The sequence below is a fragment of the Pseudomonas sp. GZJR-8 genome, assembly GCF_002916705.1.
Taxonomy (GTDB): Bacteria; Pseudomonadota; Gammaproteobacteria; order Pseudomonadales; family Pseudomonadaceae; genus Aquipseudomonas; species Aquipseudomonas synxantha_A.
In genome coordinates, this window is the sequence record NZ_JXSI01000003.1 from 515140 (window position 1) to 572810 (window position 57671).

Genomic DNA, 57671 nt, shown 5'->3' on the forward strand with positions numbered 1-57671 from the left:
CGGCGCGGAATATTTCATGCCCTCGGACGGCGGCATCGGCAGCCTGATGATCGGCGCCCAACAGTTGCTGCGCATGGACCTGATCATGAGCGGCATGCTCCTGGTCGGCCTCACCGGCGCCGCCCTCAACCTGATCGGCCAACGCATCGAAACCCGTGCCACCCGCTGGAGACACGCATGAACGCACCGATTGTCAGCTTCAACCATGTGGGCAAAAGCTTCGATGTCGACGGCTTCGAACTGGAAGCCATCCGCGAATTCAACCTGCAGATTGCCGAAGGGGAGTTTGTCGCGATTGTCGGCGCCAGCGGTTGCGGCAAGTCCACCCTGCTGCGTCTGCTGGTGGGGCTCGACACGCAATATCGCGGCGAGATCCAGGTTGATGGCAAGGCCGTCAGCGGTATCGGTGGCGAGCGCGGTATCGTGTTCCAGGAGCACCGCCTGTTTCCCTGGCTGACCGTGGCGCAGAACATCGGCCTGGGCCTGGTCAACGAGCCGCTGAACGAGGCCGAGCGCAACCGGCGCATCCGTGACTTTATCGAGCTGGTGGGCCTCACCGACTTCACTCGCGCCTACCCGCATCAACTTTCCGGCGGCATGGCGCAACGGGTGGCGATCGCTCGTGGCCTGGTGGCCAGCCCGCGCATCCTGTTGCTGGACGAACCGTTCGGCGCCCTGGATGCACTGACTCGCCAGCAGATGCAGGACGAACTCCTGGCAATTCGCGCCCGCGCCAGGATCACCACGGTACTGGTCACCCATGATGTGGAAGAGGCGATTTTCCTCGCCGACCGCGTGGTGGTGATGGAGCCCCGGCCGGGGCGCATCAAGCAGGTGGTGGACATCACCCTGCCCCATCCGCGCCAGCGCAGCAGCTTTGAATTCCACCAACTGCGCGAACAATTGCTGCATGAACTGATCAGTGACGACCACTACCAGCCGCCGGTGCGCGAACAGATCCGCGATTTGCCCCTGGCGTTCATTGCTTGCTGAAAGCGAGTTTGACGCCCGGCTGCTCCTGGCGCTCAAACCGATTGGCCCGGGCGAAGGTGCCGAAATCATTGAAGCGCACACCCATCTCGGCCATGACCTTATGCGCCACCTTGACGGTCATCTGGCGAATGTAGAACGGCTCCTTCACCACAAAGTGATGGATGCCATGGGTGCTGCCGAAGTTGAAGCAGAACGCCTGCAACGGCCACAGCCACCAGGGGTTCAATACCTGGGTCTGCTGGATCACGTTGCCCAGTTCCACATCGCCGTAGTAGTGCATGTTGGAGCTGACAAAGTGCAGGCAGAACGTACGCAATACGTTGGGGCCGATGATCACCACTGCAGCGATGTCGATCACCTGCATCATCTGCAAGGTGCCGGCCGACCACATGATCGGCGCGCCCAACAGGCTGGCAATGCCGTTGGCGGCATGAAAGCCCAGGAAGACGTACCAAGCGCCCCAATGCAGCAGTGCCAGCGGGGCATACACCAGCACCACGCGCTTGAGGATGCTGAGCTTGTGTGCCCAGGTCTTGGCCCGCAGCATTCGGATCAAGGCCGACATCATGTTGTCGCCCACCATCAGCAAGCGCGCAAGTCCCCAGGGCTCGCCGTTGGTAATGGCGCGCTCTTCCATATCGGTCTCCGTGCCGGAGACCTTGTGATGGTTGAGGTGCAAATGCCGGCGTATCCACGGGTTGATCGTGCTTGGCCGTGCCAGCCATACCAGGCCCATCATCAGGTTGTGGGGCAGGCGCTGCTTGCGAAAGTACATGCTGTGGATCAGGTCGTGCTCCAACTCGTGGGTCAGTGAAGCAAATAACGCATTGAGCAGCAGGCACGCCCACCAGGCCAGGTGACCGCTGATATAGAGCGCCGCCGAGCCGAGCATGCCCAACAAGGCAAACGCCAGGATGCCCACGCCCAGGGCGTCCTGATGCAGCAGCCAGGGATGGCGCTGGCGCAATCGGGCGCCCTCGGCCAGCACCACCTCACGGATATGCGCTGAACGTTGTTGTGCGTTCATCTGTTGGGGACTTGCAGAAGTACCGTCCATGCTTCCATCCTCTTGTACATTGATGTGTCCATCCTGCCCTAAGCGATCGGGCAGGACGCTAGCCCCGGACGCCAACCTGTTGACCGCAAGCGCCAATCGCCATGACCGAACCCACTTCCCTCGCCAGTTGGACCCGCGCCCTGCGCAAGCAGCTCGACGCCCTGGGCCTGAACAGCGCCACGCTGTGCGCCGAGGCCGGGCTCGACCCGCAGCAGATGGACGACCCCAACGCACGCTATCCGTTGTCGGCCACCACGCGCCTCTGGCAACTGGCGGTGCAGGCCAGCGGTGATCCGGCGATTGGCTTGCGGGTGTCGCGGTTCGTCAGCCCCACCACCTTTCACGCCCTCGGTTATGCCCTGGTGGCCAGCGGCAGCTTGCGCGAGGTGTTCGAGCGCATCGTGCGCTATCACCAGGTGGTCAGTGACGCCCTGAGCCTGGAGTTGACCCGCCATGGCGACGCGTACCACTTTCGCCTGCTCCAACCCCAAGGCAGCCCCGCGCCGGCGCCGGAGGCCATCGACGCCTTCGTGGCGATCTATGTGCGCACTTGCCGCAACCGCCTGGGGCGTGACTACGCGCCGTTGGCCGTTTATCTAATGCGCCCGGAACCCGCCGACCCCACGCCGTGGCATACCGTATTGCGCTCGCCGGTGTTTTTTGCCGCCAGCGAAGACCGCCTGGAGTTCGCTGCCCACGACTTCGACAGCCATCTCGACGACGCCAACCCGGAATTGGCCGAACACAATGAAACCGTGCTCAAGCGCACCCTCGCCCAACTGCAACCGCTGACCTGGGAGCGCAAGGTGCGCGCCGTCATCGAGGCGCAATTGCCCGATGGCGAGCCGAGTGCCGAACGCGTTGCCCAGGCCTTGCACCTGAGCTTGCGCAGCTTGCAGCGCCACCTGGCGGATGAAGGCTGTCGGTTTGATGCGCTGCTCAATGAGTGCAGGCAGAACCTGGCGTTGCTGCACCTGAGGGATCCGCAGTGTTCGTTGGCCGAGATCAGCCATTTGCTCGGGTTTGCCGATACCAGCAGTTTCAACCGGGCGTTCAAGCGCTGGACGGGGATGACGCCCGGGCAATTTCGGGAGGGATTGCAGTAGGAGGATTTTCAGTGGCTGTGATGGCCTCATCGGGGGCAAGCCCCCTCCCACATTCTGATTTGTGAACACGTTCAAAGTGTGGGAGGGGGCTTGCTCCCGATAGCGGTCGCCCAGGCAATCAACGCCCACGATCCCGGCGCAATACTTTCCTCACCCGCGCCACTAACACCTTGGCGTCAAACGGCTTGAGCAAGTAATCATCCTCATGCAGCTCCAACCCCCGCAACCGGTCTTCAATCCCGCCAGGCGTGGTCAAAAACAAAATCGGCGTTTTGCCGCGTTGGCGAATCGCCTGCTGCAATTTCCAGGCGTTCAAGCCCGGCAGCATCACATCCAGAATCACCAGCTCGTACACAGTGCTTTCCACAAACCGCTGCGCCGCCATGCCGTTGGCCGCAACTTCCACAGAGAAGCCGGCCTCGCTCAGGCCCTGGGCCATAAGCTGCGCCAGTTGCGGCTGGTCTTCCACTAACAACACCTGCATGTCTTACCTCTGGGTTTGATTACAAACCTGTCATCCAATTGTGCGGCTTTTGTCCGCGTCCACTGGCTACCGTGAGCACCTGCCTCCTGGAGCCACAAACATGTATCGCACCGCTTTGTTCTTGAGCCTCGCTGTGACCACCGCTGCACAGGCAACGCCACCACTGCCACGCCATGCCGAGCTGGATTTGCACACTGCGCGCCAACTGGCCGACGCCAGCCTGGCCCACTGCACGGCCGCGCTGACGGTATTGGACCGCGGTGGCAATTTGCTGGTGGCCCTGCGGGCGGACGGTGTCGGCCCGCACAACAGCTTCGCCAGCCAACGCAAGGCATACACGGCGCTGTCGACCAAAACCCCAACCCGGCTGTTTGCCGAGCGTGCGCGTAACAACCCTGAAGCCGCCAACCTTAACAGCTTGCCCGAGTTGCTGTTGCTCGGCGGCGGCGTGCCGCTGTTTGCCGAGGCTGAGCTGGTCGGCGCGCTGGGCATCGCCGGTGCCGGCGGCGCTGCGCAGGACGAAGCCTGCGCCGTACAGGCTGCCGAGCAACTGGGCTTGAAAACCACCCCTTGATTCCACCCACTGTCACAAGGATTTCTCGATGAAAAACCTTAGCATGACCCTTGCCGCCCTCAGCCTGAGCGGCCTGTGCAACCTGGCCCTGGCCGCCGGCAACCCGCTGAGCGTACACGTGCTCAACCTGGAAAACGGCCTGCCATCGGCCGGTGTCAGCGTCACCCTGGAACAGCATGTGGGCGATCAGTGGCAATCACTGTCCCAGGGCGTGACCAATCAACAGGGACGCATCGCCGAACTGTTCCCCGCCGACCAGAGCATGAAGCCGGGCGAGTACCGTGTGGTGTTCAAGACCGGCGATTACTACAAGAAGGCCAACCGCGAGACGTTCTTCCCCGAGGTGCCGGTGATTTTCCAGGTCAAGCAGGTCGACCAGCACTACCACATCCCGCTGTTGCTCAGCCCTTACGGCTTCTCCACCTATCGCGGTTCATAGGCCCGCGGCCAGGCGCAGCCCGGCGAGGTCCAGTATCTCGATGGCGCCGTAGCTCAAACCAATGATGCCCTGTTGCTCCAGCGCCTTGAGCAGACTGTTGATGGTCTGGCGCGACAGGCCCAGCATCGCCGCCAGATCCTCCTGAGGCAGTTGCAGCACGCGGCGCGCCTGCTCTATTTCGCCGTAACCCTGGGCGATCATCAGCAACCGATGGGCCAGACGCTTTGAGGCGGGCATCAGGCTTATCTGCTCAATGTTGATCAAAGACAGGCGCAGTTTATGGCTCATCAACAGCGCCATATCGCGCCAGAACACCGGTTGTTGTTCAAGAATCTTGAGTATCGCCGCCTGCGGTACCTGCAACAGCGTGCAGGCTCCCGTGGCGAGGGCATCGTTGGTGCGTGGCAGGTTGTCGAACAGGCAGATCTCGCCGAACCAGTGAGGGGTTTCCACCAGGCTCAATACCGCTTCCTTGCCTTGGGCGCTGACGGCACTGATGCGCACCGCCCCTTCCAGCACCGCATACAGGCCACACGGCGGGTCGCCGCGTTTGAACAGGAACTGCCCCGTTGCAAGTACGCGCAACCGCGCCGCCCCCAGCAGGCTACGCTGAAAGTCTGGCGGCAAGTGGCTGAACCACTGACCGCGAACCAATTGCGCGTGCCATTTGCCTGTGTCCATGGGAACTCCGAAGATTGTCGCCCAATTGACAGTTAGGCACCGACTGACAGGGCATGATCAAACATCCTACAGGAGGAACAACAATGAAAAGCCTCGTCGACCACCTCAGTCAATACGCCGCCTACCACCGCGACCCGCGCAATATTGTCAGTCACTTTATCGGTATCCCATTGATAGTGGTTGCCGTGGCCGTGCTGCTGTCACGCCCCGAGTGGACGGTGGGTGGCCTTTGGGTCTCGCCAGCGGTGCTCCTGGCTTTGTTCTCGGCGTGGTTCTACCTGCGCCTGGAACTGGCCCTGGGCGCGCTGATGACGGTGTTGATGGGTCTGTCGGTATGGGCTGGGCATGTATTGGCGGCACAGAGCACGATGGTATGGCTGAGCAGTGGTGTGGGTATGTTTGTGGTGGGCTGGGTGATTCAGTTTGTCGGGCATTACTACGAAGGCAAGAAACCCGCGTTTGTGGACGATGTGTCGGGGCTGATCGTGGGGCCGTTGTTTGTGGTGGCGGAGTTGGCGTTTTTGCTGGGGTTGCGGCAGGACCTGCAAAAGCAGATTGAACAACGTTCAGGCCCGGTGGGACGCCGCGATCTCAAGCCAAGTGAAGTCTAAATGTGGGAGGGGGCTTGCTGCCTCCCACATTGGGTTCTGTATTGAGTTTAGGCTTTTTGCCAGACCTTGGGTTTGAAGAACAGGGTCTCGCCACGGGCCAGCCCGGTGAGGCTGTCGTGGTCTTTCACCACCTCAGCCTCGATCAGCTCGCTTTGCCCTTCCACCTTCAAGGTCACGCGAGTCGTTGCGCCCAGCGGACGAATATCGCGTACCTCGGCCGCATGGTGATCTTCCAGTTCATGCCGCGACAACGACACTTCGTGGGGGCGGAACAGCAGGTGCTTGTCTTCGCCCAAATGCAGGCGGTTCGAATCACCCAGGAAGTGATAAACAAAATCGCTTGCCGGGTTTTCGTAGACATCCCCCGGTGAGCCGATCTGCTCGATCACGCCCTTGTTCATCACCACGATGCGGTCGGCGACTTCCATGGCCTCTTCCTGGTCGTGGGTCACAAACACTGAGGTCAGGTTGATGTCTTCGTGCAGGCGCGCCAGCCAGCGGCGCAGCTCTTTACGCACCTTGGCATCAAGGGCGCCGAAGGGCTCGTCCAGCAGCAGCACTTTAGGCTCCACCGCCAGCGCGCGGGCCAGGGCGATACGCTGGCGCTGGCCACCGGAGAGTTGTTCCGGGTAGCGGTCGGACAACCAATCGAGTTGCACCATGTTGAGCAGCTCATGGACCTTGGCCGCGATCTGGCTTTCATTCGGGCGCTGGTTTTTCGGCTTCATGCGCAGGCCGAAGGCGACGTTGTCGAACACGGTCATATGGCGGAACAAGGCGTAGTGCTGGAACACGAAGCCAACATTGCGATCCCGCACATCGTGGCCGGACACGTCTTCGCCGTGGAACACGATGCTGCCGGCATCCGGGGTTTCCAGGCCGGCGATGATGCGCAGCAAGGTGGTCTTGCCGCAGCCGGACGGGCCCAGCAACGCCACCAGCTCGCCACTCTGGATATCCAGGTTGATGCTGTCCAGGGCCTTGAAGGCGTTGAAGTTCTTGCTGACATTACGGACTTCGATCGACATGACTTATTCCTCACCGGCGCTGTTGCGCAGGCGGTTGATTCGGTTCTCGCTCCACTGCTTGAGCAGCAGGATGAAGAGCGCCAGGATCAGCAACAGGCTGGCCACCGCAAACGCGGCAACATGGTTGTATTCGTTGTAGAGGATCTCGACGTGCAGCGGCAGGGTGTTGGTGACGCCGCGAATGTGCCCGGACACCACCGACACCGCGCCGAACTCGCCCATGGCCCGCGCCGTGCACAGCACCACGCCGTAGATCAGGCCCCATTTGATGTTCGGCACGGTGACATGCCAGAACATCTGCCAGCCATTGGCGCCCAGCAGGCGCGCGGCCTCTTCTTCCTGAGTGCCTTGCTCCTGCATCAGCGGGATCAGCTCACGGGCCACGAACGGCACAGTAACGAAGATGGTCGCCAGCACGATGCCGGGCAAGGCGAACACGATCTGGATGTCATGGTCCTGCAACCATGGGCCGAAGAAGCCCTGGGCGCCGAACATCAGCACGTAGACCAGGCCCGCAATCACCGGTGAAACCGAGAACGGCAGGTCGATCAACGTGACCAGGATGCTTTTGCCACGGAACGAATACTTGCTTACGCACCAGGCCGCGCTGACCCCGAACACCAGGTTGAGCGGCACCGAAATCAACACGGCGATCACCGTGAGTTTCAGCGCCGACAGCGCGTCCGGCTCAAGGATCGCGGTGAAGAACGAACCCAGGCCATTCTTCAGGCCCTGGGACACCACGATCACCAGCGGCAACAGCAGGAACAGGGCGAACACCAGCCAGCCAAGGCCGATCAGGATACGTCGCGACGTCGCGCTGCCACGGCGGGCAGCGTTGGCCGAGGACGCGGCGGAAATAGACGATTGGGACATGTTCCGCGCCTCCTTATGGACGTTCGATGCGCCGCTGCAACAAGTTGATCAGCAGCAGCAAGACAAAGGAAACCACCAGCATCAGCACACCAATGGAGGTGGCGCCGCGGTAGTCGTATTGGTCCAGCTTGACCATGATCAGCAACGGCAGGATTTCGGTTTTCATCGGCATGTTGCCGGCGATGAAGATCACCGAACCGTACTCACCCACGCCACGGGCGAAGGCCAACGCGAACCCGGTCAGCCAGGCAGGCAACAATGCCGGCACGAGGATATGGCGGAACACCTGCAGTGGCTTGGCACCCAGGCAAGCGGCGGCCTCTTCGACTTCCCGGGGGATATCGGCCAGTACCGGCTGCACCGTGCGCACCACGAAGGGCAAGGTCACGAAGGTCAGCGCCAGGGTGATGCCCAAGGGGGTATAGGCGATCTTGAAGCCCAGGTCGGTTGCGAACTGGCCGACCAGGCCGTTAGGCGCATACAGCGCGGTCAAGGCAATACCGGCGACGGCGGTGGGCAAGGCGAACGGCAGGTCGATCATCGCATCGATGATCTTGCGGCCGGGGAAGGTGTAACGCACCAACACCCAGGCCAGCAGCGTGCCGATCACGCCGTTGATCAGCGCGGCGTACAGCGCGGTGCTGAAGCTCAGCTTTAACGCCGCCAGCACGCGAGGTGCGGAGATGATGTTCCAGAACTGATCCCAGGTGAGTTGGGCGGCGTGTACAAACATCGCCGCCAGCGGGATGAGCACGATCAGGCTGAGGTACACGACGGTGTAGCCCAGCGTCAGCCCGAAGCCGGGTATGACGGGGGAAATACGACGCGACATAAGAGTCCTTGGTTAAAGGGTAGAAACCACTGTAGGAGCGCGCTTTTTGTGGCAGCTGGCTTTTCTGTGGGAGCCGGGCTTGCCCGCGATGCAGGCACCTCGGTGTATCAGCCACACCACGGTGATGCTATCGCAGGCAAGCCAGCTCCCACACAAGCCCAGTTCCTACAGAAAGTCAGGCCCCTACAGTTACTTTGGCTTACTGCGCCGTGTAGATCTGGTCGAACACGCCACCGTCGTTAAAGAATTTCGGTTGGGCAGTTTTCCAGCCGCCGAAATCTTTGTCGATAGTCACCAGGTCCAGTTTCGGGAACTGCTGGGCGTATTTGGCGGCTACTTTTGCATCGCGTGGGCGGTAGAAGTTTTTCGCCGCAATCTCCTGGCCGGCCGGGCTGTACAGGTGTTTGAGGTATTCGGTGGCGATCTCGGTATTGCCTTTTTTCTCGGCGTTCTTGTCGACCACAGCCACCGGCGGCTCCGCCAGGATCGACAGGGACGGCACGACAATGTCGAACTTGTCGGCGCCGCCGTCTTCTTTCAAGGCCAGGAACGCCTCGTTTTCCCAGGCCAGCAATACGTCACCCTGACCGTTGTTGACGAAGGTAATGGTAGAACCCCGGGCGCCGGTGTCCAGTACCGGGACGTGCTTGAACAGCTCTTTCACGTACTCCTGGGCCTTGGCTTCGCTGCCTCCGGCCTTGAGGCCATAGGCCCAGGCAGCAAGGAAGTTCCAGCGCGCCCCGCCGGAGGTTTTCGGGTTGGGCGTGATCACCGACACGTCTTTCTTGATCAGGTCGCCCCAATCCTTGATGCCTTTAGGGTTGCCCTTGCGCACCAGGAACACGATGGTCGAGGTGTACGGGGTGCTGGCGTCCGGCAGACGCGTCTGCCAGTTTTCCGGCAGGGTCTTGCCCAGCTTGGCGACTTCATCGATGTCACCGGCCAGGGCCAGGGTCACCACGTCGGCGCGCAGGCCGTCGATCACTGCTCGTGCCTGCTTGCCCGAGCCGCCGTGGGACTGCTGGATCTTGACGTTGTCGCCGGGGTGAGACTGCTTCCAGAAGTTGGTGAACTCTGCGTTGTAGTCCTGGTACAGCTCACGGGTCGGGTCGTACGAGACATTGAGCAACTCGTAGTCCTTGGCAACAGCGGAACCGGCAAACACGGCACTGGCCAGCGCGGCCAAGGCATAACGGCGAATCGACGACATAGAAGCTCCTGAAATTCTTGAGTGTTGGCTTTTCTTATTAGTTGCGGGTCTATCGCCGTTCTTGCTCAGCTCGGTTTGTTACCCGGGTTCTGCAGGCGGAATTTTTCCTTGCGCTCGATCTGTACCACTTGGGCGTTGTGCACAGTGATTTCCACCGCGCCAAAGCGCAGATCGCGCAAGGCGCTCTGGATCTCACGCAAAATGGCTGCTTCGTCCTGGCCGTCGACGCTACGTAGAGATGCGCTCATGGTCTCGCTCCTGAAATGAATAGTGCCTGGCAGTGACGACACTGCTTGCGGCGTGAGGGCGATAGTAGATAAGCGTGGATATTCTTAAAAATACTATTTAAGAATGTTTATATAACCAGAAAGAATTTTCTGATAGGGCGCGGGGTTGCGTGTGGATTTTCTGCTCAGATGCTGAAGTTAAGGCCTGATGTGATCCAAATGTGGGAGGGTCGGGGCGGTCGCACCGCCCCTCCCACAGTTTGACCGTGTTTCAAGGTCGGATGGCGGGGGCTCGTGACCAATCAATCTCCTGGGCCGGCATCGGTCGTCCAAACCAATACCCCTGGCCCATATCGCACTCCTGACCCAACAGGAACCGCGCCTGTTCCACCTGCTCGATTCCTTCGGCATGTACCTGCATCCCCATGCTTTTGGCCAGGGCGATGACCACACGTACGATCGCGGCGTCGTCTTCGTCCCACGGCAGACCGGCGACGAAGCCTTGGTCGATCTTCAGCTTCTGCACCGGCAGGCGCTTGAGGCGCAACAGCGAAGAGTAGCCGGTGCCGAAATCGTCGATGGCCAGGCGCAAGCCCAGTTCGCGCAGACGGTGCAGTTGCTCCAGAGCCACTTCGGGGTCGTCCATCACTGCGCTTTCGGTGACTTCCAGCTCAAGAAACGCCGGGTCCAGGCCCGTGTCGTGCAGCACCTGAGCCACTTGTTCATAGAGTTCACGCCGGGCAAACAGGCGGCTGGAGACGTTGACGGCGATAAAGCCCAACGGCGCGCCGTCCGCCAGCCATTGGCACATCTGCCGGCACGCCTGGTCCATCACCCACGCGTCGATATCGGCAATCAACCCGGTGCGTTCGGCGATGGGGATGAATTCGCCAGGGGGCACCAGGCCGCGCTCCGGATGCTGCCAGCGCACCAGCGCTTCAACGCCCACCAAACGGCTGTCGGGCAGGTTATGCACCGGCTGGTAGTAGACGCGCAGTTCCTGCTGGTCGAGGGCACGGCGCAGTTCGCTGGCGATCTCCACGCGATTTTGCGCGTGAGCGGTCAGCTCTTCGGTGTACAGGGCATAGCCCTCGCGGCCGACGCTTTTGGCCTTGAACAACGCGGAGTCGGCGTTGCGCAGCAATTGCTCGGCGCTCAAGGCATCGCTGGGGAACAGGCTGATGCCAATACTGGCGCTGATAAACAATTGATTACCGTCAAAAACAAACGGGTCTTTCATGGCATTGAGCATGCGCTGCGCCAAGGCAGCGGCCTGGATCACCTGTGGACAACTTTCCGCCAGCACAGCGAACTCGTCGCCGCCCAGCCGCGCGAGTGTGACCCCAGGCCCGAACAGGCCCTTGAGACGGTCAGCCACCAGCTTGAGCAACTGGTCTCCAACATTGTGGCCAAGGCTGTCATTGATGATCTTGAAGTGGTCCAGGTCCATTAACAGCAGGGCACAGCCACGCTTGTGCACTTGCGCCGAGGCCAGGGCCTGCTCGGTACGATCGGTGAATAAAAGGCGGTTGGGCAGGTCGGTGAGCGGGTCGTGATGGGCCAGGTGCGCCAGTTCGTGTTCGGAGTCCTTGATGGCGCTGATGTCCGAGAACACCGCGACGTAATGGCTGATATGGCCCCGCTCATCGCGAATCACACGGATGGTTTGCCACTGTGGATACACCTCGCCGCTTTTGCGGCGGTTCCAGATTTCGCCGCTCCATTCGCCTTCACGTTCCAGGGTCTGAAACATCTGTTGATAGAAAGCTGACGAATGGCGCCCGGACTTGAACAGGCTGGGCGGCTGGCCCATGACGTCTTCGCGGCGGTAGCCGGTAATCTCCATGAATGCCCGGTTGACGTGCACGATCAGGCCCTGGGCATCGGTGACCAACACACCTTCGCGGGTGCAATCGAACACGGCGGCCGCCTGTTGCAGGCGTACGCGGTTTTCTTGCAGGGGCAGCTGCAGTTGGTGGGCGCGGGCGAAACGTACGCCCATCAGGTATATAGCCAGCGCACTCAGGGCTACCCAGACGTAGCCGCGAAGTTGCAGCCAATGCGCCAGCGCCCCCGGTTCATCGATAAAGTTGATCAATAATTGGTGGCTGAGTCTGAGCCATACGACGGAAATCAACAGGTATACCAGCCCCGCACGTAGGGCTCCTCGGTATGAAAACAGCATATGGTCAGTAATCCTTACCAAAAAAAACAGAATCGCCCTACGAAGGCTGGGGATTATAGAATAAGAAACATCCAGTCACTCCTATCTGAAAGAGCGGCTGGTTTTCTCTGTAGGCTTAGTGATAATGCGTGAGCTGTTCTTTTCTTTATCTGAGGGCCATACAGCCTATGTGGTACAACGGTTTTCTTGACCTGTCAGCCTGGCAACTGGTGGCAGTCACGCTGTTGATGACCCACGTGACCATTATTGGGGTCACTGTCTATCTGCACCGTTATTCGGCCCATCGCTCGCTTGAGCTCAATGCCGGCCTGAAACACTTCTTCCGCTTCTGGCTGTGGCTGACCACGGCGCAGAACACCCGCGAGTGGACCGCCATCCACCGCAAGCACCACGCCAAATGCGAAACCGTCGATGACCCGCACAGCCCGGTGATCAAGGGCCTGTCCACGGTGCTGCGCAAAGGCGCCGAGCTGTACCGTGCCGAGGCGGAAAACCCCGAGACCCTGCGCATCTACGGCAAGAACTGCCCGGACGACTGGATCGAACGCAAGCTCTACACGCGTTACCCGCTGTTGGGCGTGGCGCTCATGGGCGTGATCGACCTGCTGCTGTTCGGCACCATCGGTATCACCATCTGGGCGATCCAGATGATGTGGATTCCGTTCTGGGCCGCCGGCGTGATCAATGGCCTGGGTCATGCCGTGGGCTATCGCAACTTCGAATGCCGTGACGCCGCCACCAACCTGGTGCCGTGGGGCATCATCGTCGGCGGCGAAGAGCTGCATAACAACCACCACACCTACCCCAACTCGGCCAAGCTGTCGGTGAAGAAGTGGGAGTTCGACCTGGGCTGGGCCTGGATCAAGGTGTTCAGCTTCCTGCGCCTGGCCAAGGTGCAGCGTGTTGCCCCCATCGCCCACCGCGTCGAAGGCAAGGGCAGCCTGGACATGGACACCGCCATGGCGATCCTCAACAACCGCTTCCAGATCATGGCCCAATACCGCAAGTTGGTGATCGGCCCGCTGGTCAAGCAGGAGCTGGAGAAGGTCGATCACTCGGTACGTCACCAGTTCCACCGTGCCAAGCGCCTGTTGTCACGGGAAACCAGCTTGCTGGATGACCGTCACCACTTGCGCATCCAAAGCATGTTGGAGCACAGCCATGCGCTGACCGTGATCTATGAGAAGCGTCTGGCGCTCCAGCAGATCTGGCTCAAGACCAGCACCAATGGCCACGATATGCTGGCCGCGATCAAGGAATGGGTGCACGAAGCCGAGGCCAGCGGCATTCAATCCCTGCGCGACTTTGCCCACCAGTTGAAGACCTACTCGCTGCGCCCTGCGGCGGTCTGACGGTACTTTGGGAGGGCTTGCCCTCCCACACACTGGCTTTTTGGCGCCATTTTCCGGGCACCGTCAATCCATGCCGATCACGGAACTTCACTGCAAATCCCCTCTCTCAAAGAACACTTCGCCATCATGGTGACCCCTTGTAGTGACCGCTGCTCCATCCTGCGGCGCGCCCAGAGAGAGTTGTACCGATGGTTCACGAAAAGCCCTGCCTGCCCGATGTGCCCACTGCCGAGCCGCCGCGTCCAGCTGCGGCGGCGACCCTGTTGGCGCTGATGCATGCCCAGGGCGAAGTGGAGCGGCTGAGTGAGCGCGAGCAATTGCTCAGTTCGCTGTTGGTCAGCGTGAACGCCGTGCTCTGGGCCATCGATTGGGCAACCCGTCGCGTGCTGTATGTGAGCCCAGCCTACGAGCGCATATTCGGTCGTTCGGCCGGTTTGCTGTTGGCCGACCACCGCGAATGGCGCAACAGTGTTCACCCCGAAGACCTCGATTACGCCGAACACAGCCTGGCCCGCGTGCTGGAACAAGGCGCCGTGGAAGACCGCGAGTACCGCATCATCACCGCCGACGGGCAAATCCGCTGGCTGAGTGACAAGTGCTACATCAACCAGCAGGTGGTGCCCGGTGAACCGCTGATTGTGGTTGGCATGGCCGAAGACATCACCGAAAAGAAGCTGCTGGAGCTGGAACTGCAACGTCTGGCCACCACCGACGTGCTGACCCAAAGCAGCAACCGCCGGTATTTTTTCGAATGCGCCAACCAGGCGTTCGACAACGCCTGCGTTCAGGGCACACCGCTGGCGTTCCTGTTGCTGGACATCGATGACTTCAAGGACGTCAACGACACCTACGGCCACCTGGAGGGCGATCAGGTGCTGCGGCGCATCGCTGAGAGTGGTCGGGGGGTATTGCGCCGTGGCGACCTGTTCGGGCGCATTGGCGGCGAAGAATTCGCCGCTGTGCTGCCCGGTTGCGCGCCAGAAATGGCCCTGCAAGTAGCCGAACGGCTGGGCAAGGAGATCCAGGCCTTGTTGTTCAGCTATGAAGGGCGCGAGTTCAGCGTGACCGTCAGCCAGGGCCTGGCCAGCTTGCGTGAAGATGACTCCACCCTCGACAGCCTGTTCGCCCGGGCGGATGCAGCGATGTATGAGGCAAAACGCCAAGGCAAGAACCGCGTTATAGCCGGTTAATACCGATCAACTGTGGAAGCTGGCTTGCCTGCGATGGCGTCTTGGCTGACCCACCGCTATCGCAGGCAAGCCAGCTCCCACAATTGATCGGTGTGTGTTTCAGGTTTTGCGTACTCGCGTCAGTTCGGACAAGCCCACCTTGAGCAACCGCGCCGTCTTGCTGCCGGCCAGCTCTTGCAGCCCTTCGTGCTCGGTCAACCGCGCCATCTGCGTCGCCAGGTTCACCACCAAGGCTTCGCGTGAATACACACCGCCTTCCAGTGAATAGGTGGCCGCGATCAATTGGCGCAACTCCAACGGCAAGCGCCAGCGAGTGCGCAACGCCGAACCGTAGGCGGCGCCGAAGTTGTCGAGGGATTCGCCGATCGCTTCGTCATCCAGGGCGCCGCCACCCTGACGCCAGTCTTCCAGGCAGCGCAACAAGGCCAGGTCGCCCAACCGATGCAGGATGCAGGCGCTGTAGCAGCGCTGGTGATCCAGTTCCAACATGCGTGCCAGGCGCCGGGCGTACTCGGCGCTGTCCTCGGACAACTGCCAGTGCCGCTCGGCGTAGGCCACCAGCCCAGGGTCACCCAGCACCACGTTGTGCTTGAGCGCAAGGCCCAGGATGAGGTTCATGCTTTGCCCGGGGACCAGCTTGTTCAGGGCTGCGTGCAGGGTCTGCACCGGCGTGCCGTGATACCCGGCACTGTTGGCGGCAGCGATCAGCACAGCGGTGATTTGCGGGTCCATGCGCACCTGATCTTCAAGCTGCTGCAGGTCCACGCCCTCGGGGCCCAGGCTGCGATGCACCGCCGCTTTCACGTCCACACGCAACGGTGCGCCATCGCAGACCTCTCGGCGCTGCTCCAGGAATGCTGGCAAGGTCATTCCCGGTGCCAGCGCCGGGATCTCGCAATACACGCTTTCGCCTTCGTTAAGCAGCAGGTCTTGCAGGCGCTGGGTCAGGCTCTCCATGTTCAGCGGGCGGGTCAGGTAGGCCGTGGGCGCCAGGGGCAAGGCTTCGCATACGCTGGCGCTGTCGTTGCGACTGCTCAGCAGAATAAATGGCAATGCGGGGGAGCGGCGCTGCTGGCGCACACTGCGCAGCAGGCTCAGGCCATCGACGCCTGCAAGCTCCCAATCCGCCAGGATCAGGTCATAGCTTTTCTCACGCAACAGCGCAGCAGCGTGGTCACCATCTGCGCACACATCCAGCCGCGCGTCACAACGCACATTCAACAACACTTGCTTGAGCAGGTCCCGCGACCAGGGGTCCGCCTCGGCAATCAACACTCGGGGTACAGCAGGTAAATCAACAGCAGTCATCCAGCACGCTCCATCGACAATGCTTGCACCTTAGACAATGCCGCCGCGTGCGTAAAATGAAGCAGGCACAAAAAAACCGCCGAAGCGGTTTTTTTGCTTTTCGTAGAAGCGGGGCGCGTCAGAGTTCGGAGAAACACTCTTCGATAATCGCCAGGCCCTTGTCCAACTGCTCGTCCGGCGAGGTCAGCGGCACCAGTACGCGCAACACGTTGCCGTAAGTACCACAGGACAGCAGGATCAGGCCCTTGTCACGCGCCTTGGCCACCACGGAGGCAACTGCAGCAGCGTTTGGCTTGTGGGTGTCGCCGTCTTCGAACAGCTCGACCGCGATCATCGCGCCCAGGGCACGCACTTCGCCGATCACCGGGTACTTGGCCTGGATGGCCTTGAGGCCGGTCACCAGGCGCTCGCCGACAGCCTTGCAGCGGTCCAGCAGGTGCTCTTCTTCGAACACTTCCATCACCGCAAGGGCTGCCGCACAGGCGATCGGGCTACCGGCATAGGTACCGCCCAGGCCGCCTGGGGCGATGGCGTCCATGTATTCGGCCTTGCCGCACACACCGGCCAGCGGGAAGCCGCCAGCGATGGATTTGGCGAAGGTGGTCAGGTCGGCGGCAACGCCCATCTGTTCCATGGCGAAGAAGGTACCGGTACGCCCGGCACCGGTTTGCACTTCGTCGGCGATCAGCAGGATGCCGTGCTTGTCGCACAGTTCGCGCAGGCGCTGCATGAAGGCTTTCGGCGCGACGTAGAAACCGCCTTCGCCCTGTACCGGTTCGATGATGATTGCAGCGATATCACGTGGCTCGGCATCGTTCTTGAAGATGCGTTCGATGCTGGCGATCGAGTCATCGACGCTCACACCGTGCAGTTCGTTCGGATACAGCGCACGGAACACGCCACCTGGCATCAGGCCCATGCCGGCCGAGTAAGGCACGACCTTGCCGGTCAGGCCGAGGGTCATCATGGTGCGGCCGTGGTAAGCGCCCGTGAAAGCGATCACACCAGCACGGCCCGTGGCGGCGCGGGCGATCTTCACCGCGTTTTCCACCGCTTCGGAACCGGTGGTGACCAGCAGGGTTTTCTTGGCGAAATCACCCGGCACCTTGGCGGCGACTTTTTCGCACACCTCTACGTAGGGCTCGTAGGCCAATACCTGGAAGCAGGTGTGGGTCAGCTTGTTCAACTGCTCGGTCACGGCCGCGATGATTTTGGGGTGCACGTGGCCGGTGTTCAGCACGGCGATACCGCCGGCGAAGTCGATGAACTCGCGACCTTCAACGTCGGTCACGGTGGCGTTCTTCGCCGAGTCGGCGAAGATCGGGTGAATCTGGCCAACACCGCGCGGTACAGCGGCTTCGCGGCGTTTCATCAGGGAAGCGTTGGTCTTGCTCATAAAGTCCTCATTCGCCACTCATCGGGTGGCGTGGTCCAAGGCATACGTGGCGGGGAGGCAACTACGGCAGCATTCGATGATCGACTGCCCCAGCTTTCCCGGCCACTACGAATTACGATGTGAAACACGCAAAGGGACAGCGCTCTCGTGCCCTCTGCGTTTACTGCAATCCCGCGCCTTAGATACCCAGGCAGAGGTATTTGATTTCCAGGTAATCCTCGATCCCGTACTTGGAGCCTTCACGGCCCAGGCCCGACGCCTTGATGCCGCCGAACGGCGCCACTTCGTTGGAGATCAACCCGGTGTTGACGCCGACCATACCGTACTCCAGGGCCTCGGCCACACGGAACACACGGCCCAGGTCACGGGCGTAGAAGTAAGAGGCCAGGCCGAACTCGGTGTCGTTGGCCATCGCGATAACGTCGGCTTCATCTTTGAAGCGGAACAGCGGCGCCAGCGGGCCGAAGGTTTCTTCCTTGGCCACGGCGGCGTCTTTGGAGACGTTGGTGAGGATGGTCGGCTCAAAGAAGTTGCCTTCCATCGCCTTGCCACCGGCCAGCAGCGTGGCGCCTTTGCTCAGGGCATCAGCGATATGTTCCTGAACCTTGGCCACGGCTTTTTCGTCGATCAGCGGGCCCGTGGTGGTGCCTTCTTCCAGACCGTTACCGATCTTCAATTTGGTCACCGCCACCTTGAGCTTTTCAGCGAAGGCGTCGTACACCGAATCCTGAATGTACAGGCGGTTGGCGCACACGCAGGTCTGGCCGTTGTTGCGGTACTTGGAGATGATCGCGCCTTCGACGGCCTTATCCAGGTCGGCGTCGTCGAACACGATGAACGGTGCGTTACCGCCCAACTCCAGGGAGACTTTCTTGATGTCCTTGGCGCATTCGGCCATCAACTGGCGACCAATTTCGGTCGAGCCGGTGAAGGACAATTTACGCACGATCGGGTTGCTGGTCAGTTCGCCGCCGATGTCGCCGGCGCTGCCGGTGACCACGCTGAGCACGCCTTTGGGGATACCGGCGCGGTGCGCCAGCTCAACCAGGGCCAGGGCCGAGAACGGCGTTTGCGAGGCCGGCTTGATCACCATGGTGCAACCGGCGGCCAGGGCCGGGCCGGCTTTGCGGGTGATCATCGCCGCAGGGAAGTTCCACGGAGTGATGGCTGCGGTCACGCCGATAGGCTGCTTGATCACGATCAGGCGCTTGTCGGGCTGGTGGCCGGGGATCACGTCACCGTAGATGCGCTTGGCTTCTTCGGCGAACCACTCGATAAAGGAGGCGGCGTAGACGATTTCGCCCTTGGCTTCGGCCAGTGGCTTGCCTTGTTCGAGGGTCATCAGGCGGCCGAGGTCGTCCTGGTTTTCGATCAACAGTTCAAACCAGCGGCGCAGCTTGTTGGCGCGCTCCTTGGCGGTGAGTGCACGCCAGGCCGGCAGCGCCTTGTCGGCGGCTTCGATGGCACGGCGGGTTTCCGCGGCGCCCATCTTCGGCACGGTGCCGAGAATCTCGCCCGTGGCGGGGTTGTTGACCTTGATGGTCTGACCGTTGTCCGCATCGACCCAAGCGCCATCGATAAAGGCTTGCTGGCGGAACAATTGGGTATCTTTGAGCTGCATGTCGGCTTTCCTTAACAGCACCGCGCGCACGCGGAGCGAATTAGAGTTGTTGAAAGGCGCCTTGTGGGCTGCCGTCAGGGAAATCAGCCCCAGCGCGCAGAAGAAATAAAAGTGCGCACGGGAGACAGAGCGTTTGAAATCTCAAACGAATCCTAGGATCAATGGGGGTACAGGGCAATAGGATGTTCGAAAAAAAGAACGAATATGGCGCATCCAGCTCATCTTTCAGATCAAGCGCACACACGACAACAGCCCCGGAGCCTTGTGGGCGCCGGGGCCGTTGGGGACCTCGCAGCTTAAGGTTGGAACGACTTGAGCACGGCCAGCAGGCTGGTCAAGTTGTCGGCCACGCCGCCCTGGGCGACTTTTTCGGTGGCCGCGGCGCCAGCGGTGGTGTCGACACTGTAGATCTGCATCACGCCCTGGTTGGTGGCCGCCTGGGCCAGGGTGTTTTGTTGCTGTTGGGCCGAGACCGAGTTCTGGAACAGGATCGCCGTGGCCTGGCCCATGGATTGGTAGATGGTGCTCATGGCCATCGCGGGTGATTCGGCAACCACCTTGACGTTGGTCTGGGTGACGGCATCGGTGATTTGCGGGCTGACTGTACTCATGGTTGAAACTCCTGGGTTGAGAAAGAACAACATCCGTTATCGCTCAGTGCTTAAGGCTGGAAAGACTTGAGCACGGTCAACAGGCTGGTGAGGTTATCCGACACGCCGCCCTGGGCGACTTTCTCGGTGGCCGCCGCACCTGCGGTGGTATCGACGCTGTAGATCTGCATCACGCCCTGGTTGGTGGCCGCCTGAGCCAGGGTGTTTTGCTGCTGTTGGGCCGACACGGCGTTCTGGAACAGAATCGCCGTGGCCTGCGCCATGGATTGATAGATGGTGCTCATCGCCATCGCTGGCGATTCGGCCACCACTTTGACGTTGGTCTGGGTGACCGCGTCGGTAATTTGCTCGTTAACAAATGCCATGATCAATTTCCTTATTTAGTACACGGTGCATTCCGTGTTCATCAATGAACGTTGCCAAACAAGGGCTGTGAAACCTGTGGCTTCAGGATTTCGCAGGTCCGGCCCGGGCGGCCTCGATCCGTGCGATCAACTGCTGGATCTCCTTGTTCACTTCACGCTTGAGATCCAACTGCTCGACGCTTTGATCGGGCGCGCCACTCAGCGCTTGGCGTACCGCCGCCTCGCTCTGCTGGGCGGCCTGGCGAATGGCCTGCTCGTTGATCTTCGATTGTTCAAGCACTTGCACCGCGCGTTTGAGGCTCTCGTCAACGATGGCTCGCGGCGCACCCTCGAACATCTGCGGGCTGCGCAGCATCGCCTCAAGCCGCTGGCGATCAGCGCTGGATAGAACCGGTGGCTGCATGTGAACCTCCTGCGGCACTGGCTGGACGGCAACAGCGCCGCTAAAGCCGCACCTCAACGTTGTCCTGCCAGAACCCGGCAAAGTAAAAGTGCGGCGAGGAATCACAGAAGGTCGCCAACTCCGCAGGCGTTATGGCGCTAGGCTGGTTGGGGAAAATGGCAGGCGGAGGCGGCAGCAGATTGGCCTCGTTGTAGAGGTTGCCGACTTCATAGCAGTTGGCCGCGAACTGCGAACAAAAGGACCCGCTGCCGATGTCGATGGACTCGTTGATCCGCGTCACCAGGCTGGTATCGGAAGTCCAGCGCCGGAACGCTGAAATCATCGCGTTCCACACGCTGTAGCGGCCCCGAATATCACCGCCGATCTTGTCGAAGTAGAACTGCTTGGCAGCTACCGTCGCCGCCTCGCCCAGTTCGGTATCCACGCAGGAAAACACCATCGCCGAGCGCGGCGGTTTTTCCAGGCTCAGGTCGGTCAGGGCCAGGCCACTGCCGACACTTTCGATCACCATCGTGTCGCTTACCGCAATCGCCGGGTGAACCACATTCAGGTAGGTCGTGTCCTGCGAGAACACCTTGGCCTTGACCAGTTGACCGGCTTTGATAAACGCCCGCGTAGCGCTGTCGTCATCTTGTTTGACAGAAAAAATAATATCTCCAGGCTGCATGATGTCGCTCCTCACTCAAGAAAAGTTGCTTTCAAGTTGCTGTTGCACCGCTCCAGCCGAACGCTGGAGCGCTGTGCTGGGTTCAGGCCGCTGGCGCGGCCCGGTTGGCCAGGGTGCTCGCGTACTTGGCGATGCTCTGGTCGATCTTGTCGATGGCCACGCTGGCGGCTTCGGCTTCCATCGCACCGGCGGCGGCGGCCACGGCGGCAGCGGCGCCCACCAGCAGGTCGGTGGCCAAGGCGCCCAAGGCGTCTTCGGCAGCGCCTGGCAGGTTGTCGTTGACGATGTTCTCGGTCATTTGCTGGAGCAGCACGGCCTGGGCCGCCAACGCGATCTTGCTGACCCCGTCGAAGTACCCCGCCGCCGCCTGCGCCACCAGCCCGGCCGCCTGGCTGATCATCATGTCGGCCGGCACCGCGATCTGCGCCGGGGCATAGGCAAAGTTCTGCGCGTTGGTGAACTGCACCGCCTGCACGATCTGGCTATTGAGCGCCGCCGTGCTATCGGGCGACGGCGTGCTTACCTGGTTGAGCAGGTGCTCGTTCATGCGCGCCATGATCGAGCGCGAGGCCGGTGCAGCGGGCGCTGGCGGCGGCGGGTCGGCGGCGGGCGTTGCTTGGGAGGCGGCGGGTTTCTTTCTGCTGAACCACGACATAATCAATCTCCCGAGGCCTCAGCCCTTCTCGCCAATCTGCATGATCAGCGCCACGGCCTTGGAGATCACCGCGTTGGAAATCTGATTCATCGCCTGCTGGCTGTTGACCGCGTTCTGCAACGAAAGGCCCGCCGCACTGCTGGCCACCTGGTACAGCGACGCGATGGCCTGGGCCGGCGCCTCGGCCACCACCTTGACGTTGGTTTGAGTGACCGCGTCGGTGATCTGGCTGTTGACCTCTGTCATACATCTCTCCTTGATGGCATTCACCCAGGTTTGGGTGTGGATAGCGGCGGCGTGCTGCGCTCATATCACTAGAACGCCCCACGCCAACGTCTGTGAATCACCTTCAGCGCAAAGCACTGCGCAGCAGTTGCACACGCTTGCGCACCAGCGGTAGCTTCACGTGTAACTCGGCGGCGATTTGCGGGTAAGGCAGGTCGTCGACAAAACGCATCTCGAACAAACGCTGCTGCAACAGCGGTAACCGTGCGACGTGCGCCTCGATCTGCTCCAGGCGCTCATAACATTCCACCCGCTCCAGCACCGAAGCGCAGGGCGCGGCGAGCGCGGCCAAGTGATCGTGTTCAAGATCCACCGAATCATCGAACAGCCGCCCCTCGCGCTTGCTGCGCCGCAAGCTGTCGAGAAACACATGATCGAGCACCAGAAACAGAAACCCCTCAGGGTCACGAATGCGCTCCGGCGAACGCCGAAAAAACAACAGGGCCTTGATCGCCGTGGCCGCCAACCATTCCTGGCCCTGATCCAGATTGCCCTTGGCCCGCCGCAACGCCCGGCGCTTTAGCTCGCCCTGCACAGCGCGCCAACTCGCTTCGAACAAACGGTCATCGGCGGCCCATTGATCCTTGAACTCAACAGTCATCCCCATCGCCAGCACTCCTGTGCATCCTTGATGAAGGGCCAGTCTGCGAGGGCTCGACGGGGGTACGCTGTTACCTGGGGAACACTGCGGCAACTAATTCAGCGCAAAAGCCTTGCGCCGCAACTGCTCAACATCGTTGATCACCATGCGCTCCAGATTGCCGCTGATCACGCCATTGCGACGCCACACTTGCAGCTGCACATTAAGCTTGGGGCGACTGGTATTCAGCATCGACGCCAACACCCCCTGGCTGGCGGGCAGCGACACACTGGGCAAGGCCAGCGCCAGGTCGATCTCGCCCAGATTGGCCAACAAAAACCGCGCCAACCGCGACTCCAGCCGATGCAGGCACACCAACTCCAGCAACTCGATGGCGTGCAGCAAACGCAGCATCATCAACATCAACAAACGCCGCAGAAACACCGGCTCCTCAAACAACACAGCAAAATGCCGACTGCCCAACTGCAACAAGCGCGTAGGGCCACTGGCAAAGGTGGAAGACTCGCGCCCATGATCCTTGATCAACGCCGTCTCCCCCACCACCTGCCCGGCCCCGGTACTGCCAATGATCTGCTCCCGACCATCGGGCCCATGCACCACCGAATAAATCCGACCCTCCACCACCAACGCAATAAATTCGAGTGTGTCGTCCTTGAAATACAACAGCTCACGATCATCCAGCACACGCTCCACCATATGGGTGGCAACGTAGCGCAAGAGATGCTCCGGCATACCTCGAAACAAATCGGAGCGAGCCAGCAGGGTTTGTCTGAGCGGGAGATCGAGCATCACGGTTCCTTTGGAATGCATGCGTTCACCTGGGGAATTGCGGCGTGGAAGCGGGTTAAAGCCACAAGAGCAAAGCAAACAAAGGGACGTGCGGCGCGGGGAGTTGTGAATGAGGGTGGCGATTAGCCATTTTTTGTCGGAAATGGACGACAGAGGGCGGGGGAAATGCCGGAATGGACGCATCAGGTCGACATGGGTATGATGTCGCCCGCACAAGCATCCGTAGCTCAGCTGGATAGAGTACTGCCCTCCGAAGGCAGGGGTCGTGGGTTCGAATCCCGCCGGGTGCACCAGATATGAATGAAAAAGCCTCAGGTCGGGAGATCTGGGGCTTTTTTGTGGGTTGGGAGGTGGTGTTGGGAGGGAGTTGAGCGGGGTTTCGGTTTGGGCTGTCTGGGATTGCCGCCCCCTTTTTCGTCGTGAAAATAAATCTGTCCCCTTTTTCCTTTTTCGCGGTCCCCTTTTTCGCGAAGCAACCGGCGAGGGTCGGCTGCTTCGGGCCAACCATCGGTCTAATCATGAATAAAACACCACAGAACAGTGCTCAGATGCCTGATTACCTAAAGGCCCGAAAGCTGCATTTGAACGGGATAATTCTCGGCATGGCTGGCATGAAAAAGCTCAACGCAAGGGCAAACACTGACACCAAAGTTGAGACGCTCACGATTGATGCAATCAAAGCAGAGCTTGATTTCATTGGCCTCCAACTCAAAAGAAAGAACGGATAATGAAGAAGCGGAAGCCTAAACAGCCTCCGCTTCGCTAGATCTTATCCTGACAAAACAAAGATTCAGACCTTATCGGCCTCTCATTTGTGACGGCCTTGAGCTTATGACCGCGTTCGGCCCATAGCAGTCGTTGGCACTTTGTAAGTGCTAGTGGAATGTAAAAGGCGAACTATAGACACGTCTATTAAGTAACTATGCCTGATAATTTTTACCGAAATAGGGCAGTAATACGTCGCGGCAATTCTTGGCATCAGAACTATGAGGCTCCGCTTGCAACCAAAAATTGACCTTCCCTAAAATAGAATCCAGGTAAAACGGATCTTTGATTTTTTCTTGTGATACATGAGAGAGAAAGCCATATCGCTCGATATAATGTACCGCCTGCCTTATGGAGCGCCGGAGCTCTCTAGTAATTCTGAGCGCATCGGCAGCGACTGATAGCCCCGTGACAATTTTCTTGTTTTTATTTATCATTAATTTAGTTTTTGTAGCATTCACTACAAGCCCGTAATCATTCACAATAGATTCTATAAGTGCGGGCATCTTATTCGAAATGTAGCCACCTGAAAAGGTCATATCATCAGCGTAACGGGTATATTTCAAGTTACTCTTGGATGCTAATTTAGTAAGTCGTTCGTCCAACCCATGCAGCAGAACATTCGTAAGGTAGGGGCTTGTAGACGCGCCCTGGACCAAGCAGCCATTGTTGCAACATAAAGACGCCAATGCGTATGACACGCCGTGCGAATAACCAAGCCCTGAGAAAAGATTTACTACCCAACCAATTCCTATTGATGGAAAAAAGTCCTTTAGATCCATCTTCAGCAAAACTTTGCAGTTAAGATGAGGGGTTGCGTTAGTGAAAATTGATCGTTTAGGAATGTAGCCGTGAGCGTTATCATGAACGGCGCAGTTGAGAAGAATATTTTGATAAATCCAATCCTGGCAATGAAGAAGACTGGGATAGGGGGCATGTATGGTACGATTACCACCTGCTCTTTTTTTAATAGTGAACTCCCTATAAAATTTAGGAGTTCCGTTTATCATTGCCTGGATAGTTAAATACTCTATCCCAAGCAAAAGGGACAAGTGCTCAACTTCAAAAACGATTGGAGAGTTAGATACTGTAAGTAACTTTATCTGATCAAGGTATTGATCTATTGTCTTTTGAGGAATTCCGCGACTTAAAAAAAGTGCTTCCATTCATTTATTTTTTTCATAAAAAGCCCACAGATGGCTACCTTCTAGACTTGCGCTCTAAACCGCGAGGCGTGCGGAAGTGGGCGAAGCCCGCTTTTGTGCGCCTTGCGGTTTGCGGAAACGCGAAGCGTTGTAGCATTGCAGCCACTGGTATGCTTCACCGCCAGTGGTTGCAATATCGGTTATCGGACACCTTAACCTAGGGAGCGACTGCACTCCAACGTACTAGCCTCTGTGGGCAAAGGTGAGAATACAGAAATACAAACAAAAAAACAAATTCGATTTGCCCTAGGCCATTAATCTAGTAGATAGATGTTAGGCACATAGAAGTCGCCAAGTAGAATTTTGCGACCTTTCATATCACTCGGAACCTGTCGCCAGCTTTTTCGGCCTGATAACACCCTTCCCGAACCGGCTAAAAAAACTGCTCTTCCTTCCGTACTTAAGTGAATAAGAGAGTCGCGCTCAATTATCAATTTCTTTGCAGCTAGAGCGCTGAACACCTTGAAAAATATTTCACCAGAGAGCTTGCTGCGCTTTAATATCGTATATGGTTGCAACCCGGATAATGACTCATGCAAAACTTTCATTATCACAAAATCCGCACGAAGCATACTGGGCGTAGTGTACTTAATCATGCATCCCTCATAGCTCTATGAAGCATGGTTTTTCGTTTTTTATTGTCAATATAAAATGGCCACCAAAAAATAGGAAATACGCTATTAGGAGTGTTCGCAGCTTCTCGACAATAAGCAGCCTGAGCGCCGTTGTAACCAAGCTTCGGTAGCTCTATGCCTTCATAATCTTGGGACAAACCTGATTCTAAATCTTCCATTAAGGATCGGTACTGAGCTGCAATCTCCTCCGGAAAAAATTCATCAATGGCCTTTTTAATGGTGAGTTGAGCAGAGATTGCGATCCCAGCGGCTCTAACTGCCTCAAAACCGTGAAGAGTTGAAACTAATACTTTGAACGTAATTGAAAAATCGGTCACACCTGCATTAGTGAAAACACTTGTGAGTGCTTTATGGCGCCCTATAACTGTCTTACCTGAACCAACAAAATCATCAATAACGTAGATTGTTTTGCGCCCTGTGCGGTTGAAAATTTTTAGAGCCGCGCCAAAAGTATTAACCCCGCAAAAGCTGTGCCACCCCCTTTTTGTGAAGATATACTTTAAATTGTATAAAAGCTCTTGCGAGCTGTCTGGGCCAGAGTCAGCTGCCATTGCTACTATTTGGGCGTTATCCTCGTAACCTGCTTCGGACATAACCTCCTCAGCTAATAAGTTTAATTTCTGGCTATACTCTTGGGCTGATAGGTAGGAGAAGTTATCAAGGATTTTTATTAGCATCTCGCGGGAATTGGCGCATTTGCACTCCTCATATAGCACATGGCTCAGCTCGGAGGTTTTTTCTCCAATCCAAGGCTGGCGAGCAATGAGGTTTAATATAGTATTGAAGTTTTCTTTTGTATCCATGGGGTCGTGCCTGTTGAGCTTCAAGCCTATAGGCCGAAATTTTGCACGTTTCCATGCAGGCTGATGGAATATAGACGGGTGGCAGCGTGCTATCAAGGCCAATGAGTTCAAAGTCTATTTCACTACGATATCCGAGCTCAGCACGAGCGCGTACCGTGTAGCCGCTCTAAGTCGTCGGAGCCATTCGCGAACGGTAGCGTCTGGACGATTAACGCCAGCAGCTAGCCATAAAGCAGACGTTCCGCTCGGGCCTGTTTTTCCTATGGGCGAGAAATGTGCGACGGTCTCATGGCCAGAAAACTCGCAATGCCAAATGTAACAATTGAAATGACAGCGACTAATGCATGAATCGGCGACGCGAGCCAATAGGTAGCCGCACCATTGCTTCGCCATTCGGATAGTGGAAGCTCCGCGATCACGGACCGCCCCTGACATGCTGTTAAAGTTTTGTTGAACGCCTCCGCGCCAAGCTCTCTGAGCCTCTCCCTGAGGTCTCCCTCAGGACACGCTGTGAGCGAAGGAACTGTGTAGCTGTGTTGCGTAACATAGCCATCGAATGGAAAATGCAGCAATAAAATCAGCATGGATAACACGAGTGTTGTAAGCAGGGCTATACGTTGATTTGAGCTGACATTTACAGCCATGAAATTTCCTTTTCTTTTAGCTCGCTAGTGGAACGTCGTAAGCACTTTAAGTGGCCAAGATGGATTGGCCCTAATATCTTAGACTCATTTGAGGTTTGCTTTTGGCCGTTTGCTGCATGTCTGAAGGAAGCAAACGAGCCATAACGGTCGTTCGCGGTAGACGGCAAGTAGCCTAAGAGTCTAAGGAGAGAGGAGCGGCACCCACAGGTGAGGCGGCAGTGGTAACCGATAGTGCCTACACGCCATAACCAGGATTGGCCAGTGCCCGTGTTTCACAGCTGACAACGTCATTAGATGACAATCTCTCGAAACCTCGGCGTTTAGCATTTTGATCGCTGCAGCGCCGTCCGCGGTCACGGGAATATTCGTGAGTGCTAGACCATGCCCAGGTACACCTCTATACAACATCTCCTCACTGTTACCGCCTGGCACCCAGGCCTGCATGGTGCAATGCTTGAGAGATTCCTTGGCGAAAGCTGCAAACTCTCTGGTTCTCTCTGTTTCGCCTCGCGATGCCGCCCAAATCATCAAGAGCGGGATCAAAGTGCTGCCTTTGGTTTGACCTTCACGATAGATCTCGGTGGATTCTCTGGGGTGACTGATCAGGTTTCGATAGCTTGCATCGATTGTTGGGTAACGACCATGTCCCCAATAGGTAAACCAGTAGTTCTCGAGTAGGTGACCACAGTAATTGACTGCAAACGGCCGCCATTCTTCCATCATGGAGAGGAAAGTCAGGGCGACACCTATGTCGATCGACTGCTCATCTGCGATTGGGCTGAGTAAGCTCGGGTTGTTATTGATTAGCTGCGTAATCTGGGAGGCAAGCTTGAAGGCCTCGTCGAACTTGGATATGTCGCCTGCCTCGGTTTTCGGGCGTCGTTGAGGAACTGCATCATCCATACTTACCTGCCAAAGCAACCAGAGACCACGCTGGGCAATCCGTCCTAGTGTCTCGAACAGTTTGAGATTGATGTCTACCGATGTCGAGGTGTTCACCGACGCAGAGATACCATGCCGCACTTGGACGTAGGGCAATACCTTTTTGCCTAAAAATTCGTCCCAGATTTGGAAGTGGAGGTCCAAAAGCTCTGCAAAAGTGCTACCCATCTCCTCCGCAATTTTCTTCTGTTGCTTTGCGTCAATGTGCTCTTTGATGTGTTCCCATGCTAACAGGATGGCGCGCTCGCTGGCCCGATAGGGTGCTTCCAGATTACCTGCGGCACGCGCCCAGACGAACAGCACCCACAAGCAAATGTAGACCTGCCTCAGGCTGGTCAGCCGAGATTGCGGCTTCAGGTCTTCGCCGCCCAACAATCCCTTCGCTAGGTTGCTAAAATGCTTATACGCAATATCCGGCTCGTCGATCATAGCGACCGACTTCTGGAAGCTACTACGTAAGCGCTCGTCGACCAATTGCTGCTGTAACACACCGTCCGTCAGCTTTCCGGCCAGGAAATCCCCGTTCCAGATCTGAAAGGAAACGCGTTCATCCGTCTTGAGCTTGATGTACTGCGTGACTATATCCTGAATAGCCTCATGGATTTCGCCCCCGAAACATAGGCAAATAACCACTTTCATGTGCTTATATTGTTCGGAAATCCGGACGGGGATGTAGAAGTCCGTGATCTCGTTGATCGACCCTCTCAGCGCCTGCGTCGTGCCGTCCCAATCGTTGCGAGTGAGATCCCCCTGCTTGATTGAGAACAAAAATAACTTTTCCTCAGAACCACCTGTTTGCGAGTCCGAGTCACTTCCAACAGCAGCAACATCCACGCCGTACTGCCGCGTCCCAACGGAAGGGCGCGAAATCACATTAAAGCCTAACTCGCTGAGCAAGTCAGGTAGCACCACATCGAGCTCGCGTCGTTCTCGAAGGGAGGCAAGGTACTCTCTGAATACGAGCTTCATTCTCGTCCACCTACAGTTTGAAGACTCATCAATTTCAACTGCAAACTGACGGGTTCAAGTATCTCTTCGCGCGGCCATTCAACACTGTGGCTGATGCTTGCGAGCGGTTGTTCCAACCGCCTAGGTCGGTTTTCACCCTGATCACAGCTATCGTTTGAACTCAGGCTGTCCTCGACCCACGTCACCACCCCACTTCCATAAAGCAGAATGCTTTCGGCAAAAATACCAGCGAAGGGTGAGGCTTTCCGACTTGCCCGCATCGCATCGTTCATGACGTCAGAGCGTCGCTGCCCCTCTAGCTGTCTTTCACGCTCCGAGGGCAGGAGTTCTACGATAAACCCAACCTTCTCAATTCCATCGCAGTACTGCTTAAGGCTGTTGAGCGCGCGCTTTACCATCGGAGCAGCTTTGTCATTGCTGTCGTCGGCGATGGGCTGAAGATGTTTTTGGGCACTGGTGTAGTTGATGAGCAGCGGATCAAACAACAGATCACTCAGTACGGTATCCCAATCTTCAGGCTCCCTCGTCTGACTTGGCGTCACATTAGGTTGTTCAGGCTGCGCAGAAGATGACGGATCAATGTGTTCGAGAGCATGCTCGTCGCTTGCACGCGGAGGGCATCGCGCTAAATTCACCAGGAAGCTAGCGGCAATTGCAGGATTCATGAAGAAGACTGCAGCCGCCCTGCGAGCGATGACAGCGTATTCGCTTTTAGTAAAATTGAACTGGGTGAAGTCCAGTTGGAACGTGTACTCCTCCTGGCTACGGAAGAAGCTTTCATTCAGTGCTCTGCATAGCGAATTAGGTGCTGTCCGCAGCCAGCTGACGATCCAAGTCTCGAAGTCATGGACAGGCCCGTCAGTGAGACTCCTAATTGTTGAGTCGAAATGATCAAAACAAAGATTTGAGTCCGGCTGCAGGAGCAGCTTAGTGATAAAAGAGCGAGCCTGATCCGCTCCACCCGCTTTCACTAGGTTGGCCAAGCCCAGGTCGATAAGCTTTTGAGTTTGGACTTCCGGCTGGATGACTCCGAGCAGTCTCAACAGTGATGATCTTAACGATGGAGTAATGTCTTTGAAGCTGAAGGCAAGTGCATAGGCAAGATGGTGAGCGACCTTTGGTGTAGTCGGAACAGAAACCTGGCAGATCAGCTCATCAAGCGCTGCCGCGAAATGATGAGGAATCGACTCTGTAAAGCTCAACAGCGTTCTTGCCAGTGCACTACGAAGCCCATCGTCAGACTCCGTTACTACTGAGTCCTTAAGCACATCCAATACTCGGCGCCATTGAGCGTCATCGTTAAATGGCGGGGAGGATAAAGCCTGGATAACCTGAGCCTTCTCACCAGGCGTACCAGTCTCAATCAACGCATAAGCCCGTTCAGAGAAGTAGGGATGATCCGCTTTCAGCCCGCTGCGAATGGCAATGTGCAGACTGATAAAATCGCAGGCATCGAGCTCTCCAGAGTCGACCAAATCAAGTAGCTCCCTCGGTCTATTCGGCGAAGCACAACACCACGCACGAAAACTCTCGGTGACTTCGTGAATTTCGCCGTCTGCTTGGGCTGCGAGAATCCTTAGTGCTGGCAGTAAAGCCGTTACAGAGGTGTTCAAGCGTTCAATAGCTAAGCCGTATATCCTTCGGCCTTGATAACCCTGATAGCCACTAAAGACGGAAAGGCCACTGGCAGAGAGTGTGTCCAGTAGATCGAAATGACCCTCGTTGTGGGCGTCGGCAAATAGTTGAGCAATCGAATCGAAGTGCTCGTATCGACATTGCCATCGATCACTGAAAACGGCCTCTAACAGCGTTCCATTTTTAGCAAGCTCGACGACATCGGCGAGGGTGGGAAGGATCATCCGTGACTCCTCAATGGGACGCAATTTGGTGGCGATATCAGGATAGCTAGGGTAGCTAGGGTAGCGGGGAATGGCATTTGAGTCGACTGAGGTAAAGCATCTGCGCCTCGACCACTCCATGTATACCAGCGCTGTGAAGTGAGAACTTTAAAATGGAGTCTACGTTTTTACACAGCCATAGTGATAGCTACCGGTGGTGGATGATCGCTATCGGCCTGTAGCGGCCCTTCTAAGCGACGGGCCCAGGTGCAACGGCAGTCGACTTAATCATCATGAGCCGCTCCTCGCAGAGCTGTTATTGATGTAACACCCATTTGCCATGTAACACGTCTATCGGCAAAAGAAGCACGGCCGTGTAACGCCAAATAAACTTTTTAAAATCAGATAGTTAAAAGAATTCGTAACACGCGTAACACGCGTAACACCCGTAACACGGTTTTATTGAGGTATCCCCCGAGCCCCATTAATATCGCTCCTTCAGCGAAGGGAGATCGATCATGCTCTTGGCTTTGGTAAGATCGCGAGTGGCCCTTCGCATGTTGGTTTGGCACGGCTTGGAGTGTGCGATGCCCCGCCGAATGGCGGCGGACAGGTCTGAAATCGCCGGGGACCCTGGGGTTATCCGGTGGGTACGGGGTCGGAAACCCGCCGGATCGTGTTAGCGGAAGGGCACCCAGCTTAGTGAACAGGTGAACCTGGTGAACTCCACTTCACCTGTGCATATGCCCTACCCTTTCAGCCATCTGCGAGTACCGTTACCAATACGGTAACGATGCCCTTTTTTCTTCAAGATCCTTTCAATTTCAACATTGAAATTTCAGTAAGCTGGTGTGGTTGCCGCTACCACGTTCCCGCTGGTTTCATGCCCCGTGTGCCTTCGTACCCTTCAGGGTCCCCAGCGAGTTTTCAGATCAGAATATTTCAACCGCGATGTGCCAAAGCAGACAGAAAACACTTACATATTTGGATGTCTTCAACGTCCTAAAGCTCACACAGCTCGATCCCCCGCAGGGATTGTGGATCACGAAGCGATATCCCATCACACATCGAAGCTGGACATGAAGTCATCCGCTGTGGATTGGACACGTGTAAACCCAAATCGAGAGAGCACTACCTCATTGATAGCTGCAGTGGAGGTTGAAACGTAGACAGCAGCGCTGTCTGGAGCTCGCTGCTTTAGAAGGGTCTGAACGTTACCGTCTCGTAGTGAATGGCCGATTACCACTATCTCGCTATGTGCAATTAGGTTTTGAACCTTAGGAAATATATTTCCTTGCGCTACGCGGAGTAAATCTTCACTGGTAAGGATCAACGTCTGCGGCGCAAGGGCTGAACCGACGAGCTTATAGATAGTGAGCCCATCAAACTGATCGTTAGGCACCGCATCGAAAGGATGCACTACTCGATAAGCTAATCCTTGAATATCGCAGGCGCGTTCAAAAAGCCTGTCATAGTTCGTAGTGACGATGCTTCTGAAAGAACGAACAGCCTTCATATGTGCCGGGGTAGGCATGACAGCTTGGGGCGTGTCTAACACCTCAACAATGCGTTTCTCTAACGCCTTTCGACCTAAAACATCCTCGTAGTAGGCGGCTAGCTCACTGAAGTTGTAGGCCATCAATTGGGCCGCATCTTGCGGTTGTCCCCACAGATCAATCGCCAAAATATCCATCAGCACCAAAGCCGTCGGATAACCAGCAGCAACTGACATACCAGCTCCTGCGAGCAGCACCTTTTCGGTGCTCGGTTTATACAAGGCGGCACCCGCACGAGGTGGAGCTGAACCGATCCTAGCTGGCGAAGAAGCCTCATCAGCACGCCTTACTAATTGTTTGAGTAACGCGTCTGTAAACAACGTAGTAACTGACGCCCCCACCTTCGGAGCAAGTTCATCGGCCCATTCAAATTCCTGTCGAAATACGCCTGTGGCCCAATCAGATATCTCCCCACGCAGGGAGTCACGCTTTACATCGACCGGTGCACCATGACGAAGCTTCTTCATGAAAGCCAGCACAAGCTTGCCCTCCTCGCGCGCTGCCAGGAGTTCCAAATGAGTAACGGAAAGACCAGTATTTGCCCCGTAGCCGCTGGTGGGCTCCCATCCATAGCGGTCGCCGAGAATCAAAACGAATAGGTGGCACTGGTCAATCTCAGAGCGGATGGTATCCCAGCTCGTACGTCCGACCGGGGACATGTCCTCTGCATTTACTGGCTCAATTCCCATGGAAACCAACTGCTGCACTACGGCACGACGCTCGTTCCCTAAATCCTCCATAGTGCTACTGATAAATGCGCGCAGTTTGTTAGCCACTGGCTTCCCTCGATTGAGTATTAAGTTGCGGAAGACTAGCAGATCGTGGGTATAGCGCTGTCACGCTCTTTACGGGTTAACAACGGATACCGTGTATGCCCACGTGTATGCCTAACCGAGAACATACGTACAAGGCCCAGCGGATACGGGCTCCCGCCCTCTCAGTTCAAACGACGCCGGGGCACCAGATATGAAACGAAAAAGCCTCAGGTCGGGAGATCTGGGGCTTTTTTGTAGGCGAGTTACACGCGCGACTCGATATTGCTAAAAGCGGCGGAGCCTCTACATCCCGGTGGGTTGGGCCTTACGCAGGACTCGATGAATTCCTGAAATACTACTTATCCAGGCTAGAGATTTCATCGCGCAACACCCCCTCCAACACCTCAAAAAACCCCTGAATATGCCCCTGCTTCAACGCCTGCGGCCGCGTAACCAAATAAACCTCCATCGCCGGCAGTTCTATCTCCTGAAAAACCTCACTCAACCCCGTCGCCAAAATACGCGGCAGCACCGCCACGCCCATACCGCGCTTCACCGACTCAAGCTGCACGCCAAACGAGCTCACCCTGATCGGCGCATGGTCCAGCCCCGCGGCTTTAGCGGCGCGCATTTGCGGTAACAGGTCCAGCGGCGGCAGCAAGGCAATACTGGCGGCAGTGGAGGGAGTTAGCGCAGGAAACCGTTGCAGGTATTCGGCGGTGGCGAACACGCCGTAAGCGAGTTTACCGAGCCCTCGGTAGATCAGGGAGGGTTCGCCCAGGTGTGCAGTGCGTATGGCGATGTCGGCCACGCCTCGCACGATTTTGTGGAAGTCGGTGGTGACCTGGAGTTCTACGGAGCAGCCTGGGTGCTGGGAGGTGAAGCGGCTGGCGGCCTCAAGCACACAGGCAGAAAACCCTTCGCCGGCGCTCACCAGCACGGTGCCGCTGAGGGTTGCGGGCGTGCCGTCGACGGGGGCCTGGCGTCGCAGGCCGGATTCGGCTGCCAGGGCGACGTCTACCAGGGCTTGGCCTCGGGAGGTGAGCCGGCAGCCTTCCACGCCGCGTTCCACCAGTGGCTCGCCCAGGGCGGTTTCCAGTTGGGTGAGGCGGCGGGAGACGGTAGACGCCGCGATACCGAGCAACTGGCCCGCCTGTAAAAAGCTGCCGCGCCGTGAGACTGCCAACAGCAGTCGAAGATCATCCCAATTTGCCTGCAATGCCATATCTCCGCGCTTCCCTGGTGTGCAGATGTGCAAAGCCATTATGCCGCAGGCGCTGTTTTTACGGCGCGGGCTGACCGGTATATCTACTGGCCTTCTCAATAAATGGAATGGCCTGTATGAACAAGAACCCCAATCCCTTGCGCAGCACCTTTGTGACCGGTGCCACCGGCTTGCTGGGCAACAACCTGGTACGGGAGCTGGTCGCACGGGGTTATGCGGTGAAGGCGCTGGTCCGCTCGGCGGCCAAGGGTGCGCAGCAGTTCGGCGATGTGCCGGGCGTGGAGCAGGTGGTGGGGGATATGGCTGATGTGGATGCCTTCGCGGCGGCGTTGCAAGGCTGCGATACGGTGTTTCACTGCGCGGCGTTTTTTCGCGATAACTACAAGGGCGGCAGCCATTGGGAGGAGCTGGAAAAGATCAATGTCGTCGGTACCCGAGCCCTGCTGCAACAGGCCTACGACGCCGGTGTGCGACGGTTTGTGCATACCTCGTCGATTGCCGTGCTCGACGGTGCCCCCAGTACGCCGATCGACGAGACGTGCCTGCGGGCCGAAGCCGATGCGGATGACTACTACCGCAGCAAGATCCTGGCTGAGCGAGAGGTGTTGAGGTTTCTTGAAAGCCATCCGCAGATGCACGCCTGCATGGTCTTGCCCGGTTGGATGTGGGGGCCGGGTGACCGTGGGCCGACGTCTTCGGGGCAGTTGGTCAGGGACGTTATCAACGGCAAGTTGCCGGGGCTGATTCCGGGCACCTTTTCGCTGGTCGATGCCCGCGATGTGGCCTGGGCGCACATTGCCGCCGCCCAAAGCGGGCGACGGGGCGAGCGTTATCTCGCGGCCGGGCGAAACTTGACCATGCGCCAGCTGATGCCGGTGCTGGGGCGTATTGCCGGGGTCAAGGTGCCCTCGCGCCAACTGCCGCTGCCCGCGCTGTACCTGTTGGCAGCGGTGCAAGAGGCCTACGCCTACCTGACCGGCAAGCCTATCTTGCTGAGCATGGCGACGTTGCGGCTGTTGATACGCGAGGAGCACCGTACCCGCTTCAACCACCGTAAAAGTGAAGAGGAACTGGGGCTGAGCTTTCGCGTGCTGGAGCAGACCCTCACGGACACGGTGGCGTGGTCCCGAGCCTACGGCGGGTTGTAATAAAAAGCCCCAGGTCGACAGGCCTGGGGCTGGTTCGTGGCGTCAGGTTCAATGCTTTTGCAGCGCCTCTAGCCGTGCCGGCAAGTCCTCTTGGGGAAAGCGTTGGTACAGCGCCAGCAGTTTTTCATCCGCTGCCCTGGTTTCACCCGCTCGACGCAGGTTCACAATTTCCTGCAGACCTTCTGCCAACGTAGGCAGCGCCCGCTTGCTGAGTTTCGCCGCTGGCTGATCTGCCACTGCGCTTTCGGCTTGAGCTGGCGCACTTTCAACTCGGGGCGCTATCGCCATGCGGGCCATTGGCGCGGGTGCGGAGAAGGCTTGCGGCGCTGGCTGAGCCGCTTCTTCGTGGCGCAGGGCGGAGAATGTCGCGGTTGAGATTTCGGGCTGCGGCACGGGGGAGCGCATGACCACGCCGATCATCAGCGCCAACCCGGCGACGGTGGCGAATGCCATTTGCCAGCGCGGGCGTTGGCAGGCTTGCAGCCAGCGTTGCCACAGGCTGGGTTGCGGCTGCGGCGCTTCGCGGCGGGCGGCGTTGAGGATGAAGGCGTCGAGGGACGCGGGCGGTTCGCCCGTGCTGTGTTGACGGTAGTGCTGGAGCAGCGCGTCGTCTGGGGTGTGTCGGGAGTCAGTCATACAGGTACCTCCTCGGCCAGCAGGCGCCGCAATTTTTGCAGGGCGTAGCGCAAGCGGCTTTTTACGGTTTCCAGCGGGGCGCCGGTGAGGGTGGCGATTTGCGGCACTTCGAGGTCGCCATGCAGGCGTAACAAAAACACCTCGCGCTGGTCTTCGGGCAGTTCTTGCAGGGCGGCGTCGAGGCGCGCCTGGTCGCGGCTCAGGCTCAGTTGTTGCTCGGGGCCGGCGCTGTCGTCGGGTTGGGCGTGCAACTGTTCGTCGTAGCTGTCGTGCAGGGGGTTGTGGATGCCGTGCCTGCGCCAGTGGTCGATCAGGCGGTTGCGGGCGATCTGGAACAGCCAGGTACGAAAACTCGCCCGGCCTTGTGGCTGGGTGGTGCTGCGGATCAGACTGAGCCAGGTGTCCTGGTAGATTTCTTCGGCCAGTTCGGCTTTGTTGCACAGGGACACGAGGAAGCGGTACAGGCCCTGACGGTGGCGCGCGTAGAGGGCTTCAAATGCGCCAGCGTCGCCGGTTCGGTAGCGGGCCAGCAGCGATTCGTCGCTGGGTGGATCGTCTGAGACGGCCATGTAATGGGCGAACTCCTTTTTGTCAGCCGAAGCAGGATTAGTGTGGGAGGGGGCTTGCTCCCGATAGCAGTGGGTCATACAGCACATCGGATACTGACACACCGCCATCGGGAGCAAGCCCCCTCCCACATTTGAACATCGTTGTGGGCCAGATCAGGGTTTGAGGCTTTGGGCCAGTTCCACCAGTTGCACGAATTCGTTGCGCAGGCCGAACGGGTCATCGCCGCGGGCCGAGCGGGCAAGTTTGGCGGTGTCTTGCAAACTCATGTTGCCAGTGTAGCGGCCATCACCCTTGAGCTGTTGGGCGAACGCGGCAACGGCAGAGGAGAAGCGCAGGTCGTCGCTGGCCGGGGTGGCCTGGTTGGCGATAGGGCGCTCGATCAATTGGCTCTTGCCGCCCGCAGCGGGCTTGTAGCGCACCCGTAGCATCGCCAGCTCGGCGGATTTGCCTTCGGCCGTCGGTGCATTGGCATATCGCAATGGCTCCAGCCAACCCTTCTCGCCCTTGGGCACGATTTCGTACAGCGCGGTCACTGTATGCCCTGCGCCGATTTCGCCGGCATCGACTTTGTCGTTATTGAAATCCTCACGCTTCAAGGCGCGGTTTTCATAGCCAAGCAGTCGGTATTCGCTGACCTGGGCGGGGTTGAATTCCATCTGCAATTTCACATCCCGTGCGACCACGGCCAGGGTCGAGCTGAGTTGCTCCACCAGCACCTTGCGCGCTTCACGCAGGTTGTCGATGTAGGCGTAGTTACCGTCACCCGCGTCGGCCAGTTGTTCCATCAGGTGTTCGTTGTAGTTACCCACACCGAAGCCGAGGGTGGTCAGGGACACGCCGCTTTTGCGCTGGGTCACCGCCATTTGCTTGAGGCTGTCGAAGTCGCTGATGCCCACGTTGAAGTCACCGTCGGTGGCCAGCAGGATGCGGTTGATACCCTTGTCGATAAAGCCTTCGCGGGCCATCTGGTAGGCCAGTTCGATGCCGGACGCGCCTGCGGTGGAGCCACCAGCGGTGAGTTGGTCGATGGCATTGCGGATCTTGGCTTTTTCAGCGCCCGAGGTGGGCTTGAGCACCACGCGGGATTCACCGGCGTACACCACCAGTGACACGCGGTCCTGATCGCGCAGTTGGTCCACCAGTAATTTCAGCGTGCTTTTGACCAACGGTAAGCCTTCGCGGCGGTCCATGGAGCCGGACACGTCCACCAGGAAGACCAGGTTGGCGGGCGCCAATTCTGCCACGGCTTTATCGGAGGCCTTGATACCGATGCGCAGCAGTTTTGTACGCGGGTTCCAGGGCGTGGCGGCCAGCTCGGTAGTCACGCCAAATGGGGAGCCATCAGTGGGCAATGCATAGTTGTACGGGAAGTAGTTGACCATTTCCTCCAGTCGTACCGCACCTTCGGGTGGCAGGCGACCTTGGTTGAGGAAGCGTCTTACGTTGGCGTAGCTGCCGGTATCGACATCGATACTGAAGGTGGAAACCGGGGTTTCGGAAACGCGATGCACCGGGTTATCCGGCAGGCTGGCGTATTGCTCGCGGGGTTCGCTGCGGTAATCCATCGTCGCCATTTCTCGCACCGCCATCGGTGCCGGCATCGCCATACGCTTGACCACTGCATTCTGGATCGGCGCGCTGTGAAGTTCGGCGAGAGGCGCCGCTTCAATCGGTTTGGCGACTTCAGGGGACGATGACAGCCCACACCCGGCCAGCGCCACCAGCAGGGTGACGGCAAAGCCTTGGGCAGCAGGACGCAGCAAGAGCACAGAGCGGGACATGGGCTGAACCTCGTGAATGAATGATCCGTTCAACAGCTCAGACGTAACGCAGCACCGGTACGGGTTAACCACGGTTATTTCTTCGCCCAATTGCTGCGTCACACTTCGAGACACAAGCAACTGAACCTGCCATTACCACCAACCACATATTGAGAGTTCGCCTCCCTGTCAGAACAGCCTGTTTCTTGACGTCTTTGGAGCCTTTTTACATCAGAGAAATCGCGATGAACTCCGTAAAAAATAACCTAACACACCGCTATGAGCCGCCCTCATTCGCCGAACGCCCGAGCTATGTCGGGGCCGCTTCAGACAAGCCGTCCTACACCACCGAGCAAGCGGCAGAGCAAATCACTCGAACGGGCTATCGTTGGAAAGTGCAGAACCCAGACGGCACCACACCTATCGGCTATCGTTTTTTCACACCGTCACAAGCCACCTACAGCACACCCACCGGCGCTAACGAGTTCTCACCGTCGCAAAAAGAGCAGGCCAGGCGCGCCATGCAGTCTTGGGCGGATGTCGCCAATATCTCCTTCACTGAGAATGCACCCGAGGCCAATGGGCAGCTGTTACTGGGTAATGACCCGAACCAGACCGGCCTGTCGGGCCATGCGTCTTATCCGGGCATCTACAGCGATGGCACCCAAGCCTGGTTCGCGTCAGACGGCATGAATCGACCCTTCACTCACGGTAGTTTCAGCCGGTACCTGCTGGCCCATGAGATCGGCCACACCTTGGGCCTCATGCATCCCGGCAAATACAACAATGGCGGCAGCTACGCTGAAAACGCCCGCTACGCCGAGGACAACCGCGCCTACAGCCTGATGAGTTACTGGTGGGCAGGTCATCTGGGCCATGATCACAACAAAAACCGCCAAACCCACTATGCCGGCGCGCCGCTGATGGACGACATCACCGCCATCCAAAAGCTCTACGGTGCCAATTACAAAACCCGCGACACCGACACGGTCTACGGCTTCAACTCCAATACCGGGCGCGACTTTCTCAGCCTCAACTCAGCGGACGACGCACCCGTGTTCAGCGTGTGGGATGGGGGCGGCAACGACACTCTGGATTTCTCGCGGTTTCATCAGGACCAGACCATCAACCTGAAGGCTGAACACTTCTCCGATGTCGGCGGCATGAAAGGCAACGTCTCCATTGCCAAAGGCGTGACGCTGGAAAATGCCATTGGCGGCACGGGTGCTGATCGACTCATCGGCAACCACGCCGATAACCGCCTGACCGGTGGCCTGGGCCAGGACACCCTTACCGGCGGGCCGGGCAAGGATACCTTTGTGTATAACAACGCCAGCGAGTCGACCGCGCAACGCCCCGACCTGATCACCGATTTCACCAGCGGGCAGGACAAGATCGATGTGTTTGCCGCAATGCAGGCCGCGGGTATCAAGGACCTGCAGTTTGTGCGCCGCTTCAGTGGCCGGCCGGGCGAGGCGTTGCTTGGTTATGAGCCGAACACGCGCCAGCACAGCCTGGCGATTGACCTGGATGGCTCGGGCCAAGCCGACCTGTATATCAAGAGCCAAGGGCCAATCAAGCCAAACGACGTGATCAGCCGAGCTTCCCAGCCGAACCGTTTGCCAACCCCACCCGCCCGAGTTACGCCGCAACCGCCAACAACTCCGCAACCGCCGACGCCAGCGCAGACAGCACCGTACAAACCCCGCCCCGAGCCAATGCTCGCCCCACAACAAGCGCCGTTCTCCTTGCAGAACTACGCCAACACATCCCTTAAGGGCACGCCGATGCATACCGCGGCCAGGGCCGTGGGCACTATTCGCGAAGTGAGCGTCACGCGGGACTCATGGGGCTACGAACGCGTGCATACCCGTTCGTTGGGTACCGGCTCGCTGATCAACGATGGCAACAGCGTACTGACCAACCAACATGTGCGCGACGCGCTGGCCAAAGGCAGCAAGCTCGAACTGTGGCTGGGGTATGAACAAGACAGCACCGGCCGAATGAAGGTAGAGCGCAAAGTGCCGCTGGACCCCAACCCGCTCAGTGGCGACGCCCGGTTGGACTATGCCGAGCTGCGTGTCGACTTGCCCGTCGGCGAGAAAAAAGCCTTGGCCGAGCAGTTCCGGCCGCTCAAGTTGGCCTCCGGCCCCCAAGCATCGCCTGGGCAGAAAGTCTTTATGCCCAACCATGGGCAAGAGGCCCTCGGCATTTCATTTCTAAATACCAAGGGCCAACCCACCACACTCAAGGGATACGACCAGGACAGCCGTAATCAGGGCACGGTCTACCATGATGCCTTCAAGAAGCCCGGCACCTCCGGCTCACCGCTGATCAGCGTTGATACGGGCGAGATCGTTGCCTTGCACAACGGCTCCATCGGCACCAGTGTGAACGGGCAGCGCGACTCCATGGGCACGGCCACCCGCATCGACTTGATCCAACAGCACCGTCGTCAGAGGTGACGCGGTTCAGTCCGTGCCGTACTTCGGGTTACGCGGCCCATACAGAAGCCCGGTGCGTTGCCCCGCCGACAGCAGGCGCGCACTGGTGATACCGGCAATCGGATGCGCCGCATCGGTAGAGCTGTTGATCACCTGCTTGACCGCGGCCGTGATCAACATGCCCACCAGGCCGCCACCGTTGTTGTTGCCCTCTTCGCTCGACGCCCGCGCCGAACCGGTCCACAAGGTGGTGCCGGTGCGCAGGTCCACCAGTTTGGCCGAGGCCGTCACCGAGGTGTCGCTGGAGATCAGCATGTACTGGGTGCCGTACTCGCTGATGGTGATGTACAGCGCCGCGTCCGCACCAAAGATGTCATGCAGTTTGGCCGGCTGTACGGCCTGGATATCGTTGGCGGTGGTGAGGCCGTTCTGGCGGAAGGTTTCGTCCACCAGGGCAATCGGCAACACGTAGTAGCCGGCTTCGGCCAGCGGGTAGGTGACTTGCGACACCAGGCTGTAAGACGCCTGCACTTCCGGCGATTCATTGATCGGCGGCAGTACCAGGATCGACTTGGGCCGCGCCTGTTTGTACGCCGAATAATCAACTGTCTTGGGCGCGGCGCAACCGCCGAGCAACGCCAGGGCCAGCAAGGCGCCGGTGAGTTTTAACAGGCTCATTTGGTGGCGACTCCGGCTTTGGCGTTTTTCAACAGAAAGTCCATGTACGCAGCAGACTCAGGGAACAGGGCCTTCTCGGTGCGAAACTCCTGCACCATCTGGTCATCCTTGCCCATGTTCATGTACAGCATGCCCAGGTGCGCGTGGTAACCCGGCGGCGCTTTGCGGCCACTGGCGTTGATCTTCTGCAGATCGCGCTCCAGTGCTTCCACCTGCGCTTCCTTGGGTTCGCCCTTGAAGTACTCGTAAACCTGCGGCTGGTAGCTTTCCCATTGATACAGGGGCTGGGGCGCCGTCTGGCACCCGGTTACCGTTGCGATTGCCGCCAGCGTCAGCGCTAACCTCACTGCCTTGCTCATCCGTGTACTGCTCCTTGTGGTGTGGCTGATCAGTTACGCGGGTTCCAGGCGCCGGCGTTGATGCCGTCGACCAGGCGGTTGATCGCTTCGCGCATGGCCAGGTCCAGCACCTTGCCATTGAGGGTGGAGTCATAGCTGGCGGTGCCGCCGAAGCCGATCACTTCACGGTTGGACAGCGCGTACTCACCGGCGCCCTGGGTGGAATACACCACTTCGGAGGTATTGATGTTGACGATATTCAACGCAACTTTGGCGTAGGCCACTTGGGTCTTGCCACGGCCGAGGATGCCGAACAGCTGGCGGTCGCCGGTTTCTTTGCGGCCGAACTCGGTCACATCGCCGGTCACCACGTAGTCAGCGCCCTTGAGCTTCTGCACGGTGCCTTTGATTTTGGCTTCCTGGGAGATCTCGCCCATGTTGTCGCGGTCCAGCACGCTGAAGCGGTTGGTCTGCTGCAAATGGGTGATGAGGATGGTCTTGGCCTGGCCGCCGAGACGGTCGACACCATCGGAGAAGATGCCGCGCATGTAGCTGGAGCGGTTGTCGAACTTGCCCACGGCAATCGGCACACGCACGCCGGAATAGGCTACGTGGGCGCTGGCGACTTGCTCCACCGGCATCGCGCGGTTGCTCTCGGTGGCGCAACCGGCCACGGTCAACAACGCCGCGGCGGTGAGGCCCGACAGCAGGATTTTGGACAGTGTCTTCACAGGGTGCTCCTTGGGTGAGGAAATCAGCGTTGCTGGGTTTTCCAAGGAGATAGGCAGCCTGAAAACGCACTGGCCTGGATTCTTCCCTGAAAGACGGTGATGCAACGGCTGCGGCATTTTACGGGGTTGAGAGCGGTTCTCAAGTTGTTTCGGCCATAGGTGGGGGGCTTACCCTACTGCCGACCGCAATACTCAAAGCAACGAAGATCAAATGTGGGAGCTGGCTTGCCTGCGAAAGCGGTAGTGCAGCAACAGATGCAGCGACTAACCCACCGCCTTCGCGGGCAAGCCCAATGCCGATCAATTAAACGAACGCAATGCCCAAAGCAACGAAGATCAAATGTGGGAGCTGGCTTGCCTGCGAAAGCGGTAGTGCAGCAACAGATGCAGCGACTGACACACCGCCTTCGCGGGCAAGCCCGCTCCCACAGGGGAACTGCGCTTAACCCTGACTGGCATTAGTCCAAGCCCGCCCACCAACAGCCGCCAGCCTTCGCACAGACCTACTTGAGCTCCTTCACCAGATACTGCGCAGAAATCTGCGTAATCCCGGTCAACGCCCGGCGCAAGGCTTCAGGGTCAGTGCGGTAAGTGAGCGGCGTGTAGCCATAGACGTTCTGGCCATTAAACGGCGTGACCGCCTCAAAGGTGCGCCAGATCATCTCATCGCCGCGATCCATCTGCGCCATCACGTTAAGGGTCGGATAAATCACACTGCTGAAACCCTGGGTCAGGCGAAAGCCCCACTCGGACACGGTCAGCTGAATCTGCGCATCGGCGGGCTCATCGTCGCCGACCACCTTGAGCGTCGAAGTCTTACCCAACTCATCGACAAAGCCCTGCTTGAGCAACACGCCTACATCGAGTTTTTCCGCCTCCATCACCGTCAGAATAGCCACCGGCGTCGGCATCTCGGCCAACTGCCCGAGCTTCATGCCCGCGGCAAACCCGGCGCCACTCAACGCCGCAGTACCCAGCTCGGACGCCCCGCTGGCCATGCCAACACCGGCGCCAACCCCGGCACCCAGGGCCGCGCCCCAGGCCTGTTCGCGGCCGAAGTACACCATGTTTTTTTCCCACTTCACGGGCAGGACTTTGACGGTCTTGATCTGAGCGCGGTTTTCGGGGGTGAGGGGGTGGCTGACGCAACCGCCGAGGATGAGGGTGGCGAAGAGAATGAGGAGGAGGTTTTTCACATTGGTCCTTTAATGTTTGGGGTGAAGCTTTCAGATTTGCATAGTCGTAGTGCGTTTGTTCGTGAGCAGTATGTCGGCAATGGGTGGCAAGACGTTAGTAGCTGCGTACACGCTCCGAAGCGGCGGCATTTTGATGCCTTGCGCGGGCTTGGTGGTGCGGCTTATAGTCCGGCCGTCACTCAAAAGGTGACCGGGTTTGGCGACCCGAAGAACGAGCCCTCAATAATCCAGAGAGCTTAATGATGAATCGATACATTCCCCTAACCGGCCACGACTGCACCGTCCCAGCCCTGATCATCGACACCCAGGCACCTCTCGACGTCCTTCACGACGCCGCCGTGCACCGCATTCGGGCCGTCACCCAACTGCTGGAAAACCTGGCCTTTCGCGAACAACTCAGCAGCGATGCCGTAGTACTTTCAGACTTCGCCCATTTGCTGGCCATTCCGCTGCGCGATGGGTGTGATTTGCTGGATGTCATCAGTCGCAGGCTTAATGCCGATCCGTCTTGAGTGAAAATCGGGCGGCCTTCGTGTCGCCCGCTTTGGCCTCGTGCGGGGAGGGTAAAGGCTAAATAAACCTGCCCTTTCGCACTGCTCCGCCTCGATGACCAAGCGTTTACAAAGAACCTTCACAATTCTTTTTGTTAAATTCAAATCGGCCAATTTCTTTTACATTTTTGCTACCAAAAACATAAACGTAAGTCCCGCCCAGCGAAAAAATGGATTGTTTTTCAAAATTTTGGGGATCACAAAAAATATTTACAACTGCTGACTTGGTAGCTTCCAAGTTAAAACTAGAAACATCAGAATCATAATTCAATAAAGAATAATAAACCGTTATAGTATGACTATTAGTCGCATCCATACGAACAAGCTCTGTATTTTCGTCAACCTTCCGATTACGCGCGTGCGTTCGCGCGGTGACGATTATCAAGTCACTAAGGAAGGTTGGTTTGCTAGGCTCAGGCGTTTCTTCTGTTGCTTGTTTTATCAAGACCGCTGCTATACCAACAAGCAACAGCACAAAACCCCAGCGCCAAAATCCTTTTTTTTTGTTTCATCAGTCATTATGTATGGCTCCCTTCAACCATTAATTGGTTTTTCTGCGATCTCGAATCAAAATAAATCTATGCCCTTTTCTTCTCTTTGCACCAGCTCAACTTTTTCCTTTGATATGATTTCGCCACGGGACGAGCAGTCCCCTTTTCTCGCGGCAAGGGCCGAGATCAGGAGAAATGGACACCCGAAGAAGGTTAAGTAAGTGCCATTCAAATCTATCCCCTTTTCTAGTCCCCTTTTCTACGCCCGACTTATAATAAACCATTTTGTTAAAGAATCACCAAAACAGAACCTTTACACCAACTCAACCAAGCCCAATCAAAACTGCAACACACCAACCAATTTAACCAAACAAAAAAAATCAAACCACTAGACTTTTTAGTCGGTCACCCGCATTGAGTAGTTCGTCGGCAGAAAGCGGAGTATAACTAATTACAATCAAAACCCCTTCTTCAAATTCATACACTTCTTCTACGTAACCATTCAACAAATCAAAAAGTTCACGAGGCCCCTTTCCAAAGGCGCGAAAACACAATTCCTTATCGAAATAATTCGCTGCATTTATACGAAAAACGCCATCCCTACCATTAACGTCTTTTTTGTGGCGTCACAAGCTTCCAACACTAAAGGCCAATCGTTCCTCGTAACATTCCAATCATGTAAAGCTGAGCGATAGGAGCCAAACGCCTTTATATAAACAGGAAAAACAACCTTCAACAAATACGAATAGTCGACTTTGGAGTCTGTAAATTCAATAAATAGCGCATCATCAAACTGCGCATCATCTTGGAGATACTTCTGATCTCGCAGAGCATATGAAATTCGACCTTTAACGCCGACTGGAAGTAGCTTATCCAATGACACCGAGGTCACCAACTCGCTTCCAATAGGGGGAACTTCAAAGGCATCGTTCAAACTCCACGGAACGCCCAAATCGCCTATAGCCCTCAAAAAATCTTTATGCCTCTCTTCGATAGACTCTGAAACACTAGGTCTATGCCGAAACTCAAGCTTATATTTAGTCATTACCGTACCACCCTTACAGAAATATTTCTGATATTTTGCTCAATAAGGATATCTGTTGCCCTATCGGCTGCTTTTTGATTAGGAAATTCAAAAACAGCCTTAACTCCCGGATTCTGCTTTAGCGCTGCCGATACTCGCTGAACGCTCTGTATCTGTTTATCAAATGTAGTTAGCGCCGTTTTCGATCAATCAAAGTTATACCGTTAATGTCCTCTACACTATCAAACTTCACAAAACAAAAGTGGACAGATTTATTTAATAGGTTTTTTACTGCTAACTAAAATAAATTTGCACCATTTTCAGTCCCCTTTTCTGTTCCAAATTCATTCCAACAAATTATAAACAAACAAATAAAATGTATCACATAACTTTTTAACACTCATATCTGCAGAGTCTATTTCCACTACAGCCCATTTATCATTTTTATCAAAACCGACACATCGTCCCTGCATATCATCGCCAAAAATCATGACACCTTCAAATTGCGCCGCAGTCTCCTCATCAAAAATATCACTTGCCTCTATAAGGCCGTTGTAGAGCATGAATCCGACTGTTTCAATTTCCCCACTTCCGAACTCCTGCAAAAACTCTAAGTAATCATCAGGAGCATTTTTCTGCCCTGCCCTTATTGCATTAAGACTCGCATCATCTACAGCAGCCAAGCCATCGAGCAAATGCTCTTCTTTCTTACTCTTTAAAAAAGCTTTAATATCCATCTTCACCCCCTACTTTTTGTCGGAAAAAATCTCTCTGGCCACACCTCCGGCACGGTGTATTCCACCCTGATGCTGATCCGGAAATCTGGCAGGATGCATATTCCGCCATTCGTTAGGTCCGCCAAAGCTATTTTCAATAATATGATGTGCGTCAAACGGCTGTCCGGCTTTTCGCGAAATTGTCACCCCGTTTTTTGCGACAACATCCTCCGTGTAGCGCGGCCACACTTGCCCAGTATTTACCTCCCATTGATTTATCAGATCATTTTTTACCTTGTTAAATTCCTTCCTATTGATGTCAGATAACTCTGCAAAAGGGGACAGATTTATTTAATATGCTTTTCAATTCTAATTTAAATAAATCTGTCCCCTTTCCCCCTTTCCCTGAAAATAAATCCGCTCCCATTTCTCCGAAATTTTATCCCGCAGGAACCGCATCGATATCAAACGCACCTTGCTCGTCAATTTCGACGTCTGCTCTCAACACCTCAAAATCGCAGCCCCCTAAATTTAAATGGACATTTATTTCATACACTGCACTTGAGGAGGGTCTTATAAATTCGACCTGAAGAGAATAATCTCCTTCAGGCAGTTCTAGAGGAACCGTACTCGAAATACTACCAACCTCAATATTTCTATCTATTACCGAGAAGGGAACTTTAAAGGCCCGAACCACGTCTGCGCTTATAGCGGGCACTTGTTCGTTAATGAAAAAGCTAATTATATGATCCCCTTCGTCAATCAAAGCTCTAAAAGAGACACTCCCTAACCTCCACGCAAATCCTTGCGCATAACTACGATCACTCCAATCATTATACGGCTGATCAAGCGAACTCAAAAACACGCAAAATTGCGAATAAGACAAATATATACTTTCTCTAAACCTAGCCATTAGTCCACCACCTTAATTCTGGCTTTCTCGCCATCGGGCAGTCCGCGACATGCATTACCTATACATGCGCCAGCCCCCATATTATCTTTCGGGCTTATTAGAAAAAGGGGACAGATTTGTTTAAAAGATTTTTCAACCCTAATTCAGATAAATCTGCTCCCTTTTTTCCCGCTCCCTTTTTTCACTTCTCTAGCAAAACAAAAAGGGGACAGATTTATTTAATAGATCCAAGCGCAAATTTAAATAAATCACCCCCCTTTTCTCGCGTCATTTAACGCAGCACACCTGATCATCAGAAAGATAATAAAGTCCCTCCAGCTTTCCGCAAATGGAAGGAAGACCGAAAACCGATTCCGAGGCATAAGAAATAGGCAGCTCGGATCTAATCGAACCGGCAAACTCTGAACTTTCCCACGCGGGAGTTACTATACCGCTCCAAAAATTTACGACGGCTCCCTTATCAGACAATACAACAGGCTTTAAGCATTCAATTGCGGAATTGGAGTTCCAATACAAATAGCCGCGATACACAGAGTGTCTTTCACCAAAAAAATCAGCTCGAACGATAATCTGAAAGTCTGAGCACGTTTCCTGCTCGGCGAGGGGGCGTACAGTTAACTCATCCTCCACGGTATCGTCCATCGGAAAAAACCAAACGCTGTAGCGATCAAGATCATCAATCGTTAGCTCATATACTTGTTTGTCCGACACAAATCGCCCCCCATGTAATTAAACACAACAAAAGGGGGGCAGATTTAATCAATGGCCTTTGCACTACCACCACGAATTAAGCAAATTCGCCGCCTTCCCCCAACTACCTGACTAACTAGGTAACGGTTTCTTGATCACCATTAACAGATTCAAACAGTACGCCGACAACACCAGCTGCCACAAGTCGCCGTTTCACTTCTTCACTTACTATGATCGCACCCAAATATTTTTTAAGTCTAAATATATGACTTGATCCGACCCTACCCGGGTCAACCACCAAATTGTAGAAAGCACGATAGTTGCCGGCCATATCTGGCCTAACAGGATCATCTACCTCAAACTTTTTATAGCGAGAGCGCTTTTCATCCACGCAATCGATTTGCGTTTCTATAATCATCAAAAAATAGCTCTGGCAAACCACTTTATTGTTTATCTTAACCGGCTCAAAAACGACATGCTGATAAAGTTCGTCTATCTCTGGCAAACCGGCGAGCGAATTTTTTGCCCTCTCGCTTAAAACAGGAACACTGGCGTATCCAGCGAGGGAATAATCAACTTCTTTACCGTCGAACCTTACATCGAGGGTATATGTGCCTGGCTCCGTAAAATTAACTGCAGGATCACTGAAATGCCAGTTATCTACATGATGTACATCTCCGAGCACCCACCTATCGCAGACAGTTACATCTTGTCGCATTAAGTAATATCTCATTTCAGTCCCTCGTAAGCCATTTATCAACTTCACTACCCACGATTACTGCTTCTGACTTAATCCCTTCCAATATTTTTGTCACGAATCAACGAAAAAAGGGGACTGTCTAGTCCTGAAATAGGTTTACACCTGCTTCAGGACTAAACAGCCTTTAAACTCTAGTCTAGATAAATCTGCCCTCTTTTCTTGTCCCTTTTCTTCAGTCCCCTTTTCTTAAACTTATTCATCATCCCAAAACTGCCCCGGCGGCGCATAGTTGCCATCTTCCAAGATGCTGCACCATCCAAAAAGCCTATAAAACATTTCAAGATCCAATATTTGGTAGATATCAATATCAACTTTTTTTAACGACACCCGACCGTGTGCATAGTGAGAGTATTGCCCACCTACCCCACCTATCGCTCTTTTTTCAAGTTCTGCACGATCCCACTCCAGAACGGTTCCTGCAGCTTCTGGCAAAGGGTCCAAAAATTCAATTTCAAACTCCGTTGCAATTTTGCAAATGCAAGGAATCAGCCTTTGCTCGAGCAGGCTGTGGGTTAACAAATTCTCGGGAAACTTAATGCTTAATTTCATTTCAGAGCATCCTTTGGAACAACAACATAACCTGAAAAATTCTTTTCAAAAGTAGTCGCGGGGCTAAAATACTGCTTACCATGAGGATCACGAATTGCTACGACAGAAATGCCATTTCTGGTCGTAATGCCGTCGACCACAACAAAATGGGAAAATCCGGTACCCGCTGCTTTATCCACCACTTGGACAATAACAGGCGTTCCGTTTGCTGTGTATCTTGCCAAATCAGCAACGTTACGGCTTGCATAAACTGCCGTGTTGACGCCCTCAGACTTCATCAAATTCGCAACGTCCTGAGGGAAAATCCCGTCTTTTCCGGGTGGAAGCTTTTCAATCAGATTTCCTATGTCTACTTTATGTCCCATGGTATCCAAAACCATGCCACATGAGTTGTGACCACATGTAGGTACGGGCCCTTGATTCACAACTAAACGATCACCGCTTCGGGGTAGCGAATCACCAAGAAGTGGATTTTTAGGACCTGCTCCTGAAGGTAAGCTCTTTGCTAGCTCTTCTACCAAATCCGCAGACTCAGCAACCTTTCCTTCCAAATACAGCTTTTTAGCCTTACCTAAAACTTTTTGTGCCGCATCCCCGGCGCCCGGGATGAGTCCAATACTCGCCATGGCATAGTCAAACGGATCCTCAGCCTCATAGAAGCCCTTTGCATCGCCGTAAACCGGAATGAAGTCTGAACCAAATTCAGCGAGCTGCTCAGCCAGGCGCTTTGTCTGAGCAAGCGCAATCGGGCTATCTACTTGCTTAATGCTTCGAAGCTCCGCCTCAATGGAATACGCCGCAAGCTCTTTATTCTGCTCAACTTGCTTAGCCTGCTCTTTAGCCTCAGGGCCAAATCTCGCAACCACAAGGCTTCGAGCAGCCTCCGAAGCTTCTCGCCGTAAAGAACGACAGGTAGCACCTGCACCATTCGCACTGCAGGCTGTGGTTAGCGCCAAATCTCGACTTTTATCTAGAGCATCCAGAGCGTCAGCACGCCCACACGCAGCACTATCTCCTCCCTGGCATTTCTTCTTGGCAGCCCAGCGCTCTTGGTTTTCTTCATGGTTGAGGTAGTTGTACTGTGTCGAACTGCCCGCCACCCATGCTCCAGTTTGCAAACTCTCACCGTCAGCATCACTGTCCACCGACGCCGCAAGCACACCAATCAACTGCGAGCTCATCACCAGCAAGCTCTTTCTCTTATCCTCCGGCATGCTGGCGTACTGTTTGGCGAGGCTGTCTACCAGGGCTTCGTTCACACCTGCTGCCAACGCACCAGTACGGAAATCGCCGCCAGCAGCTTCAGCTGCCAGCCCGCCCATCAACGCATGCAGTCCAATCTTGGTGATACCGCCGTCGGCGAACCGATTCTTGGAGACATCACCAATCATGTTGAAGCCATAGGCAGCAAATGCATTGGCAAGGCTGCTTTGCAATGCAGCCCCGAAGCTGGCTTCTCCTCCCAGCGCTTTAGTCAGGATGGCCGATGTGCCGTTTTGCAGAACCTGATTCGCAGTAAATTGACCAACACCTTGCCAGGTACTCAATGGGCTCGCAGATGTCACTGCGCCCGAGTTAGGCAGCGCAGTAGTAGTGCCTGTCTGCGTGCTGGTCCAGTCGTCGTAGAACCCTGCGGTCAGCCCCGCGGTAACACCCGAGACAACATAGCCCCGCATCGCATCGCTGGAGGTTACGTCCTTGACCACTGCGCCTAAATTGCCACGATTATTGATCGTGCTGATCGCACCATTACTCGCCATACCGGCAAGCACAACGCTGCCCGCAGCATTGGCCCAGCCTGCGGCAGATGTGGCTGTGGCAGCAGCCGTCGCCCCAGCCATCGAGGTACCCGTCCCAGCGGCGGCGATTGCGCCGCTTGCTGCCCCCATCGTGAAGTAGGTAACAATGATCGCTATGACAATTTGCGCGCCGGCGCCCAGGCCGGAATTACTGTATTTGAAGCTGTCGTGCAGCTCTTTGACCTCGCGCCAGTCAACATCGCCACGCTGCTCCATTTGCTTGATCCAGGCGAGGCTTGGGTCCGCCTGGACCATCGCGTCGATGGTCTGGCTTACCGTGTTCTGGTTAACCTGCCTTACATCAATCTTCAAGCCGTCCACGGCCTTGATCGCCAGCTCGCCCTGCGCCACCAACTCACTCTGACGCAATGTCTCGTCGGTATTCCCCTTACCCTTGGCGCTGGTCCACGCCAAGTCACCCTTGCTCTTCTCGTGGCTCTCCTGGTGCAGGTCTTTGACCGCCTCGAAGGTCACTGCGCCGCCACTGGTGATGGCCAGGTCCTTACCACTCTCAAGCTTGGCCCGCTGATACAACTGATCACCGCCACTGACCAGCGACAGATCACCACCAGTCTTGATCTCAGTCCCCACATTCGTGACGTGGGTCACCTCATCACGCTTGGTCTTCTTCGCGCCCCAGCCCCCCTTCTCCTTCATGTCGTAAAGGCTGTAAGTGCTGTTCTGCGCCGCCAACAAACTCAACTTATCCCCGCTATACAGATAAGCCTCATTCCCCGCACTGATCCTGCTCGCCACAATCGTGGTATCACGCCCAGCCTGGCTGACAAAATCCCCACCCGCCGTCAGCACGCTTGCCACTTGAGTGGTCTGGTCGTCCGAGGTCTTGATGCGTTTTTTGCCGTCCTTTTCCTTGCCCTCGACGTTGTGCATGTCGCTGACCGAGGCGACGTTGAGGTCGCGGCCGGCGGCGATGTTGAGGTCTTTGCCGGCGGTGGCATTGCTGCCAATGATGTTGACGTCTTGGCCGGCCTGCATGTTGAGGTTGCCGCCCGCCGTGACGCTGGCGGCGAGGTTTTTGACGTCGGTGGTGATGCTGGATTTCTCGCCGCCGTCGCGGCTCTCGTGTTTGACGCTGGTGTCGCTGGCGGCGATGAGGTTGAGGTCGCGGCCGGCGGTTAAGTTAGCGTCCTTGCCAGCGGTGAGGGCGCCTCGGTTGGTGAGGTCGCGGCCGGCGTCGATGGCGAGGTTTTCGCGGGCGACGATGGTGCCGGCGCTGGTGTCGGTGAGGGTGCGCATACCGGCGCCGTCACGCACCTGGATGGCGGTGGTCTCGTTGGTGATGTCGCCTTTGAGCGCCGTGAGGCTGACTTGTTTGCCGCGGATTTCGCCGGCCATGGCGTTGCGGATGCTGTCCTGGGCCAGCAGGCTGAGGTTGTTGCCGGCTTCGACCAGGCCGCCGGTGTAGATACTGCCGCTGCTGATGGCAGAGAGGTTGTTGCTGGCGCGCAGGGTGCCGACGTTGATCAGGTCGCCGCCGGTGACCAGGTTGAGGTCGCGGCCTTGGATGAGGCTGTTGCCGCGCACGTTGCGCGAGTCGGCCTGGGCCAGGTACAGCACCGGCACGAGCACGGTCTGGCCGTCGATGACGCGGTTTTCCATCCACACGATGTCGTGGGTCAGGGCGCCGACTTGCTGGTCGGTGAGGGCCACGCCCAGGCTAAGGCGCAGGGCGTCTTTGCTGGCAAGGCCGTTGTCCATCAGGTAGCGGAACTGGTCGGCGTCGCTGTACAGGCCGCCGGCGAGGAAGCGTTGGCCGGTTTGCGCGAGGACGGCGTCGCGGATCAGGCGGGTTTCGTACTGGCCGTCACCGAGGCGGCGCCAGGCATTGTCGGCAGTGAAACCGAGTTTGCCGAGCATGTAGTCGGAGCTGAAGAAGCCCGACACCGAGGTGAACTCGGGGTTGGTTTCGATCAGGTAGTGGCTGGTGGGGTCGGCGTTTTTGACGAACAGGCCGTACTCGCCCTTGGGCAATTGGAAGGTGGGCGAGGTGGTGGGATCGACCGGGGCGAAGGCGGTGCCGGTGTAGTCCACGGGCACGAAGCCGCCGCCAGGGGCCACACCGACTACGGGCAATACGCTGCCGGGCGCCTGGGCGCTCGGGTCGTTGGCGTGTTTGCTCAGGTTGATGTTGATGCCGCCGACGGGGATGCCGGTCTGGTCGTCGCCGAGGGTGCCGGTCAACTGCGCCAGGGTGTTGTTGTGCAGCGTGCCGTTTTGCAGGGTGCGGGCGACGTTGAGGTTGACCGTGCCGCCGGCTTGCAGGGTGGCGTCGTAGCCGGGGCCGCTGTTGTTGGTCCAGGTGGTGACGTCACTTGCGTAGGCGAACGGCAGGCTATTGGGTGAGCGGCTTTTGAGTTCTTCGAAGCGCGCCTTGTCGAAATTCCCGGCCGCCGTGGCCGCATTGAACGCGGGCACGTCGACATATTGCATGCGTTCAAACAAATCGTCGGAGACGTGACCTGGGGTGCCGATGACAAGCTTGCGCTGGCCCGTGCGCGTGGCGGCGCCCTGATTGAGCAGGTCACCGGCAGTAATGCTCAGGTCGCCATTGGCGGCCATCAGGCTGTAGCGGTTCTGCACATTGTCGCCTTGCAGCAACATGTTTTTGCCAGCCACCAGGCGTGCCGCTACCGAGTCCTTGGTCGCCGCCTCAAGGTACGTTTCGTAGATGGTGATCTCGCCGCGTTCCCAGTTGTCGCTCTCGCCGCAGTGCTGGCCACAGATCCAACTCAAGCTGCCGGTGGTCAGCGTTTGCCCGAGTTCGAATGCGTCTTTGGCGTTTTCGATAAAGCCTGCATTGATGCCGATCGAGCCTTCGCTTTCCACGGTGCCGGAACGGTTGCTGAACAGCACGGCACGCCCGCCATCGCGGGCGGCGAAACTCAGGTTGCCTTTGCTGTAGACATCGCCATAGCTGTTGCTGAAGCCATTGCTGCGGAGGGTCATGTCGCCGCCGCTGAACAGCAGCGTGTCGGCGGCATTGGTGATGCCGTTGACTGCGGTGAGGCTCACTGCGCCCTGGGCACCGAGGGTGCCACGGTTGTTGATTTGCGCGGCGGCGATATCCAGCTGCTGACGGGCCGTGAGGAACCCGAGGTTGTCCAGGGTGCCGCCCAGGGTCAGGCGGGCATTGGTTGCGGCCAGGCGGCCGCCGTTCTGGCTGAGGTTGTTGGCGGCGACGGTGAGTGTTTGCAGGGCCGAGACGCGGCCGCTGTTGGTGATATCGCCGGTGGTGATGCTGATGTCACCGTCGCTGAGCAGTTCACCGCCGTTGTCCAGGCTGGCCACGTTGAGGATCAAGCCCTTGGCGCTGGCCATGCGGTCGCCGGCCTTGAGGGCCAGCCCCTGGTCGCTCTTGTAGGTGAGCACGTCGTTGAGTTGCACGCGGCCCAGGCCGTCGACGTTGCCGAAGGCCCAGTCGGCGCTGCCCATGCCCTGGATATTGCCCTGGCTGCCGGAGAGGCTGGCGGTGTTGAGGTGGAACAGGCCGGTGCCGGCGTGTTGCAGCATGCCGTTCTGGTTGTTGACGCTGGCGGCGTCAAGGCTGAAGGCCTGGCTGCCGAATTCGAGGGTGCCGTTCTGGTTGTTCAACGCACCGCTGAGGTTGACGCGGCTGCTGGCGCCGCCCAGGGCACGCAGTTGCCCGTTGGCGCTGTTATCGAGGTTGCCGCCAGTGAGGGCCAGGCCCTGGTTGGCTTCGACCAAACCGCCCTGGTTGGTGAGGGTGTCGCGTGAGGTCAGGTTGATCTGATTGCCGCTGATCTGGCCCGCGCTGTTGTCGAGGGTGGCGCCGCTGACGGTCACTTGTTCTTTGCCGAACAGTTTGCCGCCACGGTTGGCCAGGGCTTCGACGGTGAGTTGCAGGTTGCCGACCAGGCTTGCCATCAGGCCGCCGCTGCCGTTGTCGACGTTGTTGGCGGTGACGGTCAGGCTGTCGCCCTGCACGGTGCCGCCCTGGTTATCCAGGCGGGTGGTGTTCAGTTCGGTGAGGGCGCCGCCGCTGAGGATCAGGCCCTTGCGGTTGCTCACATCCTGGCCGCTGTAGCTCAGGCCTTCGGCGCCGGCCAGCAGTTGGCCGTTGTCATTGTTCAGGTGCTGGGCGGCGATGTCCAGGCGCTTGCCGCGCAGAGTGCCGCCGTCGTTGTTGAGGGTGGTGAGTTGCTTGACCAGCACGCTGCGTTCACCCGCGTCGATCTGGCCACCGACGTTGGTGAGCAGGTCGCTGACCTTGAACACCACATCACCGCCATCGCTGACCAGCGCGCCTTTATTGCTGTTGTTGAAGGTCTGCGCGGTCACGTCGACGGTCTGCCCCAGCAGGATGCCGGCGCTGTTGTCGAAGCGCTCGCCTTGCAATTGCAGCAGGCCCTCGCTCTGGATGCGGCCTTGGGCGTTGAGCAGCTGGCCCGGGCCTTTGAGCAGCAGGCTTACGCCCTGGGCGCCACCGGCGAGCAGGCCGGCGTTGCGGTTGTCGAGGCCGGAAGCGCGTACGTCGAGTTGGTCGCCCAACACGCGCCCGGCGCGGTTGTCGATATCGCCGCCAGCCACGTCGAGCAGCAGTTGCTTGCCGACAATCGTGCCGCTCTGGTTATCCAGGTGGGCGGCGTGCAGTTCGATATCGCCCTGCCCGGCCTGCAAGCGGCCCTGGGCGTTGTTGAGCTGTTGCGCGGCGGTGAGGGTCAGCTTGCCGGTGTCGGCGCTCAGTACGCCGCCTGCGTTGCTGCTGAGGGTACCGGCAGTAACGTTCAGATCGGTGCTGGCCTGGGCGAAACCCTGATTGTTGTTGAAGGTGTTGGAAACGGCTAGGTTGAGTGCGCCACCGTCGGCCTGGATCAAGCCCTTGAGGCTGTTGTCGAGATTGCTTGCATTGACGGTCGCGGTTTTGCCCACCAGTACGCCGTTCTGGTTGTTCAGGGTGCCGGCGTTGACGGTCAGGTCGTTGGCGATAACTTGCCCGCCGCTGTTGTTCAGTTCGGCACTGGTGAGCACCAGGCTACCACCGGCCATTTCTATACGGCCCTGGCGGTTGTCCAGCGAGGCGCTGTTGAGCGTGGCGGCCTGGCCTTCGCCGAAGCGGATCAAGCCGCCGAGGTTGACGATGGCCGGAGAGTTGATCACCAGGCTCTGCTCGCCGAACAGGCGGGCGCTGGCGCCCTGGTTGGTGAGTTTGGCGCTGCTGACCTCGACGGTCTTGGCCTGGATGATCGCGCCCTGGTTGGTCAGCGCCTGCGCGGCGGTGATCGCCAGTGCACGGCTGGCCAGCAGGTTGCCGCTGGTGGTGACGGTTTGCGCGTTCACCACCAGGTCGCCCGTGGTGTTGCGGCTGTTATCGGCGGCAACGCCGGCTTCGATGATGCCGGGGTTGTTCACGCTGGCCGCGTTGATATCGATGCGCTGGCCGGCGGCGATGCTCTTGCGGTTGACCAGGGCCTGGGCGCTGGTGACCTGCACATTGCCGTTGGCGTAGACCTTGTCGGTGAGGTCGACGTTTTGCGCGGTGACTTTGACGTTACCGGTGGCCGCCGCCTGCGCCATGCTCAGGCGCCCGTTGGCGTCGAGCTGAATATCGCCACCACTGGCGGCCAGGGTGCCGTCGAGCTTCACGCCCACACCGGCCTCGGTGCCCACCAGTTTGATCGCGCCGGCATACATGCCGCCCAGGGCCGAGGAGTCGATCGCCAGCTCGGGCTTGGCGCTGCCGTCGTCGGCACGGGCGGTGGTTTTCAGGCTTTGCGCATCGACGTCGTTGCGCCCGGCAATCACGTTGAGTTCG

The 57671-nt window shown here is 57.3% G+C and carries 54 protein-coding genes and 1 tRNA gene (2 of these 55 only partly in view); 13 read left to right on the forward strand and 42 right to left on the reverse strand.

Annotated features, from left to right (window positions below):
* Positions 1–181 carry the end of an ABC transporter permease gene (locus TK42_RS08600; protein WP_103734016.1) on the forward strand. 1418 nt of this gene lie to the left of the window's left edge, so the window shows 181 of its 1599 coding nt (coding positions 1419–1599); its start codon lies off the left edge, out of view; the stop codon is at positions 179–181.
* Entirely contained in the window at positions 178–993 is an 816-nt protein-coding gene (locus TK42_RS08605) for an ABC transporter ATP-binding protein (protein ID WP_103734017.1), read from the forward strand. Before TK42_RS08600 ends, TK42_RS08605 begins: the two co-directional genes overlap by 4 nt.
* On the opposite strand, the gene TK42_RS08610 is transcribed toward TK42_RS08605, so the two are convergent.
* The gene (locus TK42_RS08610) at positions 980–2050 is read right to left on the reverse strand and encodes a fatty acid desaturase (protein ID WP_103734018.1); all 1071 of its coding nucleotides are present in this window, start codon (positions 2048–2050) and stop codon (positions 980–982) included. The two genes, TK42_RS08605 and TK42_RS08610, sit on opposite strands and share 14 nt — an antisense overlap.
* Positions 2051–2151: 101 nt before the next feature.
* On the opposite strand from TK42_RS08610, the gene TK42_RS08615 reads away from it, so the two are divergent.
* Positions 2152–3156, forward strand: coding sequence for an AraC family transcriptional regulator (locus tag TK42_RS08615; protein ID WP_103734019.1), 1005 nt, complete (start codon positions 2152–2154; stop codon positions 3154–3156).
* A gap of 118 nt (positions 3157–3274) precedes the next feature.
* On the opposite strand, the gene TK42_RS08620 is transcribed toward TK42_RS08615, so the two are convergent.
* Positions 3275–3640 carry a response regulator transcription factor gene (locus TK42_RS08620; protein ID WP_032878457.1) on the reverse strand — a complete coding sequence of 122 codons (366 nt, stop codon included), beginning with the start codon at positions 3638–3640 and terminating at the stop codon, positions 3275–3277.
* A 100-nt stretch (positions 3641–3740) separates the two neighbouring features.
* On the opposite strand from TK42_RS08620, the gene TK42_RS08625 reads away from it, so the two are divergent.
* Together TK42_RS08625 and uraH are read left to right on the forward strand one after the other, a co-directional pair.
* Complete coding sequence (locus TK42_RS08625) at positions 3741–4214, forward strand: heme-binding protein (protein WP_103734020.1); 474 nt, start codon at positions 3741–3743, stop codon at positions 4212–4214.
* Positions 4215–4242: 28 nt separating this feature from the next.
* On the forward strand, positions 4243–4653 hold the full coding sequence (gene uraH / locus TK42_RS08630; protein ID WP_078820001.1) for a hydroxyisourate hydrolase: 411 nt from the start codon (positions 4243–4245) through the stop codon (positions 4651–4653).
* On the opposite strand, the gene TK42_RS08635 is transcribed toward uraH, so the two are convergent.
* The gene (locus TK42_RS08635) at positions 4648–5334 is read right to left on the reverse strand and encodes a Crp/Fnr family transcriptional regulator (protein WP_103734021.1); all 687 of its coding nucleotides are present in this window, start codon (positions 5332–5334) and stop codon (positions 4648–4650) included. The two genes, uraH and TK42_RS08635, sit on opposite strands and share 6 nt — an antisense overlap.
* 83 nt (positions 5335–5417) lie before the next feature.
* Between TK42_RS08635 and TK42_RS08640 the strand changes: the two genes are divergently transcribed.
* Positions 5418–5945, forward strand: a complete 528-nt coding sequence (locus TK42_RS08640; RefSeq protein ID WP_032878461.1) for a DUF962 domain-containing protein — start codon at positions 5418–5420, stop codon at positions 5943–5945.
* A 47-nt stretch (positions 5946–5992) separates the two neighbouring features.
* Here TK42_RS08640 and TK42_RS08645 read toward each other — a convergent pair whose 3' ends face one another.
* From TK42_RS08645 to dibA, 6 genes are all read right to left on the reverse strand, one after another.
* Positions 5993–6973 (reverse strand): sulfate/molybdate ABC transporter ATP-binding protein, encoded by a 981-nt coding sequence (locus tag TK42_RS08645; protein WP_005783710.1) that lies wholly within the window; start codon positions 6971–6973, stop codon positions 5993–5995.
* Positions 6974–6976: 3 nt separating this feature from the next.
* On the reverse strand, positions 6977–7849 hold the full coding sequence (gene cysW, locus TK42_RS08650) for a sulfate ABC transporter permease subunit CysW (RefSeq protein ID WP_032878463.1): 873 nt from the start codon (positions 7847–7849) through the stop codon (positions 6977–6979).
* Between the two features lie 13 nt (positions 7850–7862).
* Positions 7863–8681 carry a sulfate ABC transporter permease subunit CysT gene (gene cysT, locus TK42_RS08655; RefSeq protein WP_005783708.1) on the reverse strand — a complete coding sequence of 273 codons (819 nt, stop codon included), beginning with the start codon at positions 8679–8681 and terminating at the stop codon, positions 7863–7865.
* Between the two features lie 199 nt (positions 8682–8880).
* Positions 8881–9891, reverse strand: a complete 1011-nt coding sequence (locus tag TK42_RS08665) for a sulfate ABC transporter substrate-binding protein (protein WP_005783707.1) — start codon at positions 9889–9891, stop codon at positions 8881–8883.
* 65 nt (positions 9892–9956) lie between these two features.
* Positions 9957–10139, reverse strand: a complete 183-nt coding sequence (oscA, locus tag TK42_RS08670) for a sulfur starvation response protein OscA (RefSeq protein WP_003170956.1) — start codon at positions 10137–10139, stop codon at positions 9957–9959.
* A gap of 250 nt (positions 10140–10389) precedes the next feature.
* Positions 10390–12303 (reverse strand): phosphodiesterase DibA, encoded by a 1914-nt coding sequence (gene dibA, locus TK42_RS08675; RefSeq protein ID WP_103734022.1) that lies wholly within the window; start codon positions 12301–12303, stop codon positions 10390–10392.
* Between the two features lie 167 nt (positions 12304–12470).
* On the opposite strand from dibA, the gene desA reads away from it, so the two are divergent.
* Both desA and TK42_RS08685 read left to right on the forward strand, forming a co-directional pair.
* A complete protein-coding gene (gene desA, locus TK42_RS08680; RefSeq protein ID WP_005783697.1) occupies positions 12471–13655 on the forward strand; it encodes a delta-9 fatty acid desaturase DesA in 1185 nt (394 codons plus the stop codon).
* Positions 13656–13843: 188 nt separating this feature from the next.
* Entirely contained in the window at positions 13844–14845 is a 1002-nt protein-coding gene (locus TK42_RS08685) for a sensor domain-containing diguanylate cyclase (protein ID WP_032878465.1), read from the forward strand.
* Positions 14846–14944: 99 nt separating this feature from the next.
* Here the strand turns inward: TK42_RS08685 and TK42_RS08690 are convergent, their stop codons facing one another.
* From TK42_RS08690 to TK42_RS08740, 11 genes are all read right to left on the reverse strand, one after another.
* The gene (locus TK42_RS08690; protein WP_103734023.1) at positions 14945–16153 is read right to left on the reverse strand and encodes an HDOD domain-containing protein; all 1209 of its coding nucleotides are present in this window, start codon (positions 16151–16153) and stop codon (positions 14945–14947) included.
* 118 nt (positions 16154–16271) lie between these two features.
* A complete protein-coding gene (gabT, locus tag TK42_RS08695; protein ID WP_005783681.1) occupies positions 16272–17549 on the reverse strand; it encodes a 4-aminobutyrate--2-oxoglutarate transaminase in 1278 nt (425 codons plus the stop codon).
* Positions 17550–17727: 178 nt separating this feature from the next.
* The gene (gene gabD, locus TK42_RS08700; RefSeq protein ID WP_032878469.1) at positions 17728–19170 is read right to left on the reverse strand and encodes an NADP-dependent succinate-semialdehyde dehydrogenase; all 1443 of its coding nucleotides are present in this window, start codon (positions 19168–19170) and stop codon (positions 17728–17730) included.
* A 296-nt stretch (positions 19171–19466) separates the two neighbouring features.
* The gene (locus TK42_RS08705; protein WP_003187551.1) at positions 19467–19781 is read right to left on the reverse strand and encodes a RebB family R body protein; all 315 of its coding nucleotides are present in this window, start codon (positions 19779–19781) and stop codon (positions 19467–19469) included.
* A gap of 50 nt (positions 19782–19831) precedes the next feature.
* Entirely contained in the window at positions 19832–20146 is a 315-nt protein-coding gene (locus tag TK42_RS08710) for a RebB family R body protein (RefSeq protein ID WP_005783676.1), read from the reverse strand.
* 82 nt (positions 20147–20228) lie between these two features.
* Complete coding sequence (locus TK42_RS08715) at positions 20229–20549, reverse strand: hypothetical protein (protein WP_103734024.1); 321 nt, start codon at positions 20547–20549, stop codon at positions 20229–20231.
* A 40-nt stretch (positions 20550–20589) separates the two neighbouring features.
* Positions 20590–21216 carry a hypothetical protein gene (locus TK42_RS08720; RefSeq protein WP_003187547.1) on the reverse strand — a complete coding sequence of 209 codons (627 nt, stop codon included), beginning with the start codon at positions 21214–21216 and terminating at the stop codon, positions 20590–20592.
* 82 nt (positions 21217–21298) lie between these two features.
* On the reverse strand, positions 21299–21871 hold the full coding sequence (locus TK42_RS08725; protein WP_078819992.1) for a hypothetical protein: 573 nt from the start codon (positions 21869–21871) through the stop codon (positions 21299–21301).
* 18 nt (positions 21872–21889) lie between these two features.
* Positions 21890–22117, reverse strand: coding sequence for a RebB family R body protein (locus tag TK42_RS08730; protein WP_003187543.1), 228 nt, complete (start codon positions 22115–22117; stop codon positions 21890–21892).
* 103 nt (positions 22118–22220) lie between these two features.
* A complete protein-coding gene (locus TK42_RS08735) occupies positions 22221–22763 on the reverse strand; it encodes an RNA polymerase sigma factor (protein ID WP_177464436.1) in 543 nt (180 codons plus the stop codon).
* Positions 22764–22850: 87 nt separating this feature from the next.
* Positions 22851–23567, reverse strand: coding sequence for a Crp/Fnr family transcriptional regulator (locus TK42_RS08740; protein WP_103734026.1), 717 nt, complete (start codon positions 23565–23567; stop codon positions 22851–22853).
* A gap of 195 nt (positions 23568–23762) precedes the next feature.
* Here TK42_RS08740 and TK42_RS08745 point away from each other — a divergent pair.
* Both TK42_RS08745 and TK42_RS08750 read left to right on the forward strand, forming a co-directional pair.
* Positions 23763–23839 (forward strand) — tRNA-Arg (locus TK42_RS08745).
* 225 nt (positions 23840–24064) lie between these two features.
* The gene (locus TK42_RS08750; RefSeq protein ID WP_256584539.1) at positions 24065–24274 is read left to right on the forward strand and encodes a hypothetical protein; all 210 of its coding nucleotides are present in this window, start codon (positions 24065–24067) and stop codon (positions 24272–24274) included.
* 192 nt (positions 24275–24466) lie between these two features.
* Here TK42_RS08750 and TK42_RS08755 read toward each other — a convergent pair whose 3' ends face one another.
* The 7 genes from TK42_RS08755 to TK42_RS08785 all read right to left on the reverse strand — a co-directional run bounded on the left by TK42_RS08755 (position 24467) and on the right by TK42_RS08785 (position 34883).
* Positions 24467–25477 (reverse strand): reverse transcriptase family protein, encoded by a 1011-nt coding sequence (locus TK42_RS08755; RefSeq protein WP_103734028.1) that lies wholly within the window; start codon positions 25475–25477, stop codon positions 24467–24469.
* 293 nt (positions 25478–25770) lie between these two features.
* Positions 25771–26112 (reverse strand): hypothetical protein, encoded by a 342-nt coding sequence (locus TK42_RS08760; RefSeq protein WP_103734029.1) that lies wholly within the window; start codon positions 26110–26112, stop codon positions 25771–25773.
* Positions 26109–26954: a hypothetical protein gene (locus TK42_RS08765; protein ID WP_103734030.1), complete on the reverse strand. Its 846-nt coding sequence runs from the start codon at positions 26952–26954 to the stop codon at positions 26109–26111. Before TK42_RS08765 ends, TK42_RS08760 begins: the two co-directional genes overlap by 4 nt.
* Before the next feature lie 824 nt (positions 26955–27778).
* Positions 27779–29509, reverse strand: a complete 1731-nt coding sequence (locus TK42_RS08770) for a chemotaxis protein (protein ID WP_103734031.1) — start codon at positions 29507–29509, stop codon at positions 27779–27781.
* The gene (locus tag TK42_RS08775) at positions 29506–31368 is read right to left on the reverse strand and encodes a hypothetical protein (RefSeq protein ID WP_103734032.1); all 1863 of its coding nucleotides are present in this window, start codon (positions 31366–31368) and stop codon (positions 29506–29508) included. The genes TK42_RS08770 and TK42_RS08775 overlap by 4 nt, the downstream gene beginning before the upstream one ends.
* A gap of 1039 nt (positions 31369–32407) precedes the next feature.
* Positions 32408–33679 carry a DUF4062 domain-containing protein gene (locus tag TK42_RS08780; RefSeq protein WP_103734033.1) on the reverse strand — a complete coding sequence of 424 codons (1272 nt, stop codon included), beginning with the start codon at positions 33677–33679 and terminating at the stop codon, positions 32408–32410.
* Positions 33680–34013: 334 nt separating this feature from the next.
* Positions 34014–34883, reverse strand: coding sequence for a LysR family transcriptional regulator (locus tag TK42_RS08785; protein ID WP_103734034.1), 870 nt, complete (start codon positions 34881–34883; stop codon positions 34014–34016).
* 116 nt (positions 34884–34999) lie between these two features.
* On the opposite strand from TK42_RS08785, the gene TK42_RS08790 reads away from it, so the two are divergent.
* Complete coding sequence (locus tag TK42_RS08790) at positions 35000–36031, forward strand: SDR family oxidoreductase (protein ID WP_103734035.1); 1032 nt, start codon at positions 35000–35002, stop codon at positions 36029–36031.
* 48 nt (positions 36032–36079) lie between these two features.
* Here the strand turns inward: TK42_RS08790 and TK42_RS08795 are convergent, their stop codons facing one another.
* The 3 genes from TK42_RS08795 to TK42_RS08805 all read right to left on the reverse strand — a co-directional run bounded on the left by TK42_RS08795 (position 36080) and on the right by TK42_RS08805 (position 39018).
* Complete coding sequence (locus tag TK42_RS08795; protein WP_103734036.1) at positions 36080–36667, reverse strand: hypothetical protein; 588 nt, start codon at positions 36665–36667, stop codon at positions 36080–36082.
* Positions 36664–37236, reverse strand: a complete 573-nt coding sequence (locus TK42_RS08800; protein ID WP_103734037.1) for an RNA polymerase sigma factor — start codon at positions 37234–37236, stop codon at positions 36664–36666. Before TK42_RS08800 ends, TK42_RS08795 begins: the two co-directional genes overlap by 4 nt.
* A gap of 153 nt (positions 37237–37389) precedes the next feature.
* Positions 37390–39018 (reverse strand): VWA domain-containing protein, encoded by a 1629-nt coding sequence (locus tag TK42_RS08805; protein WP_103734038.1) that lies wholly within the window; start codon positions 39016–39018, stop codon positions 37390–37392.
* Positions 39019–39242: 224 nt separating this feature from the next.
* Here TK42_RS08805 and TK42_RS08810 point away from each other — a divergent pair, with 224 nt between their 5' ends.
* Positions 39243–41462 (forward strand): M10 family metallopeptidase C-terminal domain-containing protein, encoded by a 2220-nt coding sequence (locus TK42_RS08810; RefSeq protein ID WP_103734039.1) that lies wholly within the window; start codon positions 39243–39245, stop codon positions 41460–41462.
* A 6-nt stretch (positions 41463–41468) separates the two neighbouring features.
* On the opposite strand, the gene TK42_RS08815 is transcribed toward TK42_RS08810, so the two are convergent.
* The 4 genes from TK42_RS08815 to TK42_RS08830 all read right to left on the reverse strand — a co-directional run bounded on the left by TK42_RS08815 (position 41469) and on the right by TK42_RS08830 (position 44384).
* Positions 41469–42119: a DUF799 domain-containing protein gene (locus TK42_RS08815; RefSeq protein ID WP_043049149.1), complete on the reverse strand. Its 651-nt coding sequence runs from the start codon at positions 42117–42119 to the stop codon at positions 41469–41471.
* A complete protein-coding gene (locus TK42_RS08820; RefSeq protein ID WP_103734040.1) occupies positions 42116–42478 on the reverse strand; it encodes a DUF4810 domain-containing protein in 363 nt (120 codons plus the stop codon). Before TK42_RS08820 ends, TK42_RS08815 begins: the two co-directional genes overlap by 4 nt.
* 29 nt (positions 42479–42507) lie before the next feature.
* Positions 42508–43188, reverse strand: coding sequence for a CsgG/HfaB family protein (locus TK42_RS08825; RefSeq protein WP_005783620.1), 681 nt, complete (start codon positions 43186–43188; stop codon positions 42508–42510).
* 503 nt (positions 43189–43691) lie between these two features.
* Positions 43692–44384, reverse strand: coding sequence for a hypothetical protein (locus TK42_RS08830; protein ID WP_103734041.1), 693 nt, complete (start codon positions 44382–44384; stop codon positions 43692–43694).
* Positions 44385–44638: 254 nt separating this feature from the next.
* Here TK42_RS08830 and TK42_RS08835 point away from each other — a divergent pair, with 254 nt between their 5' ends.
* Positions 44639–44896 (forward strand): hypothetical protein, encoded by a 258-nt coding sequence (locus TK42_RS08835; protein WP_005783616.1) that lies wholly within the window; start codon positions 44639–44641, stop codon positions 44894–44896.
* Positions 44897–45002: 106 nt separating this feature from the next.
* On the opposite strand, the gene TK42_RS08840 is transcribed toward TK42_RS08835, so the two are convergent.
* From TK42_RS08840 to TK42_RS08880, 8 genes are all read right to left on the reverse strand, one after another.
* A complete protein-coding gene (locus TK42_RS08840; RefSeq protein WP_103734042.1) occupies positions 45003–45410 on the reverse strand; it encodes a hypothetical protein in 408 nt (135 codons plus the stop codon).
* Positions 45411–46006: 596 nt separating this feature from the next.
* Positions 46007–46471, reverse strand: coding sequence for a hypothetical protein (locus TK42_RS08845; protein WP_256584555.1), 465 nt, complete (start codon positions 46469–46471; stop codon positions 46007–46009).
* 323 nt (positions 46472–46794) lie between these two features.
* On the reverse strand, positions 46795–47187 hold the full coding sequence (locus tag TK42_RS08850) for an SMI1/KNR4 family protein (RefSeq protein ID WP_177464438.1): 393 nt from the start codon (positions 47185–47187) through the stop codon (positions 46795–46797).
* 418 nt (positions 47188–47605) lie between these two features.
* A complete protein-coding gene (gene comJ, locus TK42_RS08860) occupies positions 47606–48079 on the reverse strand; it encodes a competence protein ComJ (RefSeq protein ID WP_103734044.1) in 474 nt (157 codons plus the stop codon).
* Positions 48080–48346: 267 nt separating this feature from the next.
* On the reverse strand, positions 48347–48790 hold the full coding sequence (locus tag TK42_RS08865) for a hypothetical protein (protein WP_087945075.1): 444 nt from the start codon (positions 48788–48790) through the stop codon (positions 48347–48349).
* 115 nt (positions 48791–48905) lie between these two features.
* Complete coding sequence (locus TK42_RS08870) at positions 48906–49487, reverse strand: imm11 family protein (RefSeq protein WP_242462635.1); 582 nt, start codon at positions 49485–49487, stop codon at positions 48906–48908.
* Positions 49488–49721: 234 nt separating this feature from the next.
* A complete protein-coding gene (locus TK42_RS08875) occupies positions 49722–50078 on the reverse strand; it encodes a hypothetical protein (protein ID WP_003187492.1) in 357 nt (118 codons plus the stop codon).
* Positions 50075–57671 carry the 3' portion of a DUF637 domain-containing protein gene (locus tag TK42_RS08880; protein ID WP_103734046.1) on the reverse strand. Its footprint extends 686 nt past the window's final position, so 7597 of the gene's 8283 nt are visible here — the last part of the coding sequence; its start codon lies beyond the right edge, outside the window; the stop codon is at positions 50075–50077. The genes TK42_RS08875 and TK42_RS08880 overlap by 4 nt, the downstream gene beginning before the upstream one ends.

Bases quoted from the DNA above. Each gene is read 5' to 3' on its own strand.
- TK42_RS08605 (WP_103734017.1), top strand. From the start codon at position 178: ATGAACGCACCGATTGTCAGCTTCAACCATGTGGGCAAAAGCTTCGAT.
- TK42_RS08610 (WP_103734018.1), bottom strand. From the start codon at position 2,050: ATGGACGGTACTTCTGCAAGTCCCCAACAGATGAACGCACAACAACGT.
- TK42_RS08615 (WP_103734019.1), top strand. From the start codon at position 2,152: ATGACCGAACCCACTTCCCTCGCCAGTTGGACCCGCGCCCTGCGCAAG.
- TK42_RS08620 (WP_032878457.1), bottom strand. From the start codon at position 3,640: ATGCAGGTGTTGTTAGTGGAAGACCAGCCGCAACTGGCGCAGCTTATG.
- TK42_RS08625 (WP_103734020.1), top strand. From the start codon at position 3,741: ATGTATCGCACCGCTTTGTTCTTGAGCCTCGCTGTGACCACCGCTGCA.
- uraH (WP_078820001.1), top strand. From the start codon at position 4,243: ATGAAAAACCTTAGCATGACCCTTGCCGCCCTCAGCCTGAGCGGCCTG.
- TK42_RS08635 (WP_103734021.1), bottom strand. From the start codon at position 5,334: ATGGACACAGGCAAATGGCACGCGCAATTGGTTCGCGGTCAGTGGTTC.
- TK42_RS08640 (WP_032878461.1), top strand. From the start codon at position 5,418: ATGAAAAGCCTCGTCGACCACCTCAGTCAATACGCCGCCTACCACCGC.
- TK42_RS08645 (WP_005783710.1), bottom strand. From the start codon at position 6,973: ATGTCGATCGAAGTCCGTAATGTCAGCAAGAACTTCAACGCCTTCAAG.
- cysW (WP_032878463.1), bottom strand. From the start codon at position 7,849: ATGTCCCAATCGTCTATTTCCGCCGCGTCCTCGGCCAACGCTGCCCGC.
- cysT (WP_005783708.1), bottom strand. From the start codon at position 8,681: ATGTCGCGTCGTATTTCCCCCGTCATACCCGGCTTCGGGCTGACGCTG.
- TK42_RS08665 (WP_005783707.1), bottom strand. From the start codon at position 9,891: ATGTCGTCGATTCGCCGTTATGCCTTGGCCGCGCTGGCCAGTGCCGTG.
- oscA (WP_003170956.1), bottom strand. From the start codon at position 10,139: ATGAGCGCATCTCTACGTAGCGTCGACGGCCAGGACGAAGCAGCCATT.
- dibA (WP_103734022.1), bottom strand. From the start codon at position 12,303: ATGCTGTTTTCATACCGAGGAGCCCTACGTGCGGGGCTGGTATACCTG.
- desA (WP_005783697.1), top strand. From the start codon at position 12,471: ATGTGGTACAACGGTTTTCTTGACCTGTCAGCCTGGCAACTGGTGGCA.
- TK42_RS08685 (WP_032878465.1), top strand. From the start codon at position 13,844: ATGGTTCACGAAAAGCCCTGCCTGCCCGATGTGCCCACTGCCGAGCCG.
- TK42_RS08690 (WP_103734023.1), bottom strand. From the start codon at position 16,153: ATGACTGCTGTTGATTTACCTGCTGTACCCCGAGTGTTGATTGCCGAG.
- gabT (WP_005783681.1), bottom strand. From the start codon at position 17,549: ATGAGCAAGACCAACGCTTCCCTGATGAAACGCCGCGAAGCCGCTGTA.
- gabD (WP_032878469.1), bottom strand. From the start codon at position 19,170: ATGCAGCTCAAAGATACCCAATTGTTCCGCCAGCAAGCCTTTATCGAT.
- TK42_RS08705 (WP_003187551.1), bottom strand. From the start codon at position 19,781: ATGAGTACAGTCAGCCCGCAAATCACCGATGCCGTCACCCAGACCAAC.
- TK42_RS08710 (WP_005783676.1), bottom strand. From the start codon at position 20,146: ATGGCATTTGTTAACGAGCAAATTACCGACGCGGTCACCCAGACCAAC.
- TK42_RS08715 (WP_103734024.1), bottom strand. From the start codon at position 20,549: ATGCAGCCACCGGTTCTATCCAGCGCTGATCGCCAGCGGCTTGAGGCG.
- TK42_RS08720 (WP_003187547.1), bottom strand. From the start codon at position 21,216: ATGCAGCCTGGAGATATTATTTTTTCTGTCAAACAAGATGACGACAGC.
- TK42_RS08725 (WP_078819992.1), bottom strand. From the start codon at position 21,871: ATGTCGTGGTTCAGCAGAAAGAAACCCGCCGCCTCCCAAGCAACGCCC.
- TK42_RS08730 (WP_003187543.1), bottom strand. From the start codon at position 22,117: ATGACAGAGGTCAACAGCCAGATCACCGACGCGGTCACTCAAACCAAC.
- TK42_RS08735 (WP_177464436.1), bottom strand. From the start codon at position 22,763: ATGGGGATGACTGTTGAGTTCAAGGATCAATGGGCCGCCGATGACCGT.
- TK42_RS08740 (WP_103734026.1), bottom strand. From the start codon at position 23,567: ATGCATTCCAAAGGAACCGTGATGCTCGATCTCCCGCTCAGACAAACC.
- TK42_RS08750 (WP_256584539.1), top strand. From the start codon at position 24,065: ATGAATAAAACACCACAGAACAGTGCTCAGATGCCTGATTACCTAAAG.
- TK42_RS08755 (WP_103734028.1), bottom strand. From the start codon at position 25,477: ATGGAAGCACTTTTTTTAAGTCGCGGAATTCCTCAAAAGACAATAGAT.
- TK42_RS08760 (WP_103734029.1), bottom strand. From the start codon at position 26,112: ATGATTAAGTACACTACGCCCAGTATGCTTCGTGCGGATTTTGTGATA.
- TK42_RS08765 (WP_103734030.1), bottom strand. From the start codon at position 26,954: ATGGATACAAAAGAAAACTTCAATACTATATTAAACCTCATTGCTCGC.
- TK42_RS08770 (WP_103734031.1), bottom strand. From the start codon at position 29,509: ATGAAGCTCGTATTCAGAGAGTACCTTGCCTCCCTTCGAGAACGACGC.
- TK42_RS08775 (WP_103734032.1), bottom strand. From the start codon at position 31,368: ATGATCCTTCCCACCCTCGCCGATGTCGTCGAGCTTGCTAAAAATGGA.
- TK42_RS08785 (WP_103734034.1), bottom strand. From the start codon at position 34,883: ATGGCATTGCAGGCAAATTGGGATGATCTTCGACTGCTGTTGGCAGTC.
- TK42_RS08790 (WP_103734035.1), top strand. From the start codon at position 35,000: ATGAACAAGAACCCCAATCCCTTGCGCAGCACCTTTGTGACCGGTGCC.
- TK42_RS08795 (WP_103734036.1), bottom strand. From the start codon at position 36,667: ATGACTGACTCCCGACACACCCCAGACGACGCGCTGCTCCAGCACTAC.
- TK42_RS08800 (WP_103734037.1), bottom strand. From the start codon at position 37,236: ATGGCCGTCTCAGACGATCCACCCAGCGACGAATCGCTGCTGGCCCGC.
- TK42_RS08805 (WP_103734038.1), bottom strand. From the start codon at position 39,018: ATGTCCCGCTCTGTGCTCTTGCTGCGTCCTGCTGCCCAAGGCTTTGCC.
- TK42_RS08810 (WP_103734039.1), top strand. From the start codon at position 39,243: ATGAACTCCGTAAAAAATAACCTAACACACCGCTATGAGCCGCCCTCA.
- TK42_RS08815 (WP_043049149.1), bottom strand. From the start codon at position 42,119: ATGAGCCTGTTAAAACTCACCGGCGCCTTGCTGGCCCTGGCGTTGCTC.
- TK42_RS08820 (WP_103734040.1), bottom strand. From the start codon at position 42,478: ATGAGCAAGGCAGTGAGGTTAGCGCTGACGCTGGCGGCAATCGCAACG.
- TK42_RS08845 (WP_256584555.1), bottom strand. From the start codon at position 46,471: ATGACTAAATATAAGCTTGAGTTTCGGCATAGACCTAGTGTTTCAGAG.
- TK42_RS08850 (WP_177464438.1), bottom strand. From the start codon at position 47,187: ATGGATATTAAAGCTTTTTTAAAGAGTAAGAAAGAAGAGCATTTGCTC.
- comJ (WP_103734044.1), bottom strand. From the start codon at position 48,079: ATGGCTAGGTTTAGAGAAAGTATATATTTGTCTTATTCGCAATTTTGC.
- TK42_RS08870 (WP_242462635.1), bottom strand. From the start codon at position 49,487: ATGCGACAAGATGTAACTGTCTGCGATAGGTGGGTGCTCGGAGATGTA.
- TK42_RS08875 (WP_003187492.1), bottom strand. From the start codon at position 50,078: ATGAAATTAAGCATTAAGTTTCCCGAGAATTTGTTAACCCACAGCCTG.